The organism is Providencia sp. PROV122 (genome assembly GCF_028482365.1).
Classification (GTDB): domain Bacteria; phylum Pseudomonadota; class Gammaproteobacteria; order Enterobacterales; family Enterobacteriaceae; genus Providencia; species Providencia stuartii.
Map to the genome: position 1 here is coordinate 57,672 of NZ_JAMPQI010000013.1, position 57,671 is coordinate 115,342.

The 57,671-nt window shown below is 42.3% G+C and carries 56 protein-coding genes, 1 pseudogene and 1 other annotated feature (2 of these 58 cut by a window edge); of the genes and pseudogenes, 28 read left to right on the forward strand and 29 right to left on the reverse strand.

The window, feature by feature from the left end; all coding sequences use genetic code 11:
- On the reverse strand, positions 1-159 hold the 5' portion of the coding sequence (gene clpS / locus PSE69_RS11070; RefSeq protein WP_004918070.1) for an ATP-dependent Clp protease adapter ClpS. It extends 162 nt beyond the left edge of the window; 159 of the gene's 321 nt are visible here — the first part of the coding sequence; the start codon lies at positions 157-159; its stop codon lies beyond the left edge, outside the window.
- Positions 160-542: 383 nt separating this feature from the next.
- Here clpS and cspD point away from each other — a divergent pair, with 383 nt between their 5' ends.
- A complete protein-coding gene (gene cspD / locus PSE69_RS11075; RefSeq protein ID WP_004918068.1) occupies positions 543-794 on the forward strand; it encodes a cold shock domain-containing protein CspD in 252 nt (83 codons plus the stop codon).
- 103 nt (positions 795-897) lie between these two features.
- Here the strand turns inward: cspD and PSE69_RS11080 are convergent, their stop codons facing one another.
- The 7 genes from PSE69_RS11080 to PSE69_RS11110 form a co-directional block, all read right to left on the reverse strand.
- A complete protein-coding gene (locus PSE69_RS11080; protein ID WP_014657829.1) occupies positions 898-1,836 on the reverse strand; it encodes a DUF1177 domain-containing protein in 939 nt (312 codons plus the stop codon).
- Positions 1,837-1,979: 143 nt separating this feature from the next.
- Positions 1,980-2,729, reverse strand: a complete 750-nt coding sequence (locus tag PSE69_RS11085; protein WP_004918066.1) for an IclR family transcriptional regulator — start codon at positions 2,727-2,729, stop codon at positions 1,980-1,982.
- On the reverse strand, positions 2,726-3,571 hold the full coding sequence (locus tag PSE69_RS11090; RefSeq protein ID WP_014657828.1) for a nitrilase-related carbon-nitrogen hydrolase: 846 nt from the start codon (positions 3,569-3,571) through the stop codon (positions 2,726-2,728). Before PSE69_RS11090 ends, PSE69_RS11085 begins: the two co-directional genes overlap by 4 nt.
- Before the next feature lie 11 nt (positions 3,572-3,582).
- Positions 3,583-4,929 (reverse strand): purine-cytosine permease family protein, encoded by a 1,347-nt coding sequence (locus PSE69_RS11095; RefSeq protein WP_014657827.1) that lies wholly within the window; start codon positions 4,927-4,929, stop codon positions 3,583-3,585.
- A gap of 284 nt (positions 4,930-5,213) precedes the next feature.
- On the reverse strand, positions 5,214-7,157 hold the full coding sequence (macB, locus tag PSE69_RS11100; RefSeq protein ID WP_004918063.1) for a macrolide ABC transporter ATP-binding protein/permease MacB: 1,944 nt from the start codon (positions 7,155-7,157) through the stop codon (positions 5,214-5,216).
- A 1-nt stretch (position 7,158) separates the two neighbouring features.
- Positions 7,159-8,262, reverse strand: coding sequence for a macrolide transporter subunit MacA (gene macA / locus PSE69_RS11105; protein ID WP_004918062.1), 1,104 nt, complete (start codon positions 8,260-8,262; stop codon positions 7,159-7,161).
- An 81-nt stretch (positions 8,263-8,343) separates the two neighbouring features.
- Complete coding sequence (locus PSE69_RS11110; protein ID WP_272675232.1) at positions 8,344-10,017, reverse strand: DUF2813 domain-containing protein; 1,674 nt, start codon at positions 10,015-10,017, stop codon at positions 8,344-8,346.
- A gap of 397 nt (positions 10,018-10,414) precedes the next feature.
- Here PSE69_RS11110 and PSE69_RS11115 point away from each other — a divergent pair, with 397 nt between their 5' ends.
- The 6 genes from PSE69_RS11115 (at position 10,415) to artM (ending at position 15,946) form a co-directional block, all read left to right on the forward strand.
- Entirely contained in the window at positions 10,415-11,314 is a 900-nt protein-coding gene (locus PSE69_RS11115) for a lysine exporter LysO family protein (protein WP_004918058.1), read from the forward strand.
- Positions 11,315-11,456: 142 nt separating this feature from the next.
- Complete coding sequence (locus tag PSE69_RS11120) at positions 11,457-12,932, forward strand: DUF2867 domain-containing protein (RefSeq protein WP_272675233.1); 1,476 nt, start codon at positions 11,457-11,459, stop codon at positions 12,930-12,932.
- Between the two features lie 105 nt (positions 12,933-13,037).
- Entirely contained in the window at positions 13,038-13,766 is a 729-nt protein-coding gene (gene artP / locus PSE69_RS11125; RefSeq protein WP_004918053.1) for an arginine ABC transporter ATP-binding protein ArtP, read from the forward strand.
- An 18-nt stretch (positions 13,767-13,784) separates the two neighbouring features.
- Complete coding sequence (gene artJ / locus PSE69_RS11130) at positions 13,785-14,528, forward strand: arginine ABC transporter substrate-binding protein (protein WP_004918052.1); 744 nt, start codon at positions 13,785-13,787, stop codon at positions 14,526-14,528.
- A gap of 12 nt (positions 14,529-14,540) precedes the next feature.
- The gene (artQ, locus tag PSE69_RS11135; protein WP_272675234.1) at positions 14,541-15,281 is read left to right on the forward strand and encodes an arginine ABC transporter permease ArtQ; all 741 of its coding nucleotides are present in this window, start codon (positions 14,541-14,543) and stop codon (positions 15,279-15,281) included.
- The gene (gene artM / locus PSE69_RS11140; protein WP_004918049.1) at positions 15,278-15,946 is read left to right on the forward strand and encodes an arginine ABC transporter permease ArtM; all 669 of its coding nucleotides are present in this window, start codon (positions 15,278-15,280) and stop codon (positions 15,944-15,946) included. Before artQ ends, artM begins: the two co-directional genes overlap by 4 nt.
- Positions 15,947-16,089: 143 nt before the next feature.
- On the opposite strand, the gene PSE69_RS11145 is transcribed toward artM, so the two are convergent.
- A complete protein-coding gene (locus PSE69_RS11145; protein WP_146778588.1) occupies positions 16,090-16,398 on the reverse strand; it encodes a hypothetical protein in 309 nt (102 codons plus the stop codon).
- On the opposite strand from PSE69_RS11145, the gene PSE69_RS19885 reads away from it, so the two are divergent.
- Positions 16,366-16,566: an outer membrane protein gene (locus PSE69_RS19885; protein WP_350587043.1), complete on the forward strand. Its 201-nt coding sequence runs from the start codon at positions 16,366-16,368 to the stop codon at positions 16,564-16,566. The two genes, PSE69_RS11145 and PSE69_RS19885, sit on opposite strands and share 33 nt — an antisense overlap.
- 155 nt (positions 16,567-16,721) lie before the next feature.
- Here PSE69_RS19885 and rlmC read toward each other — a convergent pair whose 3' ends face one another.
- From rlmC to PSE69_RS11160, 3 genes are all read right to left on the reverse strand, one after another.
- A complete protein-coding gene (rlmC, locus tag PSE69_RS11150) occupies positions 16,722-17,849 on the reverse strand; it encodes a 23S rRNA (uracil(747)-C(5))-methyltransferase RlmC (protein WP_272675235.1) in 1,128 nt (375 codons plus the stop codon).
- Positions 17,850-17,860: 11 nt separating this feature from the next.
- Positions 17,861-18,358 carry a YbjN domain-containing protein gene (locus PSE69_RS11155; protein ID WP_004918042.1) on the reverse strand — a complete coding sequence of 166 codons (498 nt, stop codon included), beginning with the start codon at positions 18,356-18,358 and terminating at the stop codon, positions 17,861-17,863.
- A gap of 129 nt (positions 18,359-18,487) precedes the next feature.
- Positions 18,488-18,820 carry a DUF1418 family protein gene (locus tag PSE69_RS11160; protein WP_004918040.1) on the reverse strand — a complete coding sequence of 111 codons (333 nt, stop codon included), beginning with the start codon at positions 18,818-18,820 and terminating at the stop codon, positions 18,488-18,490.
- A gap of 310 nt (positions 18,821-19,130) precedes the next feature.
- Here PSE69_RS11160 and PSE69_RS11165 point away from each other — a divergent pair, with 310 nt between their 5' ends.
- Positions 19,131-19,394 (forward strand): GrxA family glutaredoxin, encoded by a 264-nt coding sequence (locus PSE69_RS11165; RefSeq protein WP_004918038.1) that lies wholly within the window; start codon positions 19,131-19,133, stop codon positions 19,392-19,394.
- Positions 19,395-19,627: 233 nt separating this feature from the next.
- Here PSE69_RS11165 and PSE69_RS11170 read toward each other — a convergent pair whose 3' ends face one another.
- Positions 19,628-20,047 carry a secondary thiamine-phosphate synthase enzyme YjbQ gene (locus tag PSE69_RS11170; RefSeq protein WP_004918036.1) on the reverse strand — a complete coding sequence of 140 codons (420 nt, stop codon included), beginning with the start codon at positions 20,045-20,047 and terminating at the stop codon, positions 19,628-19,630.
- Positions 20,048-20,229: 182 nt separating this feature from the next.
- Between PSE69_RS11170 and ybjG the strand changes: the two genes are divergently transcribed.
- The 3 genes from ybjG to PSE69_RS11185 all read left to right on the forward strand — a co-directional run bounded on the left by ybjG (position 20,230) and on the right by PSE69_RS11185 (position 24,507).
- The gene (gene ybjG, locus PSE69_RS11175; RefSeq protein ID WP_004918034.1) at positions 20,230-20,838 is read left to right on the forward strand and encodes an undecaprenyl-diphosphate phosphatase; all 609 of its coding nucleotides are present in this window, start codon (positions 20,230-20,232) and stop codon (positions 20,836-20,838) included.
- A gap of 858 nt (positions 20,839-21,696) precedes the next feature.
- The gene (locus tag PSE69_RS11180) at positions 21,697-23,013 is read left to right on the forward strand and encodes a serine/threonine transporter (protein WP_014657823.1); all 1,317 of its coding nucleotides are present in this window, start codon (positions 21,697-21,699) and stop codon (positions 23,011-23,013) included.
- A gap of 123 nt (positions 23,014-23,136) precedes the next feature.
- Entirely contained in the window at positions 23,137-24,507 is a 1,371-nt protein-coding gene (locus PSE69_RS11185; RefSeq protein ID WP_036943586.1) for an L-serine ammonia-lyase, read from the forward strand.
- 383 nt (positions 24,508-24,890) lie between these two features.
- Here the strand turns inward: PSE69_RS11185 and PSE69_RS11190 are convergent, their stop codons facing one another.
- The 3 genes from PSE69_RS11190 to PSE69_RS11200 all read right to left on the reverse strand — a co-directional run bounded on the left by PSE69_RS11190 (position 24,891) and on the right by PSE69_RS11200 (position 27,088).
- A complete protein-coding gene (locus PSE69_RS11190; protein ID WP_272675236.1) occupies positions 24,891-25,043 on the reverse strand; it encodes a hypothetical protein in 153 nt (50 codons plus the stop codon).
- Positions 25,044-25,098: 55 nt separating this feature from the next.
- Complete coding sequence (locus PSE69_RS11195) at positions 25,099-25,482, reverse strand: hypothetical protein (protein WP_040132948.1); 384 nt, start codon at positions 25,480-25,482, stop codon at positions 25,099-25,101.
- 184 nt (positions 25,483-25,666) lie between these two features.
- Positions 25,667-27,088 (reverse strand): hypothetical protein, encoded by a 1,422-nt coding sequence (locus PSE69_RS11200; RefSeq protein WP_141173304.1) that lies wholly within the window; start codon positions 27,086-27,088, stop codon positions 25,667-25,669.
- A 313-nt stretch (positions 27,089-27,401) separates the two neighbouring features.
- Here PSE69_RS11200 and PSE69_RS11205 point away from each other — a divergent pair.
- Positions 27,402-27,584: pseudogene (locus PSE69_RS11205) on the forward strand (IS256 family transposase); the annotation flags it as partial.
- Between the two features lie 198 nt (positions 27,585-27,782).
- Here PSE69_RS11205 and PSE69_RS11210 read toward each other — a convergent pair.
- Positions 27,783-28,988 carry a serine hydrolase gene (locus PSE69_RS11210; protein ID WP_004918021.1) on the reverse strand — a complete coding sequence of 402 codons (1,206 nt, stop codon included), beginning with the start codon at positions 28,986-28,988 and terminating at the stop codon, positions 27,783-27,785.
- Positions 28,989-29,147: 159 nt separating this feature from the next.
- On the opposite strand from PSE69_RS11210, the gene PSE69_RS11215 reads away from it, so the two are divergent.
- Complete coding sequence (locus PSE69_RS11215) at positions 29,148-29,771, forward strand: glutathione S-transferase family protein (RefSeq protein WP_014657819.1); 624 nt, start codon at positions 29,148-29,150, stop codon at positions 29,769-29,771.
- On the opposite strand, the gene PSE69_RS11220 is transcribed toward PSE69_RS11215, so the two are convergent.
- Positions 29,764-30,591: an SDR family oxidoreductase gene (locus PSE69_RS11220; RefSeq protein WP_272675237.1), complete on the reverse strand. Its 828-nt coding sequence runs from the start codon at positions 30,589-30,591 to the stop codon at positions 29,764-29,766. The genes PSE69_RS11215 and PSE69_RS11220 overlap by 8 nt on opposite strands.
- A gap of 245 nt (positions 30,592-30,836) precedes the next feature.
- Positions 30,837-30,965, forward strand: a sequence feature (His leader region).
- Between the two features lie 41 nt (positions 30,966-31,006).
- Between PSE69_RS11220 and hisG the strand changes: the two genes are divergently transcribed.
- The 10 genes from hisG to PSE69_RS11270 all read left to right on the forward strand — a co-directional run bounded on the left by hisG (position 31,007) and on the right by PSE69_RS11270 (position 39,220).
- Complete coding sequence (gene hisG, locus PSE69_RS11225; RefSeq protein WP_004918014.1) at positions 31,007-31,906, forward strand: ATP phosphoribosyltransferase; 900 nt, start codon at positions 31,007-31,009, stop codon at positions 31,904-31,906.
- A gap of 5 nt (positions 31,907-31,911) precedes the next feature.
- The gene (hisD, locus tag PSE69_RS11230; RefSeq protein ID WP_121874785.1) at positions 31,912-33,222 is read left to right on the forward strand and encodes a histidinol dehydrogenase; all 1,311 of its coding nucleotides are present in this window, start codon (positions 31,912-31,914) and stop codon (positions 33,220-33,222) included.
- A gap of 9 nt (positions 33,223-33,231) precedes the next feature.
- Positions 33,232-34,302, forward strand: a complete 1,071-nt coding sequence (hisC, locus tag PSE69_RS11235; protein ID WP_072502939.1) for a histidinol-phosphate transaminase — start codon at positions 33,232-33,234, stop codon at positions 34,300-34,302.
- A 21-nt stretch (positions 34,303-34,323) separates the two neighbouring features.
- On the forward strand, positions 34,324-35,391 hold the full coding sequence (hisB, locus tag PSE69_RS11240; RefSeq protein ID WP_004918009.1) for a bifunctional histidinol-phosphatase/imidazoleglycerol-phosphate dehydratase HisB: 1,068 nt from the start codon (positions 34,324-34,326) through the stop codon (positions 35,389-35,391).
- Positions 35,391-35,984 (forward strand): imidazole glycerol phosphate synthase subunit HisH, encoded by a 594-nt coding sequence (gene hisH / locus PSE69_RS11245; RefSeq protein WP_004918008.1) that lies wholly within the window; start codon positions 35,391-35,393, stop codon positions 35,982-35,984. The genes hisB and hisH overlap by 1 nt, the downstream gene beginning before the upstream one ends.
- A 5-nt stretch (positions 35,985-35,989) precedes the next feature.
- The gene (hisA, locus tag PSE69_RS11250) at positions 35,990-36,727 is read left to right on the forward strand and encodes a 1-(5-phosphoribosyl)-5-[(5-phosphoribosylamino)methylideneamino]imidazole-4-carboxamide isomerase (protein ID WP_004918006.1); all 738 of its coding nucleotides are present in this window, start codon (positions 35,990-35,992) and stop codon (positions 36,725-36,727) included.
- On the forward strand, positions 36,709-37,485 hold the full coding sequence (hisF, locus tag PSE69_RS11255) for an imidazole glycerol phosphate synthase subunit HisF (RefSeq protein ID WP_004918004.1): 777 nt from the start codon (positions 36,709-36,711) through the stop codon (positions 37,483-37,485). Before hisA ends, hisF begins: the two co-directional genes overlap by 19 nt.
- Positions 37,479-38,090: a bifunctional phosphoribosyl-AMP cyclohydrolase/phosphoribosyl-ATP diphosphatase HisIE gene (gene hisIE / locus PSE69_RS11260; RefSeq protein WP_004918003.1), complete on the forward strand. Its 612-nt coding sequence runs from the start codon at positions 37,479-37,481 to the stop codon at positions 38,088-38,090. Before hisF ends, hisIE begins: the two co-directional genes overlap by 7 nt.
- A gap of 365 nt (positions 38,091-38,455) precedes the next feature.
- Positions 38,456-38,887, forward strand: a complete 432-nt coding sequence (locus tag PSE69_RS11265) for a YbaK/EbsC family protein (protein ID WP_223854886.1) — start codon at positions 38,456-38,458, stop codon at positions 38,885-38,887.
- A 90-nt stretch (positions 38,888-38,977) separates the two neighbouring features.
- Positions 38,978-39,220, forward strand: coding sequence for a glycine zipper domain-containing protein (locus tag PSE69_RS11270; RefSeq protein ID WP_014657814.1), 243 nt, complete (start codon positions 38,978-38,980; stop codon positions 39,218-39,220).
- A 53-nt stretch (positions 39,221-39,273) separates the two neighbouring features.
- Here PSE69_RS11270 and PSE69_RS11275 read toward each other — a convergent pair whose 3' ends face one another.
- Positions 39,274-39,909, reverse strand: coding sequence for a CatB-related O-acetyltransferase (locus PSE69_RS11275; RefSeq protein ID WP_121874784.1), 636 nt, complete (start codon positions 39,907-39,909; stop codon positions 39,274-39,276).
- Between the two features lie 120 nt (positions 39,910-40,029).
- Positions 40,030-41,220: a multidrug effflux MFS transporter gene (locus PSE69_RS11280; protein WP_036943572.1), complete on the reverse strand. Its 1,191-nt coding sequence runs from the start codon at positions 41,218-41,220 to the stop codon at positions 40,030-40,032.
- A 703-nt stretch (positions 41,221-41,923) separates the two neighbouring features.
- Between PSE69_RS11280 and PSE69_RS11285 the strand changes: the two genes are divergently transcribed.
- Positions 41,924-42,208, forward strand: coding sequence for an Imm53 family immunity protein (locus PSE69_RS11285; RefSeq protein WP_004917993.1), 285 nt, complete (start codon positions 41,924-41,926; stop codon positions 42,206-42,208).
- A 136-nt stretch (positions 42,209-42,344) separates the two neighbouring features.
- Here the strand turns inward: PSE69_RS11285 and gndA are convergent, their stop codons facing one another.
- Positions 42,345-43,751, reverse strand: coding sequence for an NADP-dependent phosphogluconate dehydrogenase (gene gndA, locus PSE69_RS11290; RefSeq protein WP_014657811.1), 1,407 nt, complete (start codon positions 43,749-43,751; stop codon positions 42,345-42,347).
- Between the two features lie 244 nt (positions 43,752-43,995).
- Here gndA and PSE69_RS11295 point away from each other — a divergent pair, with 244 nt between their 5' ends.
- Positions 43,996-45,570, forward strand: a complete 1,575-nt coding sequence (locus tag PSE69_RS11295; RefSeq protein ID WP_004917989.1) for a TerC family protein — start codon at positions 43,996-43,998, stop codon at positions 45,568-45,570.
- A 172-nt stretch (positions 45,571-45,742) separates the two neighbouring features.
- Complete coding sequence (locus PSE69_RS11300) at positions 45,743-46,273, forward strand: hypothetical protein (RefSeq protein ID WP_104873357.1); 531 nt, start codon at positions 45,743-45,745, stop codon at positions 46,271-46,273.
- 73 nt (positions 46,274-46,346) lie between these two features.
- Here the strand turns inward: PSE69_RS11300 and asmA are convergent, their stop codons facing one another.
- From asmA to PSE69_RS11335, 7 genes are all read right to left on the reverse strand, one after another.
- Positions 46,347-48,194, reverse strand: coding sequence for an outer membrane assembly protein AsmA (asmA, locus tag PSE69_RS11305; protein WP_121874783.1), 1,848 nt, complete (start codon positions 48,192-48,194; stop codon positions 46,347-46,349).
- Between the two features lie 123 nt (positions 48,195-48,317).
- A complete protein-coding gene (gene dcd / locus PSE69_RS11310; RefSeq protein WP_014657808.1) occupies positions 48,318-48,899 on the reverse strand; it encodes a dCTP deaminase in 582 nt (193 codons plus the stop codon).
- Between the two features lie 51 nt (positions 48,900-48,950).
- Complete coding sequence (gene udk, locus PSE69_RS11315; protein WP_004917981.1) at positions 48,951-49,595, reverse strand: uridine kinase; 645 nt, start codon at positions 49,593-49,595, stop codon at positions 48,951-48,953.
- 1,302 nt (positions 49,596-50,897) lie between these two features.
- Complete coding sequence (dmsD, locus tag PSE69_RS11320; protein ID WP_060560682.1) at positions 50,898-51,470, reverse strand: Tat proofreading chaperone DmsD; 573 nt, start codon at positions 51,468-51,470, stop codon at positions 50,898-50,900.
- Between the two features lie 11 nt (positions 51,471-51,481).
- Positions 51,482-52,384: a dimethyl sulfoxide reductase anchor subunit family protein gene (locus tag PSE69_RS11325; RefSeq protein ID WP_121874782.1), complete on the reverse strand. Its 903-nt coding sequence runs from the start codon at positions 52,382-52,384 to the stop codon at positions 51,482-51,484.
- A complete protein-coding gene (locus PSE69_RS11330; RefSeq protein WP_121874781.1) occupies positions 52,381-53,022 on the reverse strand; it encodes a DMSO/selenate family reductase complex B subunit in 642 nt (213 codons plus the stop codon). The genes PSE69_RS11325 and PSE69_RS11330 overlap by 4 nt, the downstream gene beginning before the upstream one ends.
- A complete protein-coding gene (locus tag PSE69_RS11335) occupies positions 53,019-55,439 on the reverse strand; it encodes a DMSO/selenate family reductase complex A subunit (RefSeq protein WP_014657803.1) in 2,421 nt (806 codons plus the stop codon). Before PSE69_RS11335 ends, PSE69_RS11330 begins: the two co-directional genes overlap by 4 nt.
- Before the next feature lie 386 nt (positions 55,440-55,825).
- On the opposite strand from PSE69_RS11335, the gene PSE69_RS11340 reads away from it, so the two are divergent.
- Positions 55,826-56,611, forward strand: coding sequence for an AraC family transcriptional regulator (locus PSE69_RS11340; RefSeq protein ID WP_004917951.1), 786 nt, complete (start codon positions 55,826-55,828; stop codon positions 56,609-56,611).
- 311 nt (positions 56,612-56,922) lie between these two features.
- Here PSE69_RS11340 and htpX read toward each other — a convergent pair whose 3' ends face one another.
- Positions 56,923-57,671, reverse strand: partial view of a zinc metalloprotease HtpX gene (htpX, locus tag PSE69_RS11345; RefSeq protein WP_272675238.1) — the 3' portion only. The gene runs 208 nt beyond the window's last position; only the last 749 of its 957 coding nucleotides appear in the window; its start codon lies beyond the right edge, outside the window — the gene reads right to left on this strand; it ends in the stop codon at positions 56,923-56,925.

Consider the following 57,671-nt stretch of genomic DNA (forward strand, 5'->3'; position numbering starts at 1 on the left):
AAAAGAAAAGTATTTTTGCAACACTTCAACAACAAAATCCATTGGAGTGTAATCATCGTTATTTAATATAACCTTATACATCGAAGGGGGCTGTAAAACTTGCTCCACTTCATCTTTAAAAACAACATCTGTTTTAAATGTACCAAGAAAATCGCTCATTACTTGTCGTGCTCGGAGTTAAGATTTATTAAGCATAGCCTTTATTATCAATGATTTCTATTAATCAAGATAACAATAAAACATAAATAAAATCATTTGTTTTATCAATTGCTGTTTCCGCTTAATAACAGTGTAACACGCAACCTAACGCAACTCATATGGCCTAAATTTTGTGATCTGCTTCAAAATTAATAAACTGGAGAGCGTTAGCCATATCAAATTTTTATCACTTCGCCAAAAATCAGCAAATTGATCGCTTGACGTCCGAAGGCAATTCACTACAGTATGATTTGCAGACAGTCAATATGTGTAATTATACTTAGTCGATGCATAGTGGTTATGCATTTATGTCAAACACAACTTGTAAATACGAAGGACGATGTATGGAGACAGGTACAGTTAAATGGTTCAACAACGCCAAAGGCTTTGGTTTCATCTGCCCAGAAAATGGGGGCGAAGATATTTTCGCTCATTATTCTTGTATACAAATGGAAGGTTACAGGACATTAAAAGCTGGTCAGAAAGTCAATTTTAGTATTAATACTGGCCCAAAAGGGAACCATGCCAACCTCATCATTCCGATTGAAAGCAGTACGTTGAATCATACAAGTGCAGAGGCAACGCCTCAAGAATAACCCCCGTGTAATAGAGCACAGTTAATTACTTTTCATTTAGCAATAACTGGTTTGCATGATTGGTCGTTAACTGTGTCTATTTTTTAATATCAATCTTTTGATATCAATGAGGACGGCCGTGGGTTTGTAAAAAAGAGACATCACCATAAAGTGATTTAAGCAGTGCGAATTGCTCTTCATCATAGAATTGGCAATTACCGCTACCAAATGCCTTCGCAACTTCAATCATAAACTTCACCGATGCGGCAATATCCACTTCATGACTAGCGCCTGTTGAACAACCCGGCACAATTGTCTGCGTACAAATAGCCACACCAACAACAGGGGCTGTTGTTGAGACTGCTGGCTGCATAATACTATTGATGTGATGTAATCCGTTGCCGTAAGGCGTGATATCTTGTACCGCGAGCGGGAACGTCACCGCATTCTGCCCACTGCTCCACTCCATCAAATGAAGTAAGTCCTCAGAAACAGGCAAGATATAGCCATCTTTTACCGTTGGTGACAAGGCATAACCTTTATGGTTGATCAGCCTATTTCCCTTTGTCGTGTCCACAGATAAAATAGCATCCGCTTCTGGGATAGCCTCATTTTCATTCATCGTCTCATCGTTGAGTGGTGAGTCCATAAAATCAACGGGGCTATGAGGACGTGTTGGCGCTGTTGGGCAAATATGCGTCGTAATGATCACATCCCCCATGAGGACATCACCCTTTTCTCTCATCTCGGCAAGTTTTAATGCCGTCGCAATGGCAGCAATAGCGCCATCAGCATCAGAAACCAGCCCAATACGAGATGGGCGCGCTCCGATACCCCCTAAACGCCCAATAATCCCCAATGTTGGGGCATGGTTACCTTGGCGTTTACCATGAGTACCTGGGATCACGATACGCACAAAATCACTTTGCCCTTTTCCATCTCGCACTGTTTTTGATGATGCTTCAATGGTAGTAAAGTTTTTAAACAAAGCGACAATATCATCCCCATTAACAACGGCGCTATCGATTAACTCGTAAGCACACAGGGTCTGCTTTAAACTCATATATTTCCCTTGTTATGTACTACTTTTCAGCTTATTTCTCTCGATCTCACCACTCTCCTTTAATGGTTGGTGTATAACCGTCAAAAATTAGCCTATTTCCTGGTGAAGGCGCATACACGCACAATAAATATAATATTTTTATTTTATGATTCACTACTACGTTTTAACCAATAAGGGTCACCTACCATACTGCCAAGGTAGGATGCCTTATGACATATTTTTGTCGCTAATTGCGCCAATAATTCAGAGGTAATTTGCGATGCAGGTAAACTCAAACATAAGGCATAGAGTGTACCTTGCGCAGGGTCATACACGGTACTTGAGACAGAGGCGACCCCCGGAACGGACTCATTAATTGAAAATGCCCAGCCTCGTTCCTCAATTTGATTTAACTCTTGGCGTAGCTTGTCTTGCTTTTCTTGCGGCTCTTGGCAAATGATCACTTCACGTTCACTCAAAGAGTAACGAGCTAATAACGCTTTACCTGTAGAAGTTCCCGCTATAGGCAATTTTGTTCCCGGCTGAGTGATCACTTGAAGCATGCTATTACCAATACGTGCATGCACGACTCTTACCTTATCTTTGTCCCTTAAAGAGACATAAGTGGTGAACCCCGTTTCTTTGGTCAGTTCATCGAGTGATTCAAGTGCCATATCAATCAACGGGTTCATACCCCGAGCACGATGCGCTAACTCCATAATGATCAGCCCCGGACGATAAATGGGCGCATCATTTTTCTTTTCGAGCAAACCATGCTCTGCCATCTGTTTTAATAAACGTGATGCTGAGCTTTTTGGCATTCCCAATTCATTCACTAACGTTGTCACCGTCAGTTCATCGCCAGAGCGAAGAAACAACCGATATACATCGACAACACTTGAGAGAATACTCATAACTCACCTGTAACCTGAGAATTCTGCACCAACGCCTCATAGCTTTGTGGTTTTCTATCTCTTAAATAAGGAATGTTCAAACGCGTATGAGCCTGAACTCGAAAATCAACCTCACCAATGAGCAACGTTTCACCATCACAACTGGCTTCACTTAACACTTGCCCACGAGGCCCTACAATCTTACTACCGCCAAATAAATGAAGATCTTCCTCATTCCCCCAACGGTTAACTGCTAATAAGTGGCTACCATTCTCCAAAGCGCGGCACGCGGTATTGATATCCCACATATCCTTATCTTGAATACGCCATGCAGAAGGCACGAGCAGCAATTCAGCGCCATTTAAGGTTAAGATACGAGCCACCTCAGGAAACCCCATGTCGTAACAGATCATCACACCAATCTTACCGAATGGAGTATCAAATACCGGATAGCTATTACCACTGCTAAACCATTGTTTTTCAATGCCAAATGCGTGGACCTTACGGTAGACCCCGCTGACACCTTCACAACCTGGATTCCACACCCCAACAGCGTTATAAACCTCGCCTAAGTAGCTTCCTCGCTCAGCAAAGCCACTAACAATAGTGAGATCCAATTGCGTCGCTAGTGCGCTAAACAAGCGATAAGTTTCGCTGCCTTCATCATCGCTGAGATCCCATAGTTGGGTCGCAAGCAAATCGCCTCGATAGCCTGTTGTAGCCAGTTCAGGAAAACAGATTAATTTGGCACCTTGCTCCGCAGCTTGATGGCAGAATGCGGCCATCCGCTCTAAATTATGCTGCTTTTGACCAAGTAAAGAGTTAAATTGCGCAAGAGCAACTTTAACGCTGCTATGATCCATTGCTCTCATCCTTAATCTAAATGGTTAACTTTACGAAATTGCAGCGTATCGACACCTTTTATTCGAGCTTGCAGCAGCATCATCATCCAATAAAGGACTCCGCTAACTAGCAAAGAGTTAAGCGCTGGCACACCAAAATCAGTATCCCAAGGGCCTAATGCCGAGCTTAGCCAACCGACAACAACAGCAATAGCCCAAACAACCAACGTAATGGGATTAACTGCCTCACACAGAGTTGGAAGTTCACCCGCTGCTCTGGTTGTATCTAACTCACGCCGATCACGCTTTAATAAATAATAATCAACCACCATGATCCCCGCCACAGGTGGGATTGCTATACCTAAATAAATCAGAAAACCCACAAAATTATCTAAAATGCCGAGCATCGAGGCGATCGTACCCAAAATGCCGATAACCCACGTTAGATAACGACGGTCAAACCGTTTTTTGAAGATGGCATTCAATAAAGTCGATAAACCTAGTGATGAAGAGTAGAGGTTAATATCATTCATTTTGATAGTGGAGAAGATAACGATCGATGCTCCAACCAACCCAGTTAACGTCAACATTAGGTCAAAGACTTCATTGGTACGCAGGGCAAGTGCCATCAACACTGAAATCATATTGACTAACAGCTCACCAAAAAAAGTCCCGATAAGGGTCATCCAAAAAACCTCTTTCGGGCTTTTCATGAAACGACTAATATCGGGCGTTGTGATAGCTGAAATAATAAACCCACCAGCAACCATCGTAATGGCTGCTGGTAGAGTCATAAAAGCCCCCGCAGGTTCAGTGCGATTAATAAGCGCTCCGATATCTTGCCCAGAAAGCAAGCTATAGGTTGCCCAAGCTAATGCGAGTAAAAATAGCGGCGTTGATATATTTGCGGTAATAGATAAAAAGCGATACCCATATACCGTAATAATCGTCACCGCGATACCTGTAATAAGCGACCAAGTCCCTGGTGTTAGCACATTCGTCGCTTTATACATTCCATCCGCAAAGAAGCCATTTTGTACGCCAAACCAGCCCATCAGTGAAATCGCAATTGCGCCACCGATTAAAGCAGAGCCTAACTTACCAAATCCAGACCACCTTGATAGTAGACTGATTGACATTCCTTCACGGCACGCAGCTGCACCTAAAGCCCAGCTAACAACTTGTAAAATCACTGAACCTAACATTGTGGCCCAAAACGCTTGCCAAAACGTCAGTCCATAACCCAATGCTGCACCTAACATCACCTGAGATACACAGGCTAGTGAACCAATTCGGATTATAAGAACTTCGTAGAATGGCCTGCGAGCACTGAAGGGCACCCGAGCCAGAGAATAATCTTCACCTGTTTTATTCGCCATTTAGTATTCCTGCTGTGTGGATCTTTGCTATTAAGTTTATTGGCTTTATTTTATTTGTTCCATTTTATGGAACTAGGTTTCATTTATTCTACGAGACAAATGATATCCATGTTCGATACCAAATCGCAAGTAGAATTTAACTTTTTACATAGCTTTTTGTGTATGTAGATATAACTATAACGGGAAAACTAAAGGCTGGGGAGATAAATTGATATAAAAATAAGGATGTTGAAGTACCTCTGACCATTACAGAGGTACTTGAAAAAATACAGATAGATCTCTTACTACTCCCTTGCTAATGCATCAATAGGGTTTAATCTTGCTGCACTTCGCGCGGGTAAGAATCCAAAAATGATACCAATTGCTGTCGAACAGATAAATGCACTGATCAGCGCCATAGGTTGAAAAACGAAAGTCCAGCCGGGCAACGCCATTTGCGCCATGACACTAATGCCATAGGAAAGCCCAATCCCCATTAACCCACCAATCAAGCAGACCAGTACCGCTTCAATCAAAAATTGCTGCATCACATCACTTGTGCGCGCACCAACCGCCATACGGATACCAATTTCTCGGGTCCTCTCAGTAACGGAAACTAACATGATGTTCATCACGCCTATACCACCAACCACCAGCGAAATAACAGCGACCAAGGTTAGAAACAGTTGCATGGTACGAGTGGTTTTCTCCGCTGTTTTCACAAGCGTATCAATATTGTAAGTAAAAACGTCCTTCTTACCGTGTCGCAATGTTAATAAGCGGGTGATCTGTTGCTCCGCTGTTTTGGCATCAACCCCCTCTTTAACCCTTACGACAATACTATCCAAGTAAGGTCGATTTAAGATTTTGCTATTTACCGTCGTATCCGGCAGCCACACTGACAGCGAATTACTTGAACCAAAAATTGATTTTTGCTCCGCGAGAACACCGATCACGGTAGCTGGCATATTCCCAATCAAGATGGTTTCCCCTACCACTTGCTTTTGGTTAGGAAAAAAGCGACGTTTTGTGTTCGCATCAATCACAACCACTTGCGCCCTACGCTCTACCATGTCTGCAGTAAAGTTCATCCCTTCGGAAAACTTTTCAGCGTAGACCTGAAAATAATCACGCCCAACCCCTAATAGCTGGGCTGAAGCATCTAAATTCCCCTTACGCAATCGAGTTGATTTAGATAACTCCCCCGATACGGCTTGCACATAAGGTTGCTTGGCAATGGCGTCAACATCGGATGGCTTTAAAGATTGCCGATTCTCTGCATCATCACTACCAAAATCCTCCCCAGGGTAAACCGAAATGGTATTCGTGCCGATTGATTTTATATCATTGAGAACCATGCTTTGAGCGGCATCGCCGATCACCATAATAGAGACGACTGACGCAATACCGATGATAATGCCTAACATGGTGAGTAGTGTACGCATTTTATTAACCACCATGGCGCGCCAAGCCATTAACAGTGCTTCGCTAAACCGTCCATAGATTTGCCCTAACGACATTTTCCTAGGTGATGTTTTCTCCAATGAAGGTACATTTGGAGCTTTAGCAGAGCCTGAGTCACTAATAATTTCGCCATCTTTAATTTCAATAATGCGTTCCGCCTGCTGAGCGACTTTGGGGTCATGGGTAACAATAATAACGGTGTGCCCCTGCGCACATAATTCTTTGAGGATTTTCATTACCTCTTCACCAGAGTGGCTATCAAGGGCACCAGTTGGCTCATCAGCAAGGATAACTTGACCACCATTCATCAACGCACGCGCGATACTTACCCGCTGTTGTTGCCCTCCCGATAACTGACTTGGTCGGTATTCTGTTCGTTCACCAAGCCCGAGTTTCGCTAATAATTCAATGGCTTTTTTACGGCGTTGAGTCTTACCTGCCCCCGCGTAAATGGCGGGAACTTCAACATTTTGTTCAGCCGTTAAATGGCTAAGTAGATGGTAGCGCTGGAAAATAAAGCCAAAGTGTTCACGGCGTAACTCAGCTAGCTGATCGTTATCAAGCTGAGAAATATTTTGCTGAGCAACAAAGTATTCCCCTGAGCTAGGTTTATCCAAACAGCCGATGATATTCATTAAAGTTGATTTCCCCGAGCCAGATGCACCAATAATGGCCACCATTTCCCCAGCATCAACAGTTAATGAAATATTTTTCAATACCGTAATTTCTGTTTCACCAGCAGGATAACGTCGCGTGATCCCTCTAAGTTCTAATAAGGCTGACATATTAACTCTCCGCGTTACGGCCGGTGATCACCTGTTCGCCTTCTTTTAGTCCATCAGTGACTTCAACATATACATCATTACGGCTACCGATTTTTATTTGCCGTTTTTCAGCCTGTTCTCCCTGCAACACTTCTACCTCATAAATTTGCGGGGAAACTTCATCCCCTAAAGCAGAGAGCGGTAAAAGTAATACATTTTTATGCGATTCAAGATCAATTTTGACCTGTGCCGTCATTTGTAATTTCAGTAAATGCTGGGGGTTGGGCACTTCAAAACGTGCATAATAAAAAATAGCATCGTTGATTTTTTCAGGAGTCGGTAAAATATCTTTCAATACCCCTGAGAAGCGTTTATCTGGCGCGCCCAATACAGTAAATGACGCTGCCTGACCCGGTTTAAGATGAATAACATCCGCCTCTGACACTTCAGCTTTAACTAACATTGTATTCAAATCAGCTAATGTCAAAATGGTTGGCGCTTCCTGAGCCGCTATCACTGTTTGACCTTGTAATGTTTTGATAAACGTGACAATACCATCCATTGGCGCGGTAATTTGCGTATATTTCAAGTTTGTTTTTGCCGTATCTAAGGTCGCTTGGTTGCGCTTAATTTGCGCCTGATATGTTGCCACCTGCGCCTTTTTCACAGCGACATCCGTTTGCGCTTTATCTAAATCTTGTTTTGAGACGGCTTGGAGCTTAGATAAACTCAATTGGCGTTGATAAGTCACTTCAGCTAAACGTAACTCTGCTTTCGCTAACGCCAAATGTGATTCCAGCTCATGGATCGTTTCTTGAGATTCTGTCACGTCGTTTTGTGCTTTTTGTGGATCAATGACCGCCAGCAAATCACCTTTTTTGACTTTATCTCCCTCTTGAACATACAGAGTTTGTAGCTGCCCACTGACCTGCGCACCGACATCAACTTTGCGCACAGCATCCAGTTTACCTGTTGCTTGAACTTGTTTATTGAGATCACCTCGGGCCACTGCGACTGTTTGAAAAGCCTCTTTTTTATCTTCCGTGAAAAAAAAGAATGCGATACCAATCGCAATTAAAATAACCAGTAAAGAAACCAGCCACTTCTTACGTGAATTTGCTCTCATTCAATCTATACCTATACCAATAAAGAGAGGGCTACGCCCCCTCATAAAATTTACCTATTTAGCCGAGCATTCGTGAATAATTTAGTAAGCTTTACCTCTTGCTAACCACGCTACCCGAGAAAACATATTTTTGAGTTGTGATGGAATAGAATCTGGCCCTAATTCTGCTGCTCGATTGACAATAGCGATAGCAAGATCAGGTTTGGATGTTTTGGAAATTGCTTTAATAATCACACGTCGAGTCGAAACTTTCGCGTTATCCGGTATCCCTGATATCTCATGATAAAGATGTTTAAATCCTTCGCGATATAAAAAATGCTCCATATCCGGTGCCGGCAATCGAGTTAATCGGTCTCGTTCCGTGTCATGCATTTTTTCAGCGTAACTCAGCGCGGTGGCGGCATACTTCTTACCAGCCTCATCGCCATCAACAAGTGTATGCCATTCTATACCCATTTTGCTGGCAAACTTTAACAAAGGCTTAAGACCGCTTTGTGCAAACTCAATCACTTTGATGCCTTCTGTTTCAAAGTAATAGTTACACTGCCGCGCTAACTCATTCATTAACCAAATTTCAGTCTCGCCTTCAACCAATAACCAACAACGCGCAAACATCGCTGATGGCCGGTTAAAGCGGATGTGAAAGGAGATTTTCCGAATTTCCTCCGCAGATAGCTCATTCTCACCTAAGCGATAAGCCGAAACTTTGCCGGAATCGCGCACCAAGCGGCAAAGATTTTCAATCGGCACTTGCGACAGAAGCTCCCCGGAGTTCGTTGTGGTCAAGCGTTGTAAAGAAAAGAGATTGAGTAGGCCCCAAGCAATCGACAACATAATTGGATGCAGGCGTGTTTCGGGGTCTTCTACAATAACCAAAGGGCGTGCATATTTATCGAGTTGGATATTGCCTTTTGACTGCAATAAAGAAGAAAACATGCCTAAGATAATTAAACGGATATTACGCTGATTTGGTTTTGCAATAATACGGCTAATATTATCTAAAGCATGCCAGCCTCTTTTGCGTGGTTCAAACTTAATTGCTGCTTTATGCTCTTTATGCTCTTGAAACAGATGGTTACTTTGCCCCGCAAAATAATGACTGAGCAGTTGCTGCATCGCATCCACCCCTTCAACCAACTCCTCGTCGCTCAAGCGTTGCGGATTATTGATTAATGCACGAGTCAGCTCTTCCATTCGCGAGTTAAAAATATCGCGTACCTCTTTTTCACCCGCAACAATCGTCTCAGTATTTAATGTGCGCAAAAAACGGGCATCACGCAAACGGATCACTGGATATAAGCGAATAATTTCTTTGATATATTTACCGACATTATCCAATGACAACTTATTTCCCCCTGCATTGAGGAAACTGCGGTCAACGCTAATGCTGCCGTCTTCTTTTAGTTCAGCACTAACGCGGTAAAAGATATGCTTAAGATCATCACCGTTATCGACCCAAACGGAGGTAAGATTACGAAAGCGAAATGAGCGATGTCGGCCTGGGCGGTTTTCACAAAATTTCAACACTATCTGCAATGAGCGAAATCGAGAGGCATCATCCCCTGTTGGATGATGAAAATCATGCTTATTAAATTGGTAATTTTCTTGTTCAGGCGAAAGTAAAATCGTCAGTGCATCCAAAAGGCTCGACTTTCCCCATGAGTTTTCACCAATTAACACCGTATTGTTATTTAAAGCTAATGAGAGCCGGTTAATCCCTCTAAAACCGTAGATTTCCACTCGTTCCAGATACATACACCCTCTCCTTGCTATTAATCTATTTTTAGAGCTTACCTCTTAACTGCTGGTATGACTATAAGACAGCTCGAAAATTAAATATATTTTTACACTCAATAACTAAAGTTGTATTTCGGCAACAGACGCGGCTGGCTCGTCCGTAAAGCCACTTGACGACGTATCAACGGCAGATAACAATAGAGCTGACTAAGTTGAGCCTCCATTTATAGTGTTATAAAATAGTTAAACTTTATTTTTTAGTCTTTTTATCCTATTTTTTAGCCATAACTGGAGAAAAAGACGCTATCTTAGAACCATCTGCCAGACTGATAAAACAGCAAATAAATGAAATTAATATCAAATATAATAATTAATATATAACCCCTTGTTAATGGGATAATTATAAGGATGCAAAATGTATTCAGGACTACTCATTATTTTACTACCGTTAACGCTAGGTTATCTTATCCCTATAAAAAATAAAAAGATTTTAGATATTATACATCGAGCGTTAAATTCAATGGTTTATATCATTCTCTTTTTAATGGGGATTACACTCGCTTTACTTGAAAACTTAAGTGTTCACCTATTTTCAATTTTAATCTACGCACTCACATTCTTTGGTTGTATATTTTCACTTAACCTTATCTCACTACTGCTATTAGATAAGTTAGATCCTTGGAAAATCCCTAAGCATAAACAAGAAAAGCCCCCATCACGTTTAAAAATGGTATTTGAATCATTGCAACTGTGTGGTGTGCTATTGATTGGTTTCTTAGTTGGCTTAACTGGATTTGATTTCCTGCACTATGCCGATAAAGGCAGCCAAATTGCGTTAATGATGTTACTGCTTCTTGTCGGCTTGCAACTTCGCAATAGTGGCATGAGTATTAAACAAATCTTAGTTAACCGCCGAGGAACCACAATCGCCTTTGTGATGGCAATCAGCGCGCTAGCTGGTGGCGCAATTGCCGCATTATTATTAGGTTTACCCGTAAAAATGGGGCTAGCATTGGCCTCTGGGTTTGGCTGGTACTCATTAACAGGGATTGTATTAACCGATGCCTATGGCCCTGTCATGGGGAGCGCCGCTTTCTTTAATGACCTCGCCCGTGAACTCGCTGCGATTATGTTGATCCCTTTAATTATTAACCGCTACCGCTCAACCGCATTAGGTATTTGCGGCTCAACATCAATGGATTTTACCCTCCCAGTCCTCCAGCGAAGTGGTGGCGTCTCTATCGTACCGGCCGCTATTGTGCATGGTTTCGTGCTCAGCCTCGTTACCCCGATCTTAATGGCATTTTTCACTTAGCTATATTTCACTCACAGATTGCCACTTATTTATAACATGATAGATAAGTGGCAAGTCCTAAAATGACTATAATTAACAGCACTTTACATAAGTAGAATTTCAGTCACAATAGCGACAGATGAGAGTGAAACAGGAAACCAAGATGAACGAAAAGCAACGTGTTTTAGTATTGGGCGCCAGTGGCTATATTGGGCAAAATTTAATCCCCGAATTAATTAAGCAAGGCTATCAAGTGACAGCCGCTGCTAGGCGGGTGGATTGGATGCTCTCACAAGGCTGGCAAGATACACAATGTGTTTATGTTGATCTGCAAGACCCTGAAACACTCAAAGACGTGATGAAGGAGATCGATATTGTCTATTTCCTCGTTCATAGCATGGCTGATCATGCCAACCTGATTGAACGTGAGCGCACGGCGGCTCGCCATGTTCAGCAAGCGCTTGATCAATCGAATGTTAATCATGTTATTTATCTCAGTTCACTACAACATGGTCACAGCTATTCTCAACATTTGATCTCTCGTCGATTAACAGGGGAGATTTTACGTGAGAGTCAGGTGCCAGTCACAGAGATCCGCTCAGCAATCATCGTTGGCTCAGGATCGGCGGCTTTTGAGATCATGCGTGATATGGTTTACAACCTCGCTATCTTAACCCCACCGCGTTGGGTACGTTCAAAGTCTTCACCTATTGCGCTGAGTAACATACTGCATTACTTAACTGAATTAGCAAAACGCCCCGTGACTGAAAGTAAAATTTACGATGCGGGTGGCCCTGAGTACATGAGCTACCAAGAGCTATTCAAGCGCTTTATAAAAATCAGCGGTAAGCGTAGATTGCTGATCCCTATCCCTATTCCTATTAGCATGATCTCCGTCCACTTCATCAGTTTGATCACCTCAGTTCCTCCGGCAATTGCTAAAGAGTTGATCCAAGGATTGCAGCATGACCTGCCTGCCGACGATAAAGCCTTACGCGAACTGATCCCACAAACGTTGGTTTCATTTGATGAGGCGGTCAAAACCACCTTAGCTCAAGAAGCCGATGCTATCGACAATGCAGATTGGGGTTATGATCCTGAAGTCAAAAAACGCTGGCGCCCGGGTTATGGTTTTTACCCTAAACAGGCCGGTGCCACACTCGGCACTTCGGCAAGTACAGAGTCGCTATGGCATGTTGTGCAGCAAATCGGGGGTAAAAACGGCTATTTTTATGCCAACGCACTTTGGAAAACCCGTGCCATTATGGATGACATGATGTTAAACAAAGTGAAATATGGTCGCCCCGCTCGTGAAGAGCTGCAATTAGGTGATGAGATTGATGGTTGGCGCGTCATTAATCTGGAGCCTAATAAACAGCTTAGCCTGCTCTTTGGGATGAAAGCGCCTGGGCTAGGCCGCCTGACTTTCACCATTCACGATAGCGGTAGCCGCCGTTCAATTGATGTACGTGCATGGTGGCACCCCGCAGGATTTAGTGGGTTGCTCTATTGGTTTGCCATGATGCCTGCCCATCTATTTATTTTTAAAGGCATGGCTAAACGTATTAGTGAATTGGCGCTTGAGCGGGATAAACAACTTGCAGGCAAGTCATCAACTGGGCAACAGCCGCCAAAATGATGATTGCTTAATAACAAAAAACCAAATTTTTATGCATATATTATTGCATAAATATGCTTACAGGATTAATATCTGTGTCAGTTAAACAAGGTATTATTGGTAAGCATGAGCATTCAATTAAAAAATATAAACTGTTTTTACGGCTCTCATCAGGCGCTCTTTGATATCAACTTAGAGTGCCCTGCCGGAGAAACCATGGTATTACTCGGGCCTAGCGGTGCAGGCAAAAGCTCTTTGCTACGTGTACTGAATTTGTTGGAGATGCCACGTTCAGGTGTACTTAACATTGCAGGTCAAAATTTTGATTTTGCCTCAACCCCTGATGCCAAAGCTATCCGTGCATTACGTCAAAATGTCGGAATGGTTTTTCAACAATACAATCTATGGCCTCATCTCACCGTCATGGATAATTTAATTGAAGCGCCGTGCCGAGTTTTAAAGCTGTCACGTCAAGAAGCAAAAGCAAAAGCGGAAAAATTATTAGAACGTTTGCGATTAACACAATTTGCAACGCGTTTCCCTTTGCATTTATCTGGCGGTCAACAGCAACGTGTTGCCATTGCTCGTGCATTGATGATGGAACCACAAGTTCTGCTATTTGATGAACCAACGGCAGCCCTTGACCCCGAGATTACAGCACAAGTCGTCGATATCATTCGCGAGTTGTCTGCAACAGGAATTACACAGGTGATCGTGACTCATGAAGTTGAGATTGCCCGTAAAGCCGCTAGCCGTGTGGTGTATATGGAAAACGGTCATATTGTTGAACAAGGGGATGCCAGCCATTTCACAGCACCTCAAACTGAAGCATTTGCAAATTATCTGTCACACTAATAGATATAGGATTAAGCAATGAAAAAAATTATATTAGCTGCACTACTTGGCGCTGTAACCCTATCTGCAACTGCGGCGGAAAAAGAGACCATCCGTTTTGCAACAGAAGCGACTTATGCCCCATTTGAAATGTTTGACAAAAACAACCAAATCGTGGGTTTTGACGTCGACCTTGCCAATGCGATGTGTGAAAAAATGAATGCAACTTGCACATTCACCCATCAATCTTTCGATAGCTTGATCCCAAGTTTGAAATTCCGTCGTTTTGAAGCATTGATGGCAGGTATTGATATTACGCCTGATCGCCAAAAACAAGTGGACTTCACTGACACTTATTACCCTAATTCGGCTGAGTTTATTGCCATTAAAGAGAAAGTCTCTTCTGTTGATCAGTTAAAAGGGAAAAAAATTGGCGTTCAAAATGGCACAACTCACCAAAAATATATCATGGAACAGCATAAGGATATGACGACCGTTCCTTATGATAACTACCAATCAGCTATCCTTGATCTGCAAAATGGTCGTATTGATGCTGTGTTCGGTGATACTGCTGTTGCTGACGAATGGCTAAAAGCCAAAGGCAACGAAAACTTAGCGCCTGTTGGTGAAAAAGTCACTGATCCACAGTACTTTGGTATCGGCTTAGGTATCGCGGTTCGTAAAGGTAATAAAGAGTTGTTAGATAAAATGAATAAGGCATTGGCAGAAGTAAAAGCTGATGGAACTTATGACGTTATCTATAAAAAATGGTTTGAACAATAATCGATACTGTTAATGAACAATTTTCTTTTTCTAACAAGTGCCGCCGGTATCACCGTCGGCCTTGCTGTTTCTGCTCTCATATTGGGCCTGAGCCTCGCCATGTTATTTACGGCATGGGAGTCCGTGCGTTTTAAACCTATCGCTTTTTTAGGAACGTGCTGGGTCACCTTGATCCGCGGTCTACCTGAACTGCTGGTTGTGTTATTTGTCTATTTCGGCACACTGCAACTGATTAATATTTTAGGTGATGGGATAGAGATCAATCTGGGTTTCTGGCAAACCACCTTACAGATTGATCCGAGCATTTTCTTTGCAAACAGCGGTGAGTTTGACTTTACCCCCTTCGCTTGCGGTGTGGTTGCATTAGCCCTTCTCTATGCGTCCTACGCATCACAAACCCTACGCGGTGCCTTAAAAGCGGTGCCTTATGGGCAGTGGGAAGCAGGTTTAGCACTTGGATTAACCAAACGAACCATATTCTTTCGTTTTATCATGCCACAAATGTGGCGTCATGCGCTGCCCGGCTTGGGCAACCAATGGCTGGTATTACTCAAAGATACCGCACTGGTTTCTTTAATCAGTGTTAATGATCTTATGTTACAGACTAAGACCATTGTTAACCGTACTCATGAACCTTTTACATGGTACGCTATTGTAGGGCTTATCTATCTTGCGATTACCTTATTAAGCCAAGTTATTTTGAAACGAATTGAATTGCGTACAACTCGCTTTGAAAGAGGTGAATCGCAATGATTGATTTAATTCTCGATATTTTACCTGGCTTACCAACGAGCTTATCGTTAACCTTCAGCGCATTATTTGTGGCATTTATATTGGCCGTATTATTTACGCTCATTTTGTCATTAAAAACGCCAATTATTTCGCAAGCCGTCAAAGTCTATATTACCCTATTTACCGGCACACCATTATTGGTGCAGTTCTTCCTGATTTATAATGGCCCTAGCCAATTTAAATCATTACAAAACTATCCTGTACTGTGGGAGTTTATTTCAACGCCTTGGGTATGTGCGATGATTGCATTAGCCCTCAATAGTGCTGCTTACTCAACATTACTCTTTCATGGTGCCGTAAAAGCAATTCCATCTGGGCAATGGCAATCATGCCAAGCATTAGGTATGTCTAAAGCCCAGACCATGCGGATTATTCTTCCCTATGCGTTTAAACGCTCTTTATCATCTTATTCGAACGAAGTGGTATTAATCTTTAAAAGTACCTCACTCGCCAGTACGATCACGATGATGGATATTATGGGTTACAGTAGCCAAGTATTTGGTCAAAGTTGGGATGTAATGGCATTTGTGGCTGCGGGGATCATCTACCTCGTTGTTAACGCAATTTTGACGATCATCATGCGATTTATTGAACGTCACGCTCTTGCATTTGAGCAAAGGAACTAACCCATTTTATTTTTGAATTTAACCTATCGCAGTCATAAAAGGGCTTATGAAAATAAGCCCTTGAGGCTTGCTGATAAACAGGGATAAAACCCTAGTTTTTCCCTCTTCGTGTTATCAGCAGTCTGTTTGATTCACCATCAGGGCTAGCGTTTTACCGCTTTTAACACTAAAAATGGTGCATAACGGGTATAGCGTTCAAGATCAGGGCGCTCTTTTAGCGCACTAGCAAGCGGTTTAGGCTCTTTCACCCCTTCAAGGGTAAAACCACAACCAAGTAAGGTTGAGACATAATTTTCCACCGTACGATGGTACTTGATGACGTTCTCCACAAACCACGTTGTGTTCCTGCTTGATTGTTGTTGATAGCAATCAACAGGTAAATAGCGAAAATTACCCCGTATATTCGTGCAGGTATCGGCTTGACCAACCTTAAATATAATTCCAGCTATCAATATAGAGAATGGGATCCCGAAGGGAGATTAACGGATGATAACCATTGGTCTAAATCTAAAACGAAAAACAATTTTGCTTGGCGCTTAGGTTTAGGGGTTCAATATGCCGTTAATGACAATCTGTCAATGGATTTGAGTTACCGCTATCGAAGATGGCTGCACCTTTAAATCCAAAATTAAAGCTCAGTCTAATGATATTTTATTGGGTGTTACCTATCATTTCTAATTAACATTATCCGGCAGCTTATCTTTTAATAAGCTGCTTTAATTATCACACTATTCGATTAATAAAAATGTTCTAAATAATTCGCTAGGTAAGTTGTTTAGTTTTTGACTAATAATGCAATCACTTCGTAGTGCGCAGTATGTGGGAACATATCAAACAACTGTACCTTACTCACAGCATAGCCTTCCAATTGCTCAATATCTTTTGCCATGGTCTGAGCATTACAGCTTGAATATAAAATATAGTTAGGCCGCATAGTCGAAAGATATTCACATAACTCTTTACCTATGCCTCTCCTAGGTGGATTGACTAATACCAATTGAGGAATATTTCCTTTAGCCGTTGCAAACTTCGTTGAATCTAATGCTTGAAACTCAACATGTTGTAGTCCAAGCTCTTGCGCTGATTGCTTGGCACAAGCGATCGCAGGAGCACTAATTTCAATTCCCGTTAACTGAGTTTGCTTTTCCGCACAATGTAAGCCAAATCCGCCAACACCGCAGAAAAGATCCCATAAGCTAGTGATATTAAGCTTTTTAACCCACTCACGCGCTGTTTGATATAACCGAGCAGCCACAACAGGGTTCGTTTGAAAAAAACTGTGCGGCCGTATAAACAGTGGCACTTGATTTAGCTGTTCCCGTAAAACCTGCTGCTCAGTGAGATAAATTTCTTGTTCGCCTTCTAATATCGCCATATGGACAGGCTGCAAATTAACCGTGATCACCGCCAATTGGGGTAATTGCTGCTGCAACCACGGTAACGCATTTTTTAGCTGCTCAACTTTTTTTTCTGAACGCAAGACAAATCGCAACAGAAACTCACCCGTATGCTGGCTTTGCGTTAATAATAAGTATTTTAATTCGCCACGTTTACGTTCAATGTTATAAGGCGTTAAACCTGCTCGCGCAATAAAAGGTTTAATGACATCAAAAACGGCTGAAAATGGCTCAGGATAAAGCGGACAATCCGTTAAACTAATTGCCTGCCCTTGTGAATTCACAATGCCCAATATTGGTTTTTCGACACTTCCACTCACCACCATTTTGGCTTTATTACGAAACCCTGATAAAGGGCTGGCAACTGGCGATTGAAATGCGTCGGCAGTCACCATTGGTAATAAAAAAACTAGGTTTTCCTGTTTTAGTTTGAGTTGTTGATCAGCTGGTAGTTCAAGCCATTGACAGGAACGACATTCGCCTGCCTCATATTTCTCACAATGCATAATATAAAAATTTAATGGAGCGTTACGGAAGGGTTATCATCAATATCAAGGTCAACAGTTTCTTCATCAAACTCATCTTGGTTCGAATACAACAAATTATTGCTATAAATTTCAAAAATGATCGATGATATTTGATCTTCTGCTTGCTGTAAGAAATGGCAAAATTGGCGATAAGTCATCCCAGCTTCAAGCGAGAAGGATTGGCTGACGATTAACTTAGGTAAGTTTTCATTATTAATTTCAAGAAAGACTTTGGCTGTCAGTGAGCTAGCGTTGATTTGGCTGATATTGGCCACTAAAGTCACGATCGCCGTTGGCTTAAGCTCCGCCAGAGCGGAAAGGACAAGAACATTATTAATAATGTCGAGTTTGGCATCAAAAATGCCCTCTATATTTTGCATATGCGGCAAATGTAGAGCAGCACAAGAATCACACTCGAAATAAGAGGTTTTGAGTTGATCAAGCCATTCACGAAGCTGTGATATGTCAGGGTAACAAATAGAATCCATGGGTAATAACCTTCTTCAACTCAAATAAAAACTAATAGAATAACACTTACCTAACCAAACCGAATTTTTTTGGCTAGAAAAGCGGATAATTTTCACACATTGGTGGTGAAAACACCAGTAAAACCATGCTCACTCCCCCTTTTTCTCCTCTTTATCATCATCGTCATCTTGCTTTTTCTTTCTTCCCGGCCTTGATGAGTTTTGATTATCAATACCAAGAAAGCTTAATCCATGTATCGCTCGCCAAACAATATTGATAGTGGCTGGTATCAAGCAACCAATCCCAACCATAACAATCGCGACTAAAACATTTTTCTGCATCAATGGCTCAGGTAAGGTCAGATAGCCATTCATCGCAAGTAAGACAACAATAAGCAGTAAAATCCCTACTGCTTCTAAGATGAGAATCGGCTTAGGGAGATCGGATAGCGAACGCATTTCTCGCTGTGGTTTCTTATTCATCAAGTCCCCTTCTAGAACAATAACTATATACCCCCAACCGAATAAACAGCACTACAACGGGGTATTGTTTAGCGATGCAGTATACCCCATATACTAGCGGATTCTGCATCAGAGCTATACTAGCAAAAGGTAAAATCACCATTTATTTCTAGCTTATTGTCTGGCAAATCATTCACCTTATTATTCCCCTCAATAAGTGCACGGTGACAAAGACAAATCAATAAAGCTGCATCTTGAAGTATGACGAGTATGGAGGCATAGTATTGGGCATTGTGGATAAAAAAACTGTGTTAGTCTTATAGGAGATACTATGTACACTGTGATTTTTGGTCGCCCTGGCTGCCCATACTGTGTTCGTGCTAAAGAGTTAGCTGAAAAACTGAAAAATGACCGCGATGACTTTGACTACCGCTACGTCGATATTCAAGCAGAAGGCCTCACCAAAGAAGATCTATCTAAAACAGTCGGTAAAGAAGTGCTGACTGTGCCACAAATTTTTATCGATGAGAAACACATCGGCGGCTGCACTGATTTCGAAGCTTACGCAAAAGAGCACCTCGATCTCTATAAATAAGCAATAATCCCCATGGGCGGCTCAGTCTCTAATCCGAGTCGCTTCCTTTCTCAATTTGTGCTATTTCCTTCCCATTGCTAAAAAATAAAGCAAATTTTTTTTCTCTATGCGAACTTTCTTATTTAGGGGGGGTCTTAATTTATGCCACTGCTTTTCTTTGATGTCCCCATATTGAGGAGCCCGATAGCCAACTTACGTTTTATCGCTATCGGGTTTTTTATTGCTTAACCGTTCTATTCCCCTTGCAATGTCAGAACTATTTTGCGTTCCCCACCATAATTTCGATGTTCACATAGGTAAATTCCTTGCCATGTCCCCATGTTCAGACGTCCTCGACTCACAGGAATAACCAAACTCGCGCCTAAAATACTCGCTTTAAGATGGGCAGGCATATCATCACTTCCTTCATAGTTATGCTGATAATAAGGCTCATCTTCAGGAACAGCATGGTTAAAGAAGCTTTCAAAATCCTGTCTTACCGTATAGTCTGCATTTTCATTGATTGTCAGTGAAGCCGATGTATGTTGAATAAAGATATTCAGCAGCCCAACTTGGATCTGTTTCAACTCAGGAAGCTGTTGTAACAACTCATCGGTCACTAGATGAAACCCTCTGCTTTTTGCTGTTAATCTTATCTCTTTTTGAAACCACATAAGCTATTCCTTTATCGCGCCTTAAATTTGTCTTATCGCTATTGAGTAAATCATCAACAAAACGTCAACTTATCGCTCTATTTAAGTAATATTAAGATAAAGGCACTTTACCTGCCATGTAAGAGACTTTACTCTCTCGCTTTATCGTCTTATTTATCACCCATTTTCTGAGGTATACACCCGTGCTGGAACAACTTAATCAAGATCTCTTTAATCTCATTAATGCGGCCCCAGCGTCTGCAAGTGGTACTATCGCACTTGCAACCGTTATCGCTAAACGCTTAATTCTCCTTTTCCCTCTGTTTACTGCGGCATGCTGGTTATGGGGTGCCAAACAGGATATGACCCGCCAAAGAGCATTCGTCTGCAAAACAGCATACGCCTTAGTGATCGGTCTGTTTATTTCATGGTTGATTGGCTTAGTTGCACCTCATGAACGCCCTTTTGTTATGGGAATAGGCACCAATTTCCTTGAGCACGAGCCAACCGCTTCTTTCCCTAGCAATCACGGCACTATCGTCTTTACCTTTGTTTTCGCATTTTTGTTCTGGCTAAGAACATGGGTTGGTTTATTGATGCTCGTTCCCGCTATTGCAATTGCATGGTCACGTATCTATTTAGGCGTCCACTGGCCTTTAGATATGATAGGGGCATTTATCTTGGGTCTTATCGCGTGTGGTTTAGCCCAAATTCTTTGGGGACTTATCGGCCATAAAATCCAAGCCCCGCTCACACATCTTTACCAAATCATATTTTCAGTTCTTATTCGCAAAGGCTGGGTACAACCCTAATTTTTTCATTAATCAGTACTGGCGTTATTTACGCCAGTACTTAAACAATTTAAATTTTGCGTTGAATCAATATTTAGTTTTATTTTTCCATTCTAAAAATGAATAAAAAAGGCTTTTCACCACCAGAATAAACAACATTTAATTAACAAATATTTTGTTACGCTTTTTAATTATTTTTTCCTTCGAAAAATAAGTATTCAACTACTCTTTAAACCATCTTATTATTCATTAATGTCTTTAGAATAAAAAAACTAAAAAAATAATAATTAATCACTAAGTAAACAACTATAACAAAACAAAATAAACACATTTAAAACAACAAGTTAAATAACTCAAAAACAGTGTATAATTGGTTTTGATTCAATATTAATTTCTGGATTTAATTCATTTTTCTACTACTTCAATAAATCCATTCTATTCATTAATATAATAATATTCCTCCACACAAATATAAATTGACACATAACTACTCCCCATTGGTTATTCTCCGATATTAAAAGCCTCCCTCCCCTTATTAATCTTAAGGTAAATTTCTTAACAATTTTATAAAAATCGAAAAATAATCACGTTAAAGACATTTTTCTCTTTTGAGAGTATGATCACGGTGATTTATACTAAAAATAGGTACATTTGCACCATCAAAAGTGGTTTATCAAATCTACCTACAAAACTAACAAAACTGATTGAAAATAAATTTACTATCAGTTTTATATTTATTTCCAATCAGATTGTTAGGTAGAAACAAAACTGCACATTATATTTGGCGATAATTTGTTCGTACCAAAAGATTAAAACATTAGTGATGGCTTATGCCTTCACCGAGATGCCTATTTTTTGACTTTTATTTCGGAGACTATTATGGATACAACTCGAGTTGGTTCCATCGATAAAACAGCCTCGCAAATTGGAAATGCCCTTGCTTGGCGTAAAACAGATACTGTATGGATGCTTGGTTTATATGGTACAGCTATCGGTGCTGGAGTCTTGTTCCTACCTATTAATGCAGGAATGAGCGGTCTACTTCCCGTCCTGTTGATGTTAGTACTCGCTTTTCCAATGACCTTCTTCGCTCACCGTGGTTTAACACGCTTTGTTCTTTCAGGTTCAAAGCCTGAAGGTGATATCACTGAAGTGGTTGAAGAACATTTTGGACGTACTGCGGGTAACTGGATCACCCTCCTCTATTTCTTTGCAATTTATCCAATCCTCTTGGTGTATGGTGTTTCTATCACCAATAATGTGCACAAATTCCTGACAGAACTCATGGGCTTTACCGCACCACCACGTTGGTTGCTAGCGTTGGTTTTGGTGGGTGGCATCATGGCCATTGTGGCATTCGGTGAAAAATATATTGTTAAAGTGATGAGTATGCTAGTGTTCCCATTTATCGCCGTGCTACTCGCTTTCTCTTTATATATGATCCCCCATTGGAATGGTGCGGTACTTGATACCTTAACCATAGAGGGCATCACAGAAGCGGCAAAACACAGTGGTGGTCAGAGTATCTGGGTAACTATCTGGTTAACCATTCCTGTTATGGTGTTCGCATTCAACCATTCACCTATCATTTCAGCGTTCTCTGTAGCGAAGCGTGAAGAATATGGTGCACAGGCTGAACAAAAATGCTCACGTATCCTCGCATCTGCACACATCTTAATGGTATTCACTGTTATGTTCTTTGTGTTTAGCTGCGTGTTCACCCTGTCTTCGGCAGATTTGGCTCAAGCAAAAAAACTGAACATTAGTATCCTTGACTATTTATCTGGTTACTTTGATCAACCTTTCATCAAATTTGCTGCCGCAATTATCGCTTTCGTTGCTATAATTAAATCATTCCTCGGACACTATTTAGGTGCACGAGAAGGCTTTAATGGCCTCGTTGAGCGCGCTTATCGTGCGAAAGGCAAAACAATTGACGTTCGTAAATTGAATCGTGGTACAGCTATCTTCATGTTAGTCACCACTTGGTTAGTGGCAACATTAAACCCTGGCGTACTGGATATCATCGAAAGTCTAGGTGGCCCAATCATTGCTATCTTACTGTTCTTAATGCCTATGTATGCTATCAGTAAAGTTCCAGCAATGCGTAAGTACTCAGGTAAGTTAAGCAATGCATTTATCGTTATCATGGGTTTGATTGCTATCTCAGCCGCAACTTATAAGTTGTTCTTCTAAGTCAGCCTTTATCGGGAGGCGGGATCCACTCCGGCGGGTATGCCTCCCCTTCTCAAATAAGATGCCGGAAGATACGGCATCACATGCCTAAGAAATTAAGACTTTATATAGGAAGCGCTGAATATGATTAGCGTATTTGATATCTTCAAGATTGGTATTGGTCCATCTAGCTCCCACACCGTCGGCCCGATGAAAGCGGGTAAACAATTTGTTGAGGATTTAATCCAACAAAACCTTCTGACAGCCACCTCACGAATTGCGGTTGATGTCTATGGTTCTTTATCATTGACAGGGAAAGGACACGCAACTGATATCGCGATTATTATGGGTCTCGCTGGTAACTTACCTGATACTGTTGATATTGATGCCATACCTAACTTTATCCGTCACGTTGAGCAAAGTGGTAAATTGCTGTTGGCTCAAGGGCAGCATGAGGTTGACTTCCCCATTGAAGGCGGGATGAATTTCCATTCAACCAATTTACCTTTACATGAAAATGGCATGACCATTAGTGCATTTAATGCCGATAATAACGTGATCTACAAAAAGACCTACTACTCTATCGGTGGGGGTTTTATTGTCGATGAGGAGCATTTTGGTCAATCAACTGAACAATCAGTACAAGTTCCCTATCCCTATAAATATGCAGCAGATTTACAAAAGCATTGTAAAGAGACAGGCCTATCTCTTTCTGCTCTCGTGATGCAAAATGAGTTAGCCATACACAGTAAAGAAGAAATCCATCAATATTTAGCGGCTGTCTGGGATGTCATGAAGGCGGGTATTGAGCGTGGCGTCACCACCGAAGGGTTATTACCGGGGCCACTACGAGTACCTCGTCGTGCCGCAGCATTACGCCGTCAACTTGTGACTAGCGATAATACCAATATTGACCCAATGGCAGTAATTGACTGGATCAATATGTTCGCCTTAGCCGTCAACGAAGAGAATGCTGCGGGAGGCCGTGTTGTCACCGCGCCAACTAATGGCGCATGTGGCATTATCCCTGCCGTTTTAGCTTACTATGACAAATTTATTCGTCCTGTAAATGAGAACTCCTATACTCGCTATTTCTTAGTATCAGGTGTTATCGGCTCATTATACAAAATGAATGCCTCTATCTCTGGTGCAGAAGTTGGTTGCCAAGGTGAGGTCGGTGTCGCTTGTTCAATGGCAGCAGCAGGCCTTGCCGAGTTGATGGGAGGAAGTCCAGAACAAGTTTGTGTAGCAGCAGAAATCGCGATGGAGCATAACCTTGGCTTGACTTGTGACCCTGTTGGTGGGCAAGTTCAAGTGCCTTGTATCGAACGCAATGCAATAGCCGCAGTAAAAGCGGTCAACGCGGCACGCATGGCATTACGCCGTGTGAGTGACCCGCGAGTTTGCTTAGATAAGGTTATCGAAACCATGTATGAAACGGGTAAAGATATTAATGCCAAATATCGTGAAACGTCACAAGGTGGTCTAGCAATTAAATTGGCGCATTGTGAATAATTACCCTGTTTTTAATCGACAGTAATGTCACTTTATATGCCTGCTTTTAATATGAGAAATCTTATCATAAAGCAGGCATAGTATGGATGAACAAAAACGTAACTATTTCCCCTTTAAATCCCCAATCGTTTTGACTGAACATACCCGTTCAACTTTGTCGTGTTGTGAGAGAAAAAAGTATAATTGTATCCTCATTACAATATTGAGGATATTCTTTAAAAAAAGAATAAAAATGCATAGTTCTAGGTATCATACATTATTTTCCCTTTTCACAAGAATTTCACCATATTCTTCCGCTTTTATCAAACAGCTAATACATATTTTCTCAGGAATAAAAGGAATATCAGGTAATGAACTTTGTGGGATTGAAGTCCCTAATATTTTCACAACATCAGGTAATTGTCCTTCCCCCCACCACTTGAAGGTGCCCCAGTACCAAAATTAATCATTTTACTAGATGTAATTCCGCCAGCATCAATCGTAACAAAGTTCCCTGCTGCCTGTAAGGTTAATTCGCCCCCTGCATCAATAACCACTTTTACTCCCGCTTTTAGTTCCTTTCTTTTTTGTTTTTCTTATCCCGAGTTCAGGTTATTTACTTTTACATCCTGTTAAAACTTGACCGCTTCCGTCAGGAAGTCTGAATGAAAGTATCCCTAACCTTTTCATATAACCAATATGAACATCATCTTTATCATAGAACAGTTCATCGCCCTCTTTCCCTTTTTTCTCTTCAAGCCTTGGAGTTACATAATCTCCAAGATTCATTCCCTTTACTGTAACTACTCTATTGTCAATCACAATGACGGCTTCTGACAAATTACCAGGGAATTCATATTCATTACCCGTTAGATCCGCAGCACGGTTTATATCCTGATCTATAATACAGACGTATTCTCCATCATACGTTACATCTTTCCCACCGCAGCCAGCCAATGAGACAGCAAAAATTCCTAACACCAACCCCTTTTTCATACATCACCATATTTTAGTTAAGTACGTAAATAATAGGATAGATGCAGGTTTCAGGCAATCATAACCACCCGCATAGCGGGTGGTTTTATGTTTAAGATGCTAACGCGACTTAAACTGGCTAAAGTCATAAAAAAACAGGAGTCAGCTATATACTGACTCCTGTGTTTCGTTAATTTTATTATGATTACGCGATATCTGGGTTAACCAGCGTCAATACCGATTGTGCTCTTTGCTTCACCTCATTTACAATGCCGTTTGCAGCGCCTTCGATTCTACTCCCCATTGAACTGATTGACTCTCTCAATGTGCTTACAACCGTGTCCGCCTTACCATCTACATTGATATTTATCTCATTATTCATCACCATAGATTGGCTATTGCTGTCGCCTGCTTTAATAGTACCTGAGTTTATACCTAGGTTTTCAGCATTACCGCCCGTCACAGCAGGAGCCATTTGCTCTTTGATATCCCCCAATGGATCGGCAGTATTTGAAATTGTCACTGTGGTAGTTTTGCTGCTCGTCGTCACTATAGAATCCGATAACTCTTCTTTACCTTCATTAGCCAGTGAAGCAATTTGCTCTAAAAGAACTTCCAGTTTTTTACCAAACTCCTGCTGTTTTTGGCTGTATTCTGTTTCCATTTTGGTGATTTTAATATTCAAACGAGAAATGGTTTCTTCTCTTTTTGAAATTAAGGATTGGTTATTTTCTAATTTGTCTTGTGTATCATTAAGTTCTTTTTTCAATGATGCAATCGCTTTATTGAGCTCTTCTTTATTAGCACAATCGTCATTTAATTGCTGCTCTAACTCAGCAATTTTAGATTCCTTATTATGGATATCCGACTGTAATGCTTCAATACGGTCATTTGCTTTAATTATTTTTTTATTGATATCAACAAGTCTCTCTTCAAGTTTATTTTTATCTTCGATAGCTTGTTTTATTTTTATTGCCATCGATTTTATCTCTTGATCTTTATCAGACAATTGAGATACCAAATTATCAATTTTCTCAAGGTCACTACTTATAACTTCATTTAATTTTTTAATTTCCTCATTTTTTTCTTTTAGTAATGTCTCATATCTATCTTTTTCCGATTGAGATAGCGCGCTACCATCAGCTTGCATATCACTGAAACTTTCTTTTATTTTGGCAAAATCGTCTTTCATCGCTTTAAGCTGCTTTTGATTTCCATCATAAGTTTCTACACAGCGCTGTAGTTCCCTGACGGCATCCCCCCCTTTTAAATAAGAGTATTTTGTATTAACCGAACCAAATTCGTTATTCGCTAAACCGCCTTTTAACGTATTTTTGTTTATACCATAATTACTGCTATGACCCCCACCGATATCACCATTGTTTTTACCATGATTAATGGCGGCTCCAGCTTCAATAATATCTTCATTATGGTTATTATTAATTGAGCTACCACCTTTAATTCTACCATTACCTAACCCACCATCGTGAGCTAAGCCACCTTCAATAATGCCTTTATTACGGCCATGATTAGTAGCATCTCCGCCTATTGTCGTGTTCTCACCCAATCCTTGTGTTGTTTGTTTTCTTTCTAGCTGTGCTTTTCTTTCTTCAATTGTCATAGCCATAAATATCATTCTCCGTATTAAATACACTAATTAAATCCATTTATAAATAAAATACTTCATATCGGTTTGGCAATTCCATTGAATAAATTACATTCATAAAAATAATTAAACACCAAACGATTAATATAATTATTGAATTAAAAATAAAATATTGCAATTGAAGTTTATCTGTAAAAAATAATTAGAAATTAAGACTAACTCTATTTAAATATTCAAAATTACGATAAGTTAATAATCTTTCATTTGTAAAATAGCGTTTTTCAATCCAAGATTATACCTAAGTGACTTAAGGCCCTCACATCCTCGTATTATATCGTTCACCCGCCATGCAATTCAGAAACGCAAACTCTTCCTGAACGATGATTCTGTACGTAGAGTGATTTATTTAGTGATTGAGTCGGCCTCTAAAAAATGGAGCATGCTGATCCAATACGGGAAACAAGCATTAAGTCATTTTATTATTGCGTTCGGTAACGGCCCAAACGGCCACATTTAATGAAAGGCGAATACATAGAATGAGTTACAGGGGAGTTGCTGGTGCTGTATTTACAGCACCAGCACACCATTCAAAAATAATATGGTGACCGTTGCACACATCTAACAAAAAAGCCTCAGCAATCCAATCGTTAATTGTTCACCATCGGCTAATTGAGCTTTGCAACAGCGCCACCTCAAGCGTGCTTTTAATCAGGATTTAACCAAAAATAGCATTCCACCAGCCACTGACCGTTTTTACGATATAGTCCCAAATACGCCCAAAGAAGCCCGCTTCTTCAACTGATTCTTTGACCACGAGTGGACGCTGTTCAACAATTTGATCGTTTAAGATAAAATTGACTGTTCCAACCGCTTGATTTTTAGCCAGTGGTGCTTCAATTGATGGATTCGTCAGCGTATAACTCACTTTCAAATTCTGTAACTGGCCTTTTGGTATCGTGATAGCAGTGTCTTTTTCAACGCCAAGTGCTACCTCTGATTTATCACCAAACCAAACGCGCTGTGTTTGCAATGTTTGATCGGCTTTGATTGGAGTCACCGTTTCAAAGAAACGGAACCCCCATGTCAGTAATTTTTCACTTTCCGAAAAACGTACTCGGTCACTCGGAGCACCAAGCACCACAGAAATCAGACGCATTGGGCCATCCGTCGCGGAAGCAACTAAATTATGCCCTGCGCCACTTGTGTGACCCGTTTTCACACCATCAACATTGAGATTTTGGCTCCATAACAGACGGTTACGGTTAGGTTGACGGATTTTGTTAAAAGTAAACTCTTTTTCTTTATGTAAAGCGTACTCATCAGGCACATCACGGATCATCGCTTGGGCTAAAATTGCCATATCACGAGCAGTGCTGTATTGCCCTTCAGAATCTAGGCCATGCACTGTTTTAAAATGGGTATTTTTTAACCCTAACTGCTTCACATATTCATTCATCAAGCTAACGAACGAGTCTTGGCTACCAGCGACATAATCCGCGAGCGCGATACTGGCATCATTCCCTGACTGAATAACGACCCCTTTATTTAGATCCAATACCGAGACACGATCTTTAGGTTTTAAAAACATCAGTGATGAGCCTTTTAGGACGGGATTGCCCGTTGCCCACGCATCTACACCTACCGTGACCATATCCTGTGGCGTGATTTTACCCGCTTTAATTGCTTGACCGACCACATAGCTGGTCATCATTTTCGTCAAACTAGCAGGATCTAAACGCTCATCTGGATTACCTGACGCCAAAATTTTACCGCTGTCGTAGTCCATCAATACAAAAGCTTTTGCATCAACCTGTGGAGCAACCGGTGTTCCTGCCGCGTAAGCAAAATGACTTACCGCAACTAAAAGGCCTAATCCAGTTCCTAGGTATCGCGCCTTTAAGGTGAAAAATTTTTTGTTCATCGGTTACTCCTTTACAAATACTAAAATGGTTAATTCATTATTAATGTAGGGCTTTTTACACAATTAAGCTACACACAACAAATAAAGATTGTTCCCATAATACGATTTCATCTATCTTAATTAGGGTAAACAACGAAACATCAAATCATGGGGAAAACTATGTTAACTGTATGGGGTCGTAAAAACTCATCAAACGTCAAAAAAGTACTTTGGTGCCTTGAAGAATTGAACGTTGCTTATCATCAAAAAGATGTTGGCGGCCCTTTTGGGGGGCTTGATACACCTGAATATAAAAAAATGAATCCAAACAGCACCATTCCAACTTTACAGGATGATGACTTTACCCTGTGGGAATCAAATACCATTTTACGATACCTTACGGAAAAGTTTGATCATTCTCACTTATTGGTCCCACAAAACCTTCAAGAAAAGGCTGCTGCCGACAAATGGTTAGATTGGGGATGTGGAAGTTTGTTCGATAATATCAAACAGATGATGAATAAAATTGTCCGCGTTTCCCCTGACGAACGAGATCCAGAAACAGTACGTACCATTTATCACAATATTGAAAAGTTGCTCAAAATTGCCGATGAAGCCCTAGCGACTCAGCCCTATTTTAGCGGTCAACAATTTGGGATCGCTGATATCGCTATTGCTCCACTGTTTTACCCATGGCACGAAATCGTCACAGAACGCCCTGAATTCCCTCACTTAGAACGTTGGTACTCTCAGTTAACAACCCGTCCTGCTTTCCAAAAAATTGTGATGATCCCGCTTAAATAGTCATCGGCATCTGCATTGGGTTTGGGTATTGATACTCAAACCCAAGTTCTTGACAGATACCCTCACCTTTAACGATTTTCCCTGCATTTACTGCCGGTTCAGTGCAAAATTCAGGAGCCTCCAAATTTAATGATTGAGACGCTTGGCGGTAGAAATCCGCGCGTTGAGGATGTTGAGGAGCGCATAAATTATAGATATGTCCTCCTTTGGGCTGCCTGAGTAATAATAGGATGGCAGCAATCACATCATCCTGATGAACAAGATTAACAGGCTGTGTTGCTCCTTTTAGGGATTTTTTGCCCGCAAGGAAACGCCCTGCGTGACGATTTTCTCCTACCAACCCCGCTAGCCGTAAAATATCCACTGAAATGTTCGGCAGTGCATGAAGCCAGTTTTCAACTTCAATCAAGGCTTGCCCTGACGCGGTTTCTGCATGTCGCTGGCTATTTTCATCAATTTCACCAATCGCATTACCGTAAACAGAAGTCGATGAGGTAAAAATCACACGAGGAATTTGAAAGGTTATTGCCGTATCAACAAGCTGTTCGATGGCGTTGACATAAGCTGATACATTCACTTTTGAAGGCGGTAGTAAAATAATTAACGCCTGAGCCTCTTCCATTAATTGCTGTAAGTCATCACCATCACACACTAATTCGGGAGTGAGCTGCAAATGATAACAATCAATTCCTACAGCACGAGCGGCAGCGATACCATCCGTGGTCGTTTTTGTGCCAGAGACTTCAATCCCCTCAGCTAACAACGCTCTCGCAAGGGGTAACCCTAACCACCCTAATCCAACAATTGCGACCTTTTTCATCATTCCCCCCTACATACCGACAATAACTTAATTCTGCTTAGCTTATCGAAAAACCTTTTAACTTCCGAATATATTATTCAGGCGATTATTCACTATAAAACGGCACTATCCAATTATTATCGATTATTTTTAAAAAAAGAGTTGCATTCTAGTGATGAAATCGGATAGGTTGATGAGTAGTGAATGTTTAAGCAACTAACAATATTATTATCGGAAGCTATTATGACTCGTATTTCTCGCAACCATCATCATCACCATCATCCTGATTAGTCTTTCGGGCGATGTGTGCTGGAAGACGTTCAATAACTCTTCCGGTGGCTGAAATGCGAAATAGAGAAAACCCTCGGAAGAATATCTTCCGAGGGTTTTTTTATTATTAATCAAAAATATATTACAGAATAAGCAGGGTAAAATTATGTTGGATAAATCACGGTTAAGAATTGCTATTCAAAAATCAGGTCGTTTAAGTGAAGACTCACGAGAACTGCTTGCCCGCTGCGGAATTAAAATCAATTTACAACAACAGCGATTGATTGCTTATGCAGAAAATATGCCTATTGATTTACTTCGTGTACGCGATGACGATATCCCAGGGCTAGTTATGGATGGTGTCGTTGACCTTGGTATCATTGGTGAAAACGTCCTTGAAGAGGAGCTATTAAGCCGCCGTGCTCAAGGCGATAATCCCGCTTATAAGACACTGCGTCGCCTTGATTTTGGTGCTTGTCGCTTATCATTAGCCGCGCCTCTTGACTTTAACTACACAGGTGCAGAGTGCTTAAATGGCTCTCGTATTGCCACCTCTTACCCGAACTTATTAAAACGTTACTTCGATGAAAAAGGCATTCAATTTAAATCTTGTTTATTAAACGGCTCTGTCGAAGTCGCCCCTCGGGCAGGTCTTGCCGATGCTATCTGTGACCTTGTTTCAACAGGGGCAACATTAGAGGCCAACGGCCTAAAAGAAGTCGAAGTGATTTATCGTTCTAAAGCTTGTTTGATCCAACGAGACGGGGAAATTTCAGCAGACAAGCAGCAACTGATTGATCGCATGATGACACGCATTCAAGGTGTTATCCAAGCCCGCGAATCCAAATACATTATGCTACACGCTCCAAGTGAGCGCTTAGAAGAGATTATCGCATTACTGCCGGGTGCAGAGCGCCCTACTTTGTTGCCTTTAGCGGGAGATAAAAACCGTGTTGCAATGCACATGGTCAGCAGTGAAACCCTGTTCTGGGAAACCATGGAAAAACTCAAGGCATTAGGCGCAAGCTCCATTTTGGTTCTACCTATTGAAAAAATGATGGAGTAATACCGATGGAAATGGGATTTAATCAACCGATTCGCTGGTCATCATGTCATGCTAATGAACAAAAAGCGCTACTGACACGCCCTGCCATCGCTGCGTCTACAAACATTAGCGCTGCTGTCACCCAGATCATTGAACAGGTCAAAGCCCGCGGTGATAGTGCATTAATCGAATTTAGCCAACGTTTTGATAAAACAGCTATTTCAACTATTCGTATTTCACAAGATGCCGTTGAACAAGCCGCAACACGCCTTGATGACAACATCAAAATTGCGATGCAAACGGCCATCGGCAATATCCGTCGTTTTCATGAGGCTCAGAAACCGGCGGCTATTCAAGTTGAAACTCAACCTGGGGTTGTGTGCCAACAAATTACACGCCCGATCGATTCCGTGGGTCTCTATATTCCTGGAGGCTCGGCCCCCCTTCTCTCAACGGTAATGATGTTAGGCACACCCGCAAATATTGCAGGCTGCCGGCAAGTGATCCTTTGCTCACCGCCACCTATTGCAGATGAAATACTCTATGCCGCTAAATTGTGTGGTATTACCGATATCTTCCAAGTTGGGGGAGCGCAAGCAATTGCCGCTATGGCATTTGGAACCGAAAGTATTCCCGCCGTTGATAAAATTTTTGGCCCGGGCAATGCCTACGTGACAGAGGCCAAACGCCAAGTCAGCCAAGATCACGAAGGGGCCGCAATTGATATGCCAGCGGGGCCATCAGAAGTGTTAGTCATTGCTGACAGCCAAGCCAACCCTGCTTTTACAGCGGCGGATCTATTATCGCAAGCAGAGCATGGCCCTGATTCACAAGTCATATTGTTAACCGACAGCCAAACATTTGCTCAACGTGTTATTGATGAAACGGAAAAACAGCTTGCAGAGCTATCGCGTGCTGATATTGCAAGAGCAGCATTGAGTGCCAGTCGTGTCATTATTGCTGACTCCATTGCACAGTGCGTTGAAATAAGTAACCGCTACGGTCCAGAACATTTAATTCTACAAACACGTAATGCCGACGAATTAGTCGAAGACATCACCAGTGCGGGATCGATTTTTGTTGGTGACTGGTCACCTGAATCCGCGGGAGATTATGCATCTGGAACTAACCACGTGTTGCCGACTTACGGTTATACATCAACCTATTCAAGTCTTGGCCTTGCTGATTTTATGAAACGTATGACAGTGCAAAAACTCTCGCCTCAAGGGCTTTTAGGGTTAGCGACTACCATTGAAACGTTAGCGCAAGCAGAAAGCCTAACGGCTCACAAAAATGCCGTGACCTTACGTGTCACTGAACTGAACAAACAAAAATAGGAGTGAGTGATGAGCGAAACCTTTAAAGCCGCTAGTCTTGCACGTAACAATGTCAAAGAGATGACACCCTATATGTCTGCTCGCCGTTTAGGCGGTCGTGGTGATGTTTGGTTAAATGCGAATGAATACCCAATTGCGCCAGAGTTTCAGTTTAATGAACGTAATTTAAACCGCTATCCTGAATGCCAGCCTACCGATGTGATCCTCAATTATGCGGCGTATGCAGGGGTTTCTCCTGAGCAAGTGTTAGTTTGCCGCGGCGCTGACGAGTCAATCGAGCTGCTGATCCGGGCCTTCTGTGAACCTGGTAAAGATGCGGTGATGTTTTGTCCACCTACCTATGGCATGTACAGTGTCAGCGCTGAAACTTTTGGTATCGAACAGAAGAAGATCCCTGCTCTACCAGACTGGTCACTCAATGTGGATGCTATTCGTGAAAACTTGAGCAACACTAAGCTGATCTATATTTGCAGCCCTAATAATCCAACCGGCAATATTATTGATAACAAGGCACTGGTTGAAGTCCTTGAAATGGCGGCAGGTCGAGCGTTAGTGGTTATTGATGAAGCTTATATTGAATTTTGCCCTCAATATAGCGTAGCCAGTTGGCTCAACAACTACCCTAACCTAGTCGTACTGAGAACTTTATCAAAAGCATTTGCACTAGCAGGCCTGCGTTGTGGCTTCACATTAGCCGCCCCCGATGTTATTGAAGTTTTGCTAAAAGTGATCGCTCCTTATCCGCTTTCTACCCCTGTGGCGATGATAGCGGCTCAAGCGCTGAATATGGAGGGGATAGCGACCATGAAACACCGTGTTACGACAATCACCAATAACCGCATTGCGCTTTCAGAAGCTTTACAGGCATTGCCTATCGTAGAAAAGGTTTACCCAAGCGAAACTAACTATATTTTAGTGCGCTTTACTGACGGCAATAAGGTGTTTAAAGCCCTGTGGGATCAAGGCATTATTTTACGTGATCAAAGTAAACAGCCAGGACTTGCCAACTGTTTACGTATCACTATCGGCACAGAAACCGAAAATGTACGTGTTATTGACGCTATTGAAGCCCTTTGCTAAACCTGAAAATAGGAAACATTCATGAGCCAAAAAATACTTTTTATTGACCGTGACGGAACATTAATCACTGAGCCACCTACTGATTTTCAGGTCGATAGCCTAAGCAAATTAGCATTTGAAAAAGCGGTGATCCCGAGCTTACTCGCGCTCCAAAAAGCCAACTACCGTTTAGTCATGGTCACTAACCAAGATGGCTTGGGAACGGATAGCTTTCCAACGGCTGACTTTGAGCCACCTCATAATTTAATGATGCAGGTTTTTGAATCTCAGGGTATCCAATTTGATGAAGTGCTGATCTGCCCTCACAAACCTGCGGATAACTGCAACTGCCGCAAGCCAAAGTTAGGCTTAGTCGAAAATTATCTTGTTGAAGGTAAATTAGACAAAGCAAACAGCTATGTGATTGGCGACCGTGAAACCGACATCCAATTAGCTGAAAATATGGGTATTCAAGGCCTACGTTATAGCCCTGAATCACTCGATTGGGTCGCTATCACTGATAAGTTAACCAAACGCGATCGTCATGCCTTGGTCGAACGAGTCACAAAAGAGACCCATATTCGCGTCGAAGTCTGGCTTGATCGCGAAGGCGGTAGCCAAATCAACACCGGCGTTGGCTTCTTTGATCACATGCTTGACCAAATCGCGACTCACGGTGGTTTCCGTTTAAATATCGACGTTAAAGGTGACCTATTTATAGACGACCATCACACCGTTGAGGATACAGGTTTAGCCCTTGGTGAGGCACTGCGTGTTGCGCTAGGTGACAAACGTGGTATTGCGCGTTTTGGCTTTGTGCTACCGATGGATGAGTGCCAAGCACGCTGTGCATTAGATATCTCAGGCCGCCCACACCTTGAATACAAAGCAGAATTTAAATACCAACGCGTCGGTGATTTGAGCACTGAAATGATCGAACACTTTTTCAGTTCACTCTCTTATGCGATGGGTTGTACGTTACACCTGAAAACTAAAGGGAAAAACGATCACCATAAAGCAGAGAGCCTATTTAAAGTGTTTGGTCGCACCTTACGCCAAGCGATCCGTGTTGAAGGGGATACTTTGCCTAGCTCGAAAGGGGTTCTCTAATGAATGTTGTGATCCTTGATACGGGGTGCGCTAATTTGTCATCGGTCGCTTACGCCGTTAAGCGTTTGGGTTACACCCCAAAAATTAGCCGTGATACTAAGACGATTTTACAGGCTGATAAAGTGTTTCTACCGGGAGTCGGCACAGCAAGTGCCGCTATGGAACAACTGAATGAGCGTGAACTCATTCCGTTAATTAAAACGCTGACTCAACCTGTTTTAGGCATCTGCTTAGGTATGCAATTAATGGGCAGTGTGAGTGAAGAAGGTAAAGAATTGATCCCATTACTGGGCCTCATTGATAGCCCGGTCCAAAAAATGGATGCTAACGGTTTGCCTGTTCCGCACAGTGGCTGGAACCAAGTTAAAGCATTAGCAGGCCACCCTTTATTCAAAGGGATCCGTGAGGATGCCTACTTCTATTTTGTGCATAGCTATTCGATGCCAATTTCAGGTAATACCCTAGCTCAAACCTTATATGGGAACCCATTTAGTAGTGCTGTCAATCAGGATAACTTTTACGGGGTTCAATTCCACCCTGAACGTTCGGGTGCCGCAGGCTCCCGTCTGATCCAAAACTTTTTGGAGATGTAATTGAGATGATCATTCCTGCTTTAGATTTAATTGATGGTAATGTTGTTCGCCTACACCAAGGAGACTATGCCAAGCAAACGGCATACGGTAATGATCCTCTCCCTCGCCTGCAACAATATGAGCAAGAAGGGGCGAAATTACTGCATTTAGTCGATTTAACGGGAGCCAAAGACCCACAAAAACGCCAAATTTCCCTACTCAAAAAATTATTAGCTGGCGTTTGTGTTCCTGTACAAGTTGGCGGTGGTATCCGCACTGAAGAAGACGTAAAAGCGCTGTTAGACGCAGGAGCGACGCGAGTGGTTATTGGCTCAACCGCGGTCAAGCAACCCGAATTAGTGAAAACTTGGTTTGAACGTTACGGCGGTGAAGCTATCGTGCTTGCTCTGGATGTTCGTATCAATCAACAAGGCGTTAAAGAAATTGCCATCAGTGGCTGGCAAGAGAATTCAAACCTTTCTCTGGAACAGGCCATTGAGATGTATCAGCCATACGGGCTAAAACACGTTTTATGTACCGATATTTCGAAAGATGGCACCTTGGCGGGTTCCAATGTCAACTTATATCGTGAAATCAGTCAAAAATACCCTGATATTGCTTTTCAAGCTTCAGGGGGTATTGGCTCTTTAGCTGATATCGCCGCTATTCCATCATCAGGAGCGGCAGGCGTGATTGTTGGTCGCGCCCTACTTGAAGGTAAATTCACTGTCGCGGAGGCAATCGCATGTTGGCAAAACGCATAATTCCTTGTCTGGATGTTCGTGATGGGCAAGTGGTTAAAGGTGTTCAATTCCGTAATCATGAAATTATTGGTGATATCGTGCCGCTCGCCCAGCGTTATGCCCAAGAAGGGGCAGATGAATTAGTTTTTTATGATATTACTGCATCATCTGACGGCCGTGTGGTCGATAAGAGTTGGGTTTCCAAAGTCGCCGAAGTCATTGATATCCCGTTTTGCGTGGCTGGTGGTATTAAAAGTGTCGAAGATGCAGCACAAATCCTGTCATTTGGCGCAGATAAAATTTCCATTAACTCACCTGCATTGTCTGATCCAACCTTAATTAGCCGTCTCGCTGAGCGCTTTGGTGTTCAATGTATTGTGGTTGGTATCGACACTTGGTTTGACCATGACAGCGGAGATTATCTGGTTTATCAATTTACTGGGGATGAAAAGCGCACCACACAAACCCGCTGGAAAACCTTAGATTGGGTTAAAGAGGTTCAACAACGCGGTGCTGGCGAAATCGTTCTAAACATGATGAACCAAGACGGTGTACGCCAAGGCTATGATCTGCTACAACTGAAAAAAGTCCGTGAAATCTGCCAAGTGCCTTTAATTGCCTCTGGTGGCGCGGGTGAAAAAGTACACTTCCTTGATGCTTTTTGCGATGCAAACGTTGATGGCGCACTTGCTGCTTCTGTGTTCCATAAGCAAATCATCAATATCGGTGAATTAAAGCAATACCTTGCAGAAAATGGAGTTCAAATTAGAGTATGTTAACCACAGAACAATGTCACCAACTTGCTTGGCAAAAAGTCGATGGGCTAATGCCTGTTGTTGTACAACACGCCACCTCTGGTGATGTGCTAATGTTGGGTTATATGAACCCTGAAGCCTTACAAACCACCTTAGAGAGTGGCAAGGTCACTTTTTATTCAAGAACCAAACAGCGCCTATGGACCAAAGGGGAAACGTCTGGCCATTTTCTCAATTTGGTAGATATCTATCCAGACTGTGACAGCGATACCCTGCTCGCCTTAGTACAACCTATTGGACCAACTTGTCACAAGGGCACTGAAAGCTGTTTTGCTCCAGCCCAAAGTGATTGGGGCTTCTTATTTGAACTGGAAACCTTACTAAAATCACGTAAAACAGCAGATCCTGAAAGCTCTTACACCGCGCGTTTATATGCTAGTGGAACTAAACGTATCGCTCAAAAAGTGGGAGAAGAAGGGGTTGAGACCGCACTAGCTGCCACCGTGAATGATCGTGCTGAACTCACGAATGAAGCCGCAGATCTGATGTATCACTTGCTGGTACTCTTACAAGACCAAGATCTTGATTTAAGCACTATCATCAAACGACTGAAAGAGCGCCATCAATAATAATACGGTAGCCTGCTTAAGGTGGGCTACCCAATATAAAAAAGGTGAACTGATTATTGTTCGTCGACCTAAGCCCTCCTATTATCTTACCTATAAATGACTGTTTAGCTAATTGAGTCAATTAATTCAAGTGAAAGCCTATTTTAATAAAAATGCTATTTAGGCAATGATTTCGCTATTAACTTAAAAACACGCTCATTGCTTCTTTCAATTTTCAGATAATATCCATGGTATTTAGCTTGTTATCTAATTTTGCTACTATCTCAACTGTTTATTTTTATAAAAAAGGAACCGTCGTGTCAGAAAGCCCTATTTTTATTCAATTAACCCAGTTACTTGATAAACATAATGCCAGATACCGTGTGATGGAACACCCAACCGCAGGTAAATCTGAGGAAGTCGCTAAAGTACGAGGAACCCAATTAGGTCAAGGTGCAAAAGGTCTGGTATGCCATGTCAAAGGAAATGGGATCCGCCAACATGTTTTAGCTATTCTTCCTGCGGATAAACAGGCTGATTTAAGCAAAATAGCCCATGCCATTGGCGGAACGCGAGCCTCATTAGCGAGTCCAAAAGAAGTGGATGATTTAACCCAATGTGTATTTGGCGCCATTCCTCCTTTTAGCTTCCACCCCTCGCTAAAATTAATTGCTGATCCTTATTTATTTGCCCGTTTTGAAGAATTAGCCTTTAATGCTGGCACACTTGAACGCTCAGTTATCCTCAATACCGAAGACTATCGGCGTATTGCTAATCCCACGCTAGTTAGTTTTATTCGTGATAGTGAAACAACGTAAAATAACTTGATTTTAAGTAAAATAGGTCTCGCGCTTTTATGCGGCTGCTACACTTAGTAATAACTGTTGTTCAGTATAAAGGAGAATATCATGAGTTTATTCGACAAAGCAGAAAACAGAGCAAGAGAAGCCGCTGGCACGGCGCAGCAAGCCTATGGTGAAGTCACCGACTCTACAGAACATCAAATTAAAGGTGCCGTTAAAAAATGTGCGGCTCAAGGCTGTGATACCTTAAATTCCGCTGTGGATAGCGTAAAAAGCCATCCACTTGCCGCAGCCACTATCGCTGCCGGAGTCGGCTTTATATTTGGTTACTTAGCCAGCAAGAAGTAAATTTATATATGCGATAAAGGGAATGACATATCATCATTCCCTATCGGTCATTGTTATGATTTGTTTTGATATTCCAACAATGCCGCTTTTAATGCGGCCAAATCAGAATGACATAAATGAGGTTTTAACGCATTGAATTGCTCTTCAGGCCAATCATAAATTCTCAATGCGAGCAGCTCACTAATGATTTCAGGCGAAAAACGGTATCCAATCTGTTTCGCTGGATTGCCCCCAACAATGCTATATGGCGCCACATTTTTTACCACAACACTATTGGCGGCAATAACAGCGCCTTCACCGATATGAACGCCTGGCATGATGAATGCTCGCATACCAATCCATGCGCCATCACCAATTATCGTATCGCCCTTCCCTACATAGGCGTCATTAATATGCTCAATAAAAGGATACAAGCAAAACCAGTCTATTCGATGAGTGTGATTTCCTCCCATCAAAATCACGGCTTCACTGCCGATACAGACATAATCGCCAATATAGAGTTGATCGACTTGCCAAGGAAGTTGCCAGTCACGACTCCCTTCATCTCCTTGTAGGTAACGAACAACGGAGGCTTCAAAGCCATTATCCCAACAGTCACTGTAATAACTGTGACGCCCTTTAATATGGATATTGGGGTTTTGGACAACTTCGTGTAATAGTTGATATTTTGACCAATGTTTCTGATTCATGGTAACAATCCTAATTATAAAATTATTATTACCATAGAACGCTGTCTATGGTGATGTATTCGCGCTCAAAAACACATCACCTTTAGCCACCCTAGGCTGTTTTAATAAGGGATTTATCATTTATGCTGCCTCATTCTGTGCGGCTAATTTTAAGCTGGTATTTCGTGCAACCAACGCAATGATACAGCCTAACAACATTAAAATAGCTAGCGCCCACTTTGCTGGTAAGAAGGCATTAATCGCCAATAAACTTAACCCCGCACCAACCGCCATTTGAATAAACCCGACCAGTGCAGAGGCCGTTCCAGCCTCTTTTTCAAAAGGTTCTAACGCGTAACTGGTTGCGGTTCCCATCATAAAAGCGAGTCCTGTACAGGCACAAGCAACAGGTAACATATAGACTAACCAATGGTTTTGTAACGCATTGGGCAGTAACATTAAGCCTAATACGAGGCCTAAACACCCGATCCCCATAAATAAGCTACCTGCTTTTAAGCAATTAGGGCGACCAATTTTCGGGATATAGTGGTTAGCAATATAGCTAGCAAACATGATCCAAAAACCATTTGCCCCAAACACAAGCGAAAATTCTAGCGGGGTTAGCTTTGAATCCCCCATTAACACGCTCGGTGCAAAGGAGACATAAGTCAGTACCATTCCCATACTACCCGCATTAACCAATGCAAAAATCATAAAATACTTATTACGCAAAATGTGCAGATAATGGTTAAGTTGCAGTTTTTTCACATGTTGCAAACTTGCAGGGCGAGTTTCAGGTAAAAAAGCTATCACCAATACTAAGAGCAGTAATGCATAGAGGGCAAGGAACCAAAAAGGTGCGCGCCATCCCCAATATTCTGCCAAAAAGCCACCTAATAGCGGAGCAAGCGCTGGCACAATGTTTAATGTGCCATTCAGGAAGCCAAAAGCACGCGCCGCTTCTGTACCATTTAAACGGTCTCGCACCCCACTAAAAGCAACTACACCTGTGCAGCAGACCGCGACACCTTGCAGCACTCGCGCAGCAATAAAGATCTCCACCGCAGTTGATAATGCTGCAACTGTCGACCCGATGATATAAATTAAGATCCCTATGATGGCGATAGGTTTACGTCCATATCGATCAATTAAAGGCCCTGAGACCAACTGCCCTATACCAAAAATTAAAATAAACAGCGCGATTGTTGATTGTATCAGTGACTCTGGGGAGCCAAGGGCAATCGCAATAGCAGGGATTGTCGGTAAATATAGGTCAATCGCCAGTGGGCTAAGTAGTACGAGTAACAGTAACAGGACAAGGAACTTTCGCATAAATAGAATTCTTAGTGAACAATCATCAAATGATCAATCTAGGCTTTGCAGTGAAGCTTTCTCAGCCTAATAATAAAAATGAACTGATAATTCTATCAGTAGAATCAATCAAAGCGATACCCGATTTTCTTGTCCGAATATCTTTCAGCATAAAAAACTCACCGTTAAGTAAATTTAACGCTTGAATGCAGAGTACAGATGCTCTGTTAGGCAGCTTATGATCCTCTAACTATCACTAAGTAAACGAGTATTTTAGACTAAGCGAATGAACAGCGTCGTATCAGTCACTCCCCGCAACGTAATAGCCAATTGATGAATACCAGTTCATTTTTTATAGTGTTATTAGTTATGGTTTGTTATTCAAAACTCTTCTCTTGCGGATCCATCAGGTAAATAATCGCTATGTATTATTCCTAGTCGAAGCCTATTTTCTCACCCTATCGTAGAGTAAGCTCACTTCAATAAAAATAGTATTATCATCAATTCAATAAGGCGATATTCTCGAGTAATGGCAATCCATGAAGTCACACCATAATTTGCATAAGCCTTCTATTCCCCTTACGCTGTCTCTTGCGAGTTCTTGTCTAATTTGTTTTAGCTGACAACCCCAGTTGATTTACCTACATTTATGACATTATCAACTTTGAGTTTTGACGAGTATTAGCATAATAAGAGAGCGAACTGAGAAATAAATACTTAAAAAATGAATAATAATCTAATTACTCAATTACAAAATTGGTATAAATCTCAATGCGATGGAATTTGGGAGCATGAATATGGATTAGATATCAGTACGTTAGACAATCCAGGTTGGCGAGTTCATATTAATGGTGAGAGTGGAAAAAATAAATCAAACCTTATTGTTAATAATAGCAATGATGATTGGTTAAATATCATTACAACTGATAAAGAATTTAAAGGCTATGGAAGTCCACAAAATTTAAATATCATCTTAGATTACGCTATTAAATGGCTTAATGGGTCATAACAGTATATCTCCTTCAGCCTAGCATAATGTTTTTAATATTCATGACTTCCCCAGCCTAATAGGGGGAGTTGTATGCATAAAAAAAGGGGCTGGATCACCAGCACCCTTCACTTATGTAACTCATTGTTTTAATGAATTACTCCATCCATTCGGTATGAAATACGCCTTCTTTATCAGTACGTTTATAAGTATGAGCACCGAAATAATCGCGCTGTGCCTGAATTAAGTTAGCAGGCAATACCGCTGAACGATAACTATCATAATAAGAAATTGCGGCTGAGAATGTGGGTGTTGGAATACCGTTTTGTACACCATAACAAACCACATCACGTAACGCTTGCTGATATTCATCTGCGATTTGCTTAAAGTATGGCGCTAATAACAAGTTCGCAATCTGTGCGTTTTCATTGTAGGCATCTGTAATCTTTTGCAAGAACTGAGCACGAATAATACAACCAGCACGGAAAATCTTCGCGATTTCACCGTAGTTAAGATCCCAGTTATATTCGTCAGAAGCCGCTTTTAATTGCTGGAAGCCTTGAGCATAAGAGACGATTTTACCTAGGTATAACGCACGGCGTACTTTTTCGATAAACTGTTTTTTATCACCTTCAACCGCTTTTAATGCCGGACCAGTTAACACTTTAGAAGCAGCAACACGTTGATCTTTTAGGAAAGAGATATAACGTGCGAATACCGATTCAGTGATAAGTGTTACTGGAATACCTAAATCTAAAGAGCTTTGGCTAGTCCACTTACCTGTGCCCTTGTTTGCCGCTTCATCCAAAATAACATCAACAAGATATTTGCCATCTTCATCTTTTTTCTTAAAGATATCAGCGGTGATTTCAATCAGATAGCTACTTAGTTCACCTTGGTTCCAATCTGCAAAAATCTCTGCAAGCGCTTCATTGCTTAGGTTTAAAGCACCTTTTAATAATGAATAGGCCTCAGCGATAAGTTGCATATCACCATATTCAATACCATTGTGAACCATTTTAACATAATGACCAGCACCATCTGGGCCAATATAAGTCACGCAAGGCTCACCTTCTGCTTTAGCGGCGATTTCTTTTAGAATTGGTGCAACCAGTTCATAAGCCTCTTTTTGTCCACCCGGCATGATCGATGGGCCTTTTAGTGCCCCCTCTTCACCACCAGAAACCCCTGTACCGATAAAGTTAAAGCCTTGCTCTGATAGCTCGCGATTACGACGGATTGTGTCTTTATATAGCGTATTGCCACCATCAATCAGGATATCGCCTTTGTCCAAATGCGGAGTCAATGCAGCAATCGTTTTATCTGTCGCTTCACCTGCTTTCACCATTAGCAGGATACGGCGTGGTTTTTCCAGAGAGTCGACAAACTCTTCAATAGTGTAGCTGGGAACTAATTTTTTCCCTGGATTTTCAGCAATAACTTCATCCGTTTTATCTTTAGAACGGTTGAAAATAGAGACGGAATAACCACGGCTTTCAATATTCAGCGCAAGGTTGCGCCCCATGACAGCCATACCGACAACGCCAATCTGTTGCTTTGACATGAAAAACTCCTGTCTGATTAGGACCTAAGCCAGCATTTTACTTGCTGGCAATTCTGTTAACAGGATCACATGTTAACTCAGGTTTGTTCTGGTGGGTAGTTATTGATGCAATCGATGACGCAAACGGAATATTATTTGTAGATTATCGTCTCATTAACGTGAATTTTTATTGAAATTTGAGTAAACAAACCGCATTATTCACCAGTCGGCATATGCCGTCATATCAGAAGGTAAAACAAACTGTATGGAATGGATCGCAGATCCTTCGATTTGGGCGGGGCTTGCCACCCTTATCGTTCTAGAAATCGTTCTTGGTATTGATAACCTCGTCTTTATTGCCATTTTGGCAGATAAGCTTCCGCAAAAATTGCGTGATAGGGCTCGTGTAACGGGTCTGATGCTAGCACTAGTGATGCGAGTCATTCTGCTATTTAGCTTGTCTTGGCTAATCACGCTCACCAAGCCTTTAATTACACTATTCGATCATCCATTTAGTGCCAGAGATCTGATCATGTTGGTCGGCGGTCTCTTTTTGCTATTTAAGGCAACAATGGAGCTTAATGAACGGCTAGAAGGTGGGGATGAACACGCGCATACCCAGCGGAAAACATCGAATTTCTGGGCTGTTGTGGCACAAATCATCGTCCTTGATGCAGTTTTCTCACTCGATTCGGTAATTACCGCCGTTGGGATGGTTGACCATATTGGTGTTATGGTTGCTGCTGTGACGATTGCCATGATGTTGATGATATGGGCAAGTAAGCCACTAACTGGTTTTGTTAACAACCACCCTACTATCGTTATCCTGTGTCTCAGTTTCTTGTTGATGATAGGCTTTAGCTTGGTTGCTGAAGGCTTCGGTTACTCGATACCGAAAGGCTATCTATATGCTGCGATTGGTTTCTCTATCATGATTGAAGTCTTAAATCAGTTCGCACAATTTAACCGTCGCAAATTCCTAAAAGGTAGTCGCCCATTACGTGAGCGCACAGCAGAAGCGGTGCTACGTATTCTAAGCGGTAACCATGAACGTGCGGAATTGGATGCTCATACATCGGACTTGATAGCGGATAACCAATCTGTTTTTGATCCACAAGAGCGTCAAATGATTGCCCGAGTTTTGGGAATGGCGGAACGTAATGTCGAAAGTATCATGACATCACGCCATGATGTGGAATATTTAGATATCAATAAATCAGCCAGTGAATTACTACAATTGCTGGAAAAAAATCCGCATTCACGCTTTGTGGTGATTGATGAGAACATCAGTGATGAGCCTGTTGGTGTTATCCATGTGCTTGATTTAGTTAAACAGCAGCTCAGTGGTCAACCTCTTGATTTACGTGCTCTTATTACTCAACCCCTGATCTTCCCTGAAGGCCTTTCGCTGCTAAAAGCGCTAGAGCAGTTCCGTAAAGCTCAAACACACTTTGCCTTTGTTGTCGATGAGTTTGGTACTGTTGAGGGTGTCGTCACCTTAACCGATGTAATGGAAACCATTGCTGGTAACTTACCAGATGGGGAAGAAGAAAATGATTCGCGTCATGACATCCAAAAGTTGGAGGATGGTCACTGGATTGCCAATGGTTTTATGCCATTAGAAGACCTGATCTTATTTGTTCCAATGGAATTGGATGAAAAACGTGAATACGAAACCATTGCAGGCCTATTGATGGAACATCTTCAACGTGTTCCTGAAGAAGGTGAACAAATTGAGGTGAACGGTTGTATTTTCCAACCGCTTGAGGTCAAGAACCACCGTATTAGCAAGGTGCTGATTATTCCACCTAAACAGCCTGAAGAAGATGAAGAAGAGTAATTAAGCTTCATTTAGAACCATACCGGCCAGTGAGCCGGTATTTTTTACATAAATATTTAAAGTTGCTTTATCCGATGTCTTAAAACACAAAAATGGTAGCGTTTTTTAAAAGAATTAATTATTGAGTTGTTCAATAATTTAGGCAACTTAATAATGTTATTCGAGGTTAGAGATGAAAGTATCTAGTCAAAGCATCCATAATGTTCAATCGCCCCCAATTAAAGCGAATAATTCTTCTATTGCCAGCTCTGCATCAAATGTTAGTAATACATCAAACCAACAACCTAAAATTGTCACAGCAGAGAAAACTGTACATGTAAAAGATGTTAAACAACTTAATACGAAAATTAAAAATAGTATTAAAAAAATTGTGAGCCAGCTAAAAACCGCTCAAAGCGGCGATGTTTTTAGTCGAAATGGTGTCAATATGAAAGATATTTCAACAACATTGTCTTCATTAAAAAATGAGATTAAATCTTACCAAACTAAATTAGATAGTTCTTCTTACAAACATCATACAAGTAAGAAAGAAACAATAACCAAGCTGAATAATTTAGTAAAAAGCACTGAAGGTAAAATTCATCTGGCGGAAAGTAAATTCCAATTTGAACGCCGACAAAACAATACTATTGGATTAGATAGCCAAGAAAAAATTAATGAAAGAATAACCCAAGAAGCTAGCAGATCAAAGTATGAATATTAATGTAACTTATTGATAGTCAATAATAGATAAAGAAGAGCTCCCGCTTATAGCCGGAGTTCTTCTGATTTATAAACTATAATGCGTTCAACAAATCACTTAGCCCTTTTTGTTCTTCCTTCTTCAAAAAGTTACCTAATGCCTCTTTTGCTTGTGTCTTTAATTCGTTACGTAGCAATTTTTCGACATTCAATTGATATTGCAGATTGCTCCATCCACCATAAATACGCAGTGGAATAGTCATCGCTTGTAACTGCTGGATAAAGCGAGAATCACCGCCCCAACCTTTAGTGATTTGTACGCCCAAGTTCACATCTAGGGTTTCGGCTGGTACATTTGCCCAACCTTGTCCGGTAATCGAGATGAGTGGAGACGTTGCATTCATTGAAGTAATATTGACGGTTCCTTTATTTAAACGACCATTAACGGTGAACAATTCAACTTCCGTATAATTTCCCGTATTGACCGGCGCATTAATTTTATTGGTCACCCGTGAAATAGATTGTTGGATCAATAACGGAATATTTAAGCCCGCTAAACGTGCATTTTGTAAACTGAAACTCACAGGACCTTGCCATAAATGTTTCACGGCATAATCATCATAACCAGGCCCCGATAAATCCGCATTGATAGTCACAATACCGCTCAATTTTTCGGGCATATTAAATGCCTTTAATAACGGCGTTAAATTAATATTTTGGATATTAGGCTTCGCCATGACTTGCGCGGGGATCGCAGCATAATTAATGGTCACAGGCAGTGAGAATAGTCCCCCAAACGCCTTCCCTTCTAACTGAGAAATGACTAATTGAGGCGCTTGATTTTGTGCTGCAAGTTTTACTGCGCTTACCTCCATTCCACGATAAATCAGATTATCGATATTGAGATCAATATTGGCAGTAAAGGATTTTAAATTCGATAAATCATATTTTTGGGTTTCTTTCCCAGAAATAACAGGTTTAACCCCCACTCGAGCAGGATTATCGGATTCATTCGCATTATGGGAGCCTGCATTTGTATGCGGTGTACCCAGTAATTTATCTAAATTTAAGCGATGAGAAGATAACTGAACACGAACATCAGGGATATTGCCTAATTGTGCTGCGATTTTACCGGTTAATTCACTTTCATTCGCCTTAATGACAATGTTATTTAAACTGGCTGTCGCAACATTCTCTTTAATGTAAGCAAAATCACTGGTGAATTGACCCGTTATGCCACCTTCAGGCAAATCAACACCTGTAAAGGTGTAATCAAATTGAGTTAATTGCCCACTAATTTGATGTGAAAGCTGGGAGAGATCAAGCTCTGCTCGCGCATCAAAGCGCAGCTCTTGCTGGTTTTTATTTAAATTACCGCTGAATTTAGCCGTAATTTTTCGCTCATCATTTTTCTTTAAGGAAAGGTTGATATTGCGTAAGTTGTACTCATCATTCTGAGTTTTCCAGATCACTAAACTATTTGATACTTCAACTTTTTCAATATCCAATAGCCATTGGCTCTTCTCCGTAGAGCTTGGTGTTTGCTTGTTACCTGCTGGCGCAATCGGTGAGTTAGCATCAGTTTGAGCTTCGCTTTCTGGTGTATGACGAATGACTGCACCGTCTAAAACAATTTGTTCAACAGATAAACGATGAGAAAGCAAAGGCCACAATTCTACGTCAAGGCGCATATTTTCAGCGCTCAAGACAGGTTGGCTTGCATTAGGTGCGGTGACCGAAACAGGTCCTGTAATAATGCTAAGGGTCGGCCAAACATGCCAACGCATATCGCCTTTAAAATCGAGCTGATAGCCGCTCTTTTTCTCGACTTGCTCCACAAGATACTGTCTAAAGTCGTTTGGATTCACTAACATGACCAACGCTGTTAGCCCAACTACAATCACGACTAGCAAGATGACCAGTGTCGTCAGAAATCGTTTCATTCTTCCCTCACTCAAGTTATGTCTGCTACGCCACACAAAAGGCTCACACTACACCTATCCCTGCACAATATGCGGAATTACCTCAAATTAAACATAAAGATAATTCCGCAATACTTCTCGTTATCAATCTTCACTGATACGACTACCGACCGCCCCTTGCTGATTTTTATATTTTGCATCTTGTCGGCTATTATAAGGACGATCTGCGCTGCCAGATAATGGCTCAAAACTTAAAGCGCCAATCACCATACCAGGGCGCAGGGCCAATGGGAGTTTACCTGAATTATAAAACTCTAACACAATTTGCCCACACCAACCGGGGTCGATTCGATGAGCAGTAACATGCACCATTAACCCCAATCGTGCTAACGATGAACGCCCATCTAACCACCCCACTAGGTTATCAGGCAGGGTAACAGACTCGAGAGTGACTGCAAGTGCTAATTCCCCTGGATGGAGGAAAAAAGGCTCATTGTCTTTGAGAATTATTTCATCACTCATGACACGGTCAAGCGCCGCATTAACTTCATCTTTCGGGCCACTTAGGTCAATAAAGGCTGCGGTATGCCCACGGAAAACGCGGAATTGGTTTCCTAGGCGCACATCCGCCGTTGCTCCATTGATCCGTTCAATAGGTGGACGTGGGCTAATGACTAATTTTCCCTCATCCATCCATTGAATAATATCGCGGTCACAAAGACGCATGATGGTATCCCCCCTTTCATTATTTTCCATCGCCAGACTGTCTAATGCTGTTTAGTCTTGGCAAAATTCGCCGATTTTCGCTTTTAAGATATCAATGGCAACGCGGTTTTTACCGCCACGAGGCACAATAATATCGGCATACTGTTTTGACGGTTCAATAAACTGTAAAAACATCGGACGAACGGTTCTATTATATTGTTCAATCACAGAATCCAGCGTTCTGCCTCTCTCATTTACATCACGTTTTATCCGTCGCATCAAGCAAATATCAAGCGGAGTATCGACAAAGATCGAAAAATCCATCTCTTCACGTAAACGTTTATCTGTTAGTAGCAAGATCCCTTCGATAATAATAACTTTTTTAGGTTTGAAGTGAATGCTGGTTTCTTTGCGTGTGTGAGCGACATAGTCGTATTGAGGAATTTCTACTGATTTACCGCTTTTGAGCGCTTTGAGGTGTTGATACAGCAAGCTGTGATCCATGGAATTTGGGTGGTCATAATTGACTTTTAACCGCTCTTCCATTGGTATATCTCTTTGATCTTTATAGTAGCAGTCTTCTGGTATAACACCGATATTATGATCACCAACCTTTTCCCGTAACTCTCGATATAACGTACTCGCGATAAGGCTTTTTCCGGATGCAGAAGCTCCTGATATACCAACAATGGTACAGTGATGCGCTATGTCAGTCATAAAATGATAACCTGGTTAAATAAATCTGAAATGAAATGCATGACTTCATATTGATGAAGTTATGGTTGCCGGAATTATAGGAGTTAATGGCGTGAGGTTCCAGCTTCACAAAGCAAACTCGCTAAAAAAACACTAAATAATAAGAAGAAATATCCATAAAAGGGGAATTCGATTGCGGTTAGATCCCTGTTATCGGCATGCCGTTATTTATCAACCTACAGCAGGCACAATTAAAACGTTTTACGCCCTTCTCCCTCTAAGATAGTTATTATCCGTTATTTTTCGCTCATCGTTTTTAAGGGAAGGTTGATGTTACGTAATATTATACTCATCATTCTGAGTTTTCCTGAGCGCTAAACTATTTGATACTTCAACTTTTTCAATACCATTGACTCTTCTCTATAGAGTTTGGTGTTTGTTACCCATTGGCGCAATCAGTGGGTTAACATCCATTTGAGTTTCACTTTCTGGCGTATGATGAACGACGGCATCGTTTAAAAACAATTTGTTCAATGGATAAACGATAGAGATAAGCGATAAGAAAGCAAAGGCCACAATTCTACGTCAAGACGCATATTTTCAACGTTCAAGACAGGTTGGCTTGCATTAAGAGCGGTGTTCGAAGCAAGTCCTGTCATCATACTAGGGGTCGACCAGACATGCCAACGCTGTTGGCCTAACTACAATCACGACTAGCAAGATGACCAGTGCCGTCAGAAATCATTTCATTTTTTATCTGCTACGCACCACAAAAACTCACACAATACTAATTTCTGCACAACAAAAATATATTCCTTTTTATTATAGTACGTTTATCCGTTTTATCCCTTTTATCAAACAAGTACCGACAAGATCGAAAAATCTCTCTCTTCATATAAACGTTTATCTGTCAGTAGCAAGACCCCTTCGATACCAACTTTGTTAGGTTTGAAGTAAATGCTGGTTTCTTTGTATGTATAAGCGACATAGTCGTATTGAAGAATTTCTACTGATTTACCGCTTTTGAGCGCTTGAGGTATTGATGCCGCAAGCTGTGATCCATGAAATTTGCGTGGTTATAATTGACTTTTAACCGCTCTTCCAATTGGTCTATCTCGTTAATCTTTATGTTCGAAGGCTAATAGCTCAATTGGGTCTCATCGTTACTCAACGTATCGTTTATAAAATGGCTACCAAACGCAAACACAGTGAAGTCTGGGCGGGTAATTTACCTTAAGAAAAGGCACTTGGTGCTGCCACAAAAAAACGCCCCAGAGAAAGAGGCGCATCAGATTATGGGTATGTAATCAATCACTGTGAAGATTATGCTTTTATAAATGATTGCACGGTGGTCACTGTCAGTCGGGTCAGTGCGGAGTAAAATGGACTATTTCCGTGCGTGTCCAGACGCTGCGAATAACGCGGTAGCCAACTCATCAGGTGCTGACTGAGCAGTGTATTAACCGCCACCTCTCGCATTTCAGATGCCAGTACCGCCGCCTGAAATAAAATCAGCCCGATGTGATCAGCGGGTTCCGGATACGGGGTATTTAGTTTTAGCCGCTCCTGTTTTAGAAAAGCGCTCAGCGCAAGAGTCGAATCCCCCTGCAACAATCCTTCCGCATCAAGATACACCGAGCCCCAAGGTGGCGCCGGTAACGTCCCAGGCCCGACGAACAGAGATTGCCATGCCGATTTCAGTACCTCCGCCCCCTCAGCGGCTGTGCGGCTCAGTTGCATGCAGAGTGTACTATCCACCTCACACGGCCACTGCTGGGCAAATCCCGGCAGGGTAAACAGACGCATCGCCATCCGGTTGCTGTCATCATCCGGCGGGAACAGATAGCAGATCCCCAGTACATTAAACGCGGCCGCATAGTGAGCTGTCTTATTCATTACATCTCCCTTCAGATATGAATATAATAGAACACATAACGCAACATAAATTCTGCCGCAATAGTCAGTAAACAGCCGGTGATAAACCCGCCGCAGACCGGTACGCCGTTATGTGCTTTTTTCTGCGCTCGAACAAGAGATATACAGCAGAGTGCCACACCAATTGTGGCTGCCGCTAGGACACCAATCCGCAGCTCGGCGATACTGTCATACGCATCAATCGGTGACAGCGGAAATGTAATGGATTTATGAGTCAACTGTGTGAGGGTCAGGTAATGCTCATAAAATGGCTGATACAGCAGACGACCAGCTAGGCTTACCGCCATCATCCCCCACAACAGCCACAGCTGTGATAATGACAATGTATCAGCGGGCAGTGCAATCCCAACTCTGTGTCCGGTTTTCTCAACTATCACCACCAGCAGAATAAACAGCACTGCACCAAGTGTCAGCGTCGTACCGTAAAACATCAGATAGGTATTGATATCATTCCAAGTCAGAATCGAGGTATAACGGTAAATCGATGCCATACAGAAGATATCGAACAGCCCGATCGCCATCGCTCCACCATATAACAGAAAAGAAAATTTGTCCGTCTTCCACAACCAGAGAAAACTGATACCCAATACGCCAACAAATGATGCGGTAACCACTACTTCACGGCTAAGCCAAGCACTGAATACGTTATTAATGGCATTCGGCGCATTGAGTGGCACGCCGAGGTGAGTAATTGATGCAACAGATCCCACACCCGCAATACCGCAGATAATAAAAATCGTCAGCATCATAAAACGCTTAAAGCTGTCTGTCGGGAGGCGATGGCTGAAATGCATGGCAAATACCCCACTCACAACGCACAGCCCCACCGCCGCATTCATCATGTAAGTGAAAATTAAAAGTGACCACTCATTCATTTTTCTTTTCTCTCACTGTTCATATCATCAAAGTTCGCGCCCCAGTGCGGGTTAATCACCAGATTCGGATGAGTTATTGACGGATCTGGTAGCCCAGTCACGTAATCAAGGTCGCCGTATTTCGCCCTCAGTTCGTCTATTGGGCCGAACTGAATCGCCCCGAGTGGACAGGCGCTAACGCATACTGGCTGTTCACCTTTTTGTTGAAGATCGATACAAAAATCGCATTTCGACATCTGCTTTGTTTCCGGATTCATCTGCGGCGCGCCGTACGGACACGACCACGCACAGGCACCACAGCCAACACATTTATCAGTATTGACCATCACAATGCCGTCACCTTCGCGTTTATGCATCGCAGTTGTTGGACAGTTGCGCACACAGATCGGGTCTTTACAGTGATTACAGGAAATAGAAAGCGTATAGGCGAACACGTTATTAATCAGTGCGCCGTTTTGATTGCGGCTATACCCGCCGCCGGTCATTTCATACACCCGACGGAAGCGGCGGCCGACATCAAGATTATTTTTGTCCTTGCACGCTACCTGACACGCTTTACAACCGGAGCAGCGGGCGGAATCAATATAAAAACCTAACTGTTTGCTGCTGACTGCCGGATAAACGATGAATTTGCTCATGCTTTTTCCACCTCAACCAATAATGTTTGGTGCGCATTGCCGTGGGCGAGCGCGGTACGGCGTGACGAGGTGAGCACGTTGGCACATCCGCCCTGATCAATGCCATTGTTGTCCGGCAGCCACCAAGCTCCGGCTTGTAATGCAACCACACCCGGCATAATGCGCTGTGTGATTTTTACTGGGATCATGGTGATACCGCGATCGTTATGTACTTTCACTTTTTCACCGTCACTGATACCGCGATCCGCCGCATCTAAAGGATTGATCCACAGCTCCTGCCGCTGCACTTCTTGCAACCACGGGTTAGCGAACTGCGTGGAGTTCGCGCGGTTGCGACCTTTCCAAGTGATCAGCTGTAACGGGTATTTCGCGGTAAGGCTATCTTCCGGTCCTTCGATGGCTGGAACATAATGAGATAGTGCGGGAATGTCCGGATTGTGCATGTCATACAGGCGTTTGGAGAAAATCTCGATTTTGCCGGACGGAGTCGGGAACGGGTTGTTCTCAAAATCCTGAATATTTTTTTCAAAAGCCACATTTTGGGTATGCGGACGATGAGTTAATAAATGACGGCGTTTTATCAGCAGCTCATCAAACGTCGGAATATTATCTTCTGGGCGCTTTTGTGCTGCATCATTGACGAGGAATTCTATCCAGTCACGATCTGTCTCATGCCCTTCGGTGAATGCATCACGAACCCCCAGTTTTTCCGCCACGTCGCACAGCCAGTCGTAATCGGTACGGCGTTCAAATTCCGGTTCAATTGCTTTTTCAGATAGGATCAGGTAATCGCCGTAACTCCAAGTGCCGCCGATATTCCAGCGTTCCAAAAAACTGGTTTCCGGCAGTAGCAAATCCGCATATTTCGCACTCGGGGTAAGATAGAGATCGCTACAGACAATAAATTCGACTTTCGATTCATCCTCCAGCACTTTTGCGGCATGGAGAATATCGGTATTTTGGTTGGTCAAATAGTTACCCGCCATTGAGAAAATCATTTTGATTTCGGTGTCGAGTTTGTCTGCATTTTTCAGTCCGTTATCCGGCGTGACCAGATTTTTGTCCTCACACGCCTGCACCCAGTTGGTGATGTTGATTTTGGCTTTTACTGGGTTATCAAACAGCTTTGGTCCGGCGATGGTTTTGCGCAGTTCCGGATTCAGTGCCATGCCGTAACCTGCCGCCCAGCCGCCGCGCACGCCGACATTACCAGTGATGGTTGCCAGCAGCGTTGCACCGCGCGCACTGCGTTCACCGCAGATATGACGCTGTGGTCCCCAGCCCTGCATCAGCACCGCCGGTTTGGTTGTGGCATATTCACGCGCCAGCTGACGGATAGTTTCCGCCGGAACTTTAGTGATTTTCTCTGCCCATTCTGGGGTTTTGGCTATGCCGTCTTTTTTACCCGTTAGATAGGCCACCAGTGATTCATTATCCGCTACACCTTCCGGCATCTGCTCTTCGCTGAAACCCAGCGTGTATTTATCAATAAACGCCTGATCATGTAGATTTTCTGTGACGATGACATACATCATCGCATCCATCATGGCGTTATCTGTCGTCGGTAGGATCGGGATCCACTGATCGGCTAATGAGGAGGCGGTATCGGAATAGCGCGGATCGACCACAATAAACCGAGTGCCGTTCTTTTTCATCTTCTGGAAATAGTGGTTACTGTGCCCGAAAATAGTTTCGTTCGGGTTATGCCCCCACAGGATCACCAGTGGGGTATTTTCTAGGGTATCAAGTGTGCTGCCGCTGGCGGCGGTGCCGTAGGTATACGGCGTGGCTGCCATGGTGTTACCGTTACTGACGGAATGGTAGTTTTCCAGAAACCCGCCCGTCAGATTAAACAGACGGCGCAGCATATTCGCACCGGAAAAAATCCCGCCGGTCACGCCTGTACTCAGGCTAACAAACCGTGACGCAGGGCCGTATTTGTCACTGATACGTTGCCATTCTGCGGCGATCAGGCTGGTTGCTTCTTGCCAGCTGATGCGCTCAAAACGCCCTTCACCGCGCTTACCGACCCGCTTCATCGGGTATTTCAGGCGGTCTGGGTGATAAATAAATTTCCGGTAACCACGTCCGCGCACACAAGCCCGCATGATCGGCATATCTTCATTCAGTTCCGCATCCGGTCGGGTACTGATGCGGATGGCTTTTCCGTCTTTGATATGTGCCCGGATATCACATTTCCCACCGCAGTCAAAACTGCTGCATGTCGGTACAATGCGAACCCCGTCATCCGTTTGATGAACAGGAATCTGTGTAGGATCGGACGGAACGGATGCAATACTTTCGGATGCCAGAAACGGCACCGCAGATAATACAGAACTGGCCTGTATGAAACGGCGTCGGCTTATTTCGCCGAGAGTGCCGGATTTTTCATTAACGTGACCGGATTGATGACTCATAATGGATTTACCCTGAGTGAGAAATACAGTGCGGCATTTAAAAATCAGGAAATAATAAATATTATTTAATTTCAAATGACCGGAAATAACATTACGCCACCGGCAATCGCTTAATAGCCGGTAATAATTAAAGTCTGTATAAACAGAATGGCGGCAGCAAAATAGTAATGGATTAATATATTGCCGCCATGCGAAAATCAGACAACGGCATTTGAATTCCGGCCTGATCCCTGCTCCTGTTAACTGAACGTTTTATATTTGTTGCCGTAAAAATACAGATATGGCACTCAGTTCTGTTATTGCCATAAAAGACCTGTTTTACGGTAACAGGATCTGATATAACACCCTCTAATTTTTCTTTCCGTTAGATAGGGAGCGCGGCCTTCATGAGAAATATTCCGTTAAAAAGCGTGGATAATATCGCGCGGGATGTCATTGCTCTCGGTACAGATTATTTGCCCGATACCCTACTGGAATACCACGCGCACCGTCGGGCACAATTTTTATATCCGGCCACCGGACTGATTGAAATCAGCACCGCAGACGGTGAATGGGTGATCCCACCTTCCTGCGGAGTGTGGATCCCAGAACAGGTCGCCCATGAAACTCGGATGCTGAATGTCAGCACACGCAGTTTGTATATCGAACCAGCAGCAAAGCCGCGCCACGCCGTCAGTTGTGAGGTGGTGAGTGTCTCTCCGCTGCTGCGTCAGTTACTGCTGGAAGCAGTGGACATCCCTGCGGAATATGATATTCAGGGGCGTGACGGGGTGCTGATGCAGCTGATTCTTTGCGAACTGGCACGTATGCCCCCACTGCCGTTTTTCGCCCCGATCCCGCGAGATGAAAAGCTCGGCCGCCTATGCCGTGAGTTTATGCGCAAACCGGTTATTACTTCGCAACCGGGGGAGTGGGCAGAACAGCTGCACAAAAGCGAGCGCTCCTTCAGCCGTTTCTTTCGTACCCAGACTGGCATGTCGTTTTCAGAATGGCGTCAGCAGGCATGCCTACTGAACTCGCTTTCCCATATTTTGTCCGGGAAATCGATTACCGAAGTGGCTTATGAGTTAGGTTACAACAGTGCAGGAGCATTCTCAATTATGTTTAAAAAACAGATGGGGCAATCCCCTTCTCATTTTAAAAATGACGATTCGGATATCCACCATTTTTAACTTGTTTTTTGACAAATACAAATTCAACCTTTGCCGATATTTTCCCCACGATTTTTTACAACTAAATAATAATGAGGATGCGCTCAATTTTAGCCGCAGACGGTTATTTAAGGTTTGTGCCATTGGGCGCGGTGGATGTTAGCGATATGTCTGTGTTATCAGGGAAACTTGTGCAGAACACTCTTCTGGTATAACCCCGATAACTAAAAAAACACTAAATATTAAGAAGAAATAGCCTGAAAGGAAAATTCAATTGCAATTAGATCCCTGCTGTAGGCATGCCGTTATTTATCAACCTACAGCAGACACAATTAAAATGTTTTACGCCCCTCTAAGGCAGCAATACGATTTTCAATCGAAGGATGGGTCGAAAACACGGAATCCCCCTTATTAAAAATATAGGCCGCACTACGATAAGCATCTCCAATACTCGAATGATCATAGTCTGTTTTCTCATGCTGACCGGAGATTTTTCGTAAGGCGCTGATCATTGCTTGGTTATCGGTTGTTAAATCAACGGCTGCCGCATCTGCCATATATTCGCGCGTTCGAGAAAGATAAAAATAGAGAATTTGCGTTATCCACGGCAGAATAAAATTAAGCGCTAATAAAACCACCTGTGCTTTATTGGATGCACTATTTCGGCTACGTCCTGCCGTACGAATAAAAATTTGGCTAACTATGTTTGTGATGGTCAAAATCACATTCGCCAAGATACCAACATACAGTGTCAATTTAGAATCGCCGTGAATAATATGGCCAACTTCATGTGCCATCACCGCCTGAATTTCATGGCGATTGAGCGTTTGTAATAAACCACGCGTAACACCTACTAACGCATTTTTAGCACTCCAACCCGCAGCAAAAGCATTTGGCTCGTCACTATCTAAAATATACAAACGCGGCACATAACGTAAAGTCGCACTTAAACTTAGCTCTTCTAATATATTATAAAGCTGCTTTTCTTCCGCGGTACTGGCATTTTCCGCAGTAATCTCTTTAGCATTCATACCCGCTAACATCATTTTGTGTCCGCGAAAATGAATATAAATTAATCCTA

Coding starts and splice junctions, on each gene's coding strand:
- cspD (WP_004918068.1), top strand. CDS start 543: ATGGAGACAGGTACAGTTAAATGGTTCAACAACGCCAAAGGCTTTGGT.
- PSE69_RS11080 (WP_014657829.1), bottom strand. CDS start 1,836: ATGAGTTTAAAGCAGACCCTGTGTGCTTACGAGTTAATCGATAGCGCC.
- PSE69_RS11085 (WP_004918066.1), bottom strand. CDS start 2,729: ATGAGTATTCTCTCAAGTGTTGTCGATGTATATCGGTTGTTTCTTCGC.
- PSE69_RS11090 (WP_014657828.1), bottom strand. CDS start 3,571: ATGGATCATAGCAGCGTTAAAGTTGCTCTTGCGCAATTTAACTCTTTA.
- PSE69_RS11095 (WP_014657827.1), bottom strand. CDS start 4,929: ATGGCGAATAAAACAGGTGAAGATTATTCTCTGGCTCGGGTGCCCTTC.
- macB (WP_004918063.1), bottom strand. CDS start 7,157: ATGTCAGCCTTATTAGAACTTAGAGGGATCACGCGACGTTATCCTGCT.
- macA (WP_004918062.1), bottom strand. CDS start 8,262: ATGAGAGCAAATTCACGTAAGAAGTGGCTGGTTTCTTTACTGGTTATT.
- PSE69_RS11110 (WP_272675232.1), bottom strand. CDS start 10,017: ATGTATCTGGAACGAGTGGAAATCTACGGTTTTAGAGGGATTAACCGG.
- PSE69_RS11115 (WP_004918058.1), top strand. CDS start 10,415: ATGTATTCAGGACTACTCATTATTTTACTACCGTTAACGCTAGGTTAT.
- PSE69_RS11120 (WP_272675233.1), top strand. CDS start 11,457: ATGAACGAAAAGCAACGTGTTTTAGTATTGGGCGCCAGTGGCTATATT.
- artP (WP_004918053.1), top strand. CDS start 13,038: ATGAGCATTCAATTAAAAAATATAAACTGTTTTTACGGCTCTCATCAG.
- artJ (WP_004918052.1), top strand. CDS start 13,785: ATGAAAAAAATTATATTAGCTGCACTACTTGGCGCTGTAACCCTATCT.
- artQ (WP_272675234.1), top strand. CDS start 14,541: ATGAACAATTTTCTTTTTCTAACAAGTGCCGCCGGTATCACCGTCGGC.
- artM (WP_004918049.1), top strand. CDS start 15,278: ATGATTGATTTAATTCTCGATATTTTACCTGGCTTACCAACGAGCTTA.
- rlmC (WP_272675235.1), bottom strand. CDS start 17,849: ATGCATTGTGAGAAATATGAGGCAGGCGAATGTCGTTCCTGTCAATGG.
- PSE69_RS11155 (WP_004918042.1), bottom strand. CDS start 18,358: ATGGATTCTATTTGTTACCCTGACATATCACAGCTTCGTGAATGGCTT.
- PSE69_RS11160 (WP_004918040.1), bottom strand. CDS start 18,820: ATGAATAAGAAACCACAGCGAGAAATGCGTTCGCTATCCGATCTCCCT.
- PSE69_RS11165 (WP_004918038.1), top strand. CDS start 19,131: ATGTACACTGTGATTTTTGGTCGCCCTGGCTGCCCATACTGTGTTCGT.
- PSE69_RS11170 (WP_004918036.1), bottom strand. CDS start 20,047: ATGTGGTTTCAAAAAGAGATAAGATTAACAGCAAAAAGCAGAGGGTTT.
- PSE69_RS11180 (WP_014657823.1), top strand. CDS start 21,697: ATGGATACAACTCGAGTTGGTTCCATCGATAAAACAGCCTCGCAAATT.
- PSE69_RS11185 (WP_036943586.1), top strand. CDS start 23,137: ATGATTAGCGTATTTGATATCTTCAAGATTGGTATTGGTCCATCTAGC.
- PSE69_RS11195 (WP_040132948.1), bottom strand. CDS start 25,482: ATGAAAAAGGGGTTGGTGTTAGGAATTTTTGCTGTCTCATTGGCTGGC.
- PSE69_RS11200 (WP_141173304.1), bottom strand. CDS start 27,088: ATGGCTATGACAATTGAAGAAAGAAAAGCACAGCTAGAAAGAAAACAA.
- PSE69_RS11210 (WP_004918021.1), bottom strand. CDS start 28,988: ATGAACAAAAAATTTTTCACCTTAAAGGCGCGATACCTAGGAACTGGA.
- PSE69_RS11215 (WP_014657819.1), top strand. CDS start 29,148: ATGTTAACTGTATGGGGTCGTAAAAACTCATCAAACGTCAAAAAAGTA.
- PSE69_RS11220 (WP_272675237.1), bottom strand. CDS start 30,591: ATGAAAAAGGTCGCAATTGTTGGATTAGGGTGGTTAGGGTTACCCCTT.
- hisG (WP_004918014.1), top strand. CDS start 31,007: ATGTTGGATAAATCACGGTTAAGAATTGCTATTCAAAAATCAGGTCGT.
- hisD (WP_121874785.1), top strand. CDS start 31,912: ATGGAAATGGGATTTAATCAACCGATTCGCTGGTCATCATGTCATGCT.
- hisC (WP_072502939.1), top strand. CDS start 33,232: ATGAGCGAAACCTTTAAAGCCGCTAGTCTTGCACGTAACAATGTCAAA.
- hisB (WP_004918009.1), top strand. CDS start 34,324: ATGAGCCAAAAAATACTTTTTATTGACCGTGACGGAACATTAATCACT.
- hisH (WP_004918008.1), top strand. CDS start 35,391: ATGAATGTTGTGATCCTTGATACGGGGTGCGCTAATTTGTCATCGGTC.
- hisA (WP_004918006.1), top strand. CDS start 35,990: ATGATCATTCCTGCTTTAGATTTAATTGATGGTAATGTTGTTCGCCTA.
- hisF (WP_004918004.1), top strand. CDS start 36,709: ATGTTGGCAAAACGCATAATTCCTTGTCTGGATGTTCGTGATGGGCAA.
- hisIE (WP_004918003.1), top strand. CDS start 37,479: ATGTTAACCACAGAACAATGTCACCAACTTGCTTGGCAAAAAGTCGAT.
- PSE69_RS11265 (WP_223854886.1), top strand. CDS start 38,456: ATGGAACACCCAACCGCAGGTAAATCTGAGGAAGTCGCTAAAGTACGA.
- PSE69_RS11270 (WP_014657814.1), top strand. CDS start 38,978: ATGAGTTTATTCGACAAAGCAGAAAACAGAGCAAGAGAAGCCGCTGGC.
- PSE69_RS11275 (WP_121874784.1), bottom strand. CDS start 39,909: ATGAATCAGAAACATTGGTCAAAATATCAACTATTACACGAAGTTGTC.
- PSE69_RS11280 (WP_036943572.1), bottom strand. CDS start 41,220: ATGCGAAAGTTCCTTGTCCTGTTACTGTTACTCGTACTACTTAGCCCA.
- PSE69_RS11285 (WP_004917993.1), top strand. CDS start 41,924: ATGAATAATAATCTAATTACTCAATTACAAAATTGGTATAAATCTCAA.
- gndA (WP_014657811.1), bottom strand. CDS start 43,751: ATGTCAAAGCAACAGATTGGCGTTGTCGGTATGGCTGTCATGGGGCGC.
- PSE69_RS11295 (WP_004917989.1), top strand. CDS start 43,996: ATGGAATGGATCGCAGATCCTTCGATTTGGGCGGGGCTTGCCACCCTT.
- PSE69_RS11300 (WP_104873357.1), top strand. CDS start 45,743: ATGAAAGTATCTAGTCAAAGCATCCATAATGTTCAATCGCCCCCAATT.
- asmA (WP_121874783.1), bottom strand. CDS start 48,194: ATGAAACGATTTCTGACGACACTGGTCATCTTGCTAGTCGTGATTGTA.
- dcd (WP_014657808.1), bottom strand. CDS start 48,899: ATGCGTCTTTGTGACCGCGATATTATTCAATGGATGGATGAGGGAAAA.
- udk (WP_004917981.1), bottom strand. CDS start 49,595: ATGACTGACATAGCGCATCACTGTACCATTGTTGGTATATCAGGAGCT.
- dmsD (WP_060560682.1), bottom strand. CDS start 51,470: ATGAATAAGACAGCTCACTATGCGGCCGCGTTTAATGTACTGGGGATC.
- PSE69_RS11325 (WP_121874782.1), bottom strand. CDS start 52,384: ATGAATGAGTGGTCACTTTTAATTTTCACTTACATGATGAATGCGGCG.
- PSE69_RS11330 (WP_121874781.1), bottom strand. CDS start 53,022: ATGAGCAAATTCATCGTTTATCCGGCAGTCAGCAGCAAACAGTTAGGT.
- PSE69_RS11335 (WP_014657803.1), bottom strand. CDS start 55,439: ATGAGTCATCAATCCGGTCACGTTAATGAAAAATCCGGCACTCTCGGC.
- PSE69_RS11340 (WP_004917951.1), top strand. CDS start 55,826: ATGAGAAATATTCCGTTAAAAAGCGTGGATAATATCGCGCGGGATGTC.